The sequence below is a fragment of the Glycomyces sp. YM15 genome, assembly GCF_016918015.1.
Taxonomy (GTDB): domain Bacteria; phylum Actinomycetota; class Actinomycetes; order Mycobacteriales; family Micromonosporaceae; genus Glycomyces.
In genome coordinates this window covers 54,889-112,559 of record NZ_JAERMK010000008.1, presented here as the reverse complement: position 1 = coordinate 112,559, position 57,671 = coordinate 54,889, and the positions used below count along the sequence as shown (strand labels likewise).

The following is a 57,671-nucleotide window of genomic DNA, read 5'->3' as shown; positions in this document are numbered from 1 at the left end:
ACCTCGCCGCGACCCAGGGCGCGGACCTGGTGCGGGAAACCGCCGTCCAGTACGGCGACCAGGCCGCCGCCGCGATCGGCGCGCTCGTGGACATCGACCCGCTCGTGCCCATCGGCATCCAGGTGCCCGAGCCCGGTGCGTGGGCGTCCCCGGCGGCGCTGCCGCAGGTGCTGCTCAAAGGCCGGGAGCAGGCGCTGCCGAACGCCGCCATCCGCAACCTCGTTACCGTGCTCGCCATCGGCACGCCCGAGTACGACTACCCCGGCGTCGCCGTCGTCGCCGAGACCTGCGACCGGATCTCCCTGGCCCGCTTCTCCCTCGCCCTGTTCGAGCAGTGGCTCACCGCCGGAGCGCCCCCCGAGGACGGCTGGGCGCTGACGCAGCTCGCGCACTTCGCGGACGACGAAGCCGTGCGCGTCCTCCAGCCGCTCGTGGCGAAATGGCCCGGAGAGAACCAGCACCAGCGGGCGGTGAAGGGCCTCAAGGTACTCGGCGCCATCGGCACCGAGACCGCGCTCCGGGCGATCAACCAGATCGCCGAGAAGGCCAAGTTCGCCGCGATCAAGGCCGAAGCGCGAGAGCAGATCGACGCGATCGCCGCGAACCTCGGACTCACCGCCGACCAGCTCGGCGACCGGCTCGTACCCGACTTCGGGCTGCGCGAGGAGTCAGCGCTCGTGCTCGACTACGGGCCAAGGCGGTTCAAGGTCGGTTTCGACGAGGCGCTGAAGCCGTTCGTGTCCGACATGGACGGGAAACCGCGCAAGAGCCTGCCGAAACCGGGCGCGAAGGACGACGAACTGCTCGCCGACGCCGCCTACAGACGGTTCGCGGCCCTCCGCAAGGACCTCCGGACCGTCGCCGCCGACCAGGTGAAACGGCTCGAACGCGCGATGGTGCGGGGCCGCACCTGGACGCCCGCCGAATTCGAGGAGCACTTCGTGCAGCACCCGCTCGTGTGGCACCTCGCGAGGCGCCTCGTGTGGGCAGCCGAGACCGACGGGACCCGCACCGCCTTCCGCCTCGCGGAGGACAAGGGCTGCACCGACGTCGAAGAGAACGAGTTCGCAATCCCCGAGCACGCCGCCGTCCGGCTCGCGCACCCCGCGATCATGGGAGACGAGGTCGAAGCCTGGGCCGAGATCCTCGCCGACTACGAGATCCTGCAGCCCTTCCCGCAACTGGGGCGGCCCGTGATGGCCTTCACCGAGGAAGAACTGCAGACAGGCCGCCTGACGCGTTTCGAAGGGATCACCGTTCCCGTCGGCCGACTCCTCGGGCTCACGAGCAGAGGCTGGGAACGGTCCGCCCCGCTGGACGCCGGCATCGAAGCGGGCATGTCGTGCGAGGTGCGCGGCGCCGGGTACCTCGTGCTCGACCTCGATCCCGGGATCTGGGTCGGTGCGGTCGACTACTGCCCTGACCAGACACTGCGGACCGTGGTGCTCTCCGAGCGGGACCTGAACGGCTGGGACGTCCCCGAACCGAAGCCGGGCTTCGGCCCGGTCGACCTCGTGGTCGCCTCCGAGACGCTGGTGGCGCTGGCGAAGGCCACCGACCTGGCCTGAGCCGCCTCCGGCCCGCTGTTCGAACACGGCGGGCCGGAGGCGTGTCGCACCGTCCTCCTATGCTCTCCAGAACGAAGCCGCCTCCCGAAAGCCGGATATGCCCGAACGCCTTGCGCCACAAGAGAAGCAACTCGACGTGACGATCGAGTCGCCGCCTCTCGACCTCCCCGAGGCGGCGCTCGCGGACCTCCCGAAGGTGCTCGTCTCCCCGCCTTGGGCCGAGCCGCGCCGGAGCCGCCCGCCCCGCGAGATCACCGGGCTGCAAGCCCCCGACCCGCAGATCGTCGGGCGGGGCGACGAGTTCGAGCGTGCCATGGCCATCGAACCCGACCTCGTCGAATGGGACCCGGACACCTACTGGGACCAGCAGGTCGGCATCAGCTACTCATACGGGTGGAAGCTCGTCGACAGCGCGCTCTCCCAGCTCGCCCGCCGAGGCCCGTCCATCGCCGACGAAGCCGTCGAAGTGCTCCGCGACTCCCCCTGGCACGGCCGCGCCCTGCTCCCGATCCGCAGCACCCCGGCCGCCGCCGTCGCCGCGCACTGGTGCCTCCGCCTCGACGCCGGACGCCGCCCCGGCCTCGACTGGTTCGACCGCCACGGCCTCCACGCAGTGCCGCTCCTCGTCCCGGAAGCCTTCGGCCCCAAGGGCTACCAGCGCACCACAGCACGAGGCGCGCTCCGCCTCCTCGCCTGGCGCCACGGCCCCGACGCCGTCATCAAAGGCGCCGAATCCCATGGGCCCGAAGCGGTGGCGGGCGTCGCAGCCGTGCTCGCCGACTACCCCGACCGGCCGCTCCTCAACAACCCCAACCCGGGCTCCCCTCACAGCGACGACCCGCACCCGCCGGTCCTCACCGCCGACCGCTCCGCAGTCCTGCCGTCCACCGCCGTCGCGCACCTCATCGCCGTCCTCTCGCAGTGGTCTCCGCGCACGCCGTACCCCGCCGTCGAGACCGTCGCCGAGGCCTGCGACCGCGAATCGCTCGCCCGATTCTCGCTCGCGCTGGTGCGCCGGTACGGCAATGTGGACTGGTCGGTGGGCCAGCTCGCCCGCTTCGGCGGGGCCGAGGCCGCGGCGCTGGTCGAGGGGTGGGCGGCGGCATCGAGCGCCCGCTATCTCGCCGGGACCGGCATGGCGCTGGAGACGCTTGCGGGGTTCCCCGCCGAGCTCGCGTTCCCGGCGCTGTACCGCCTCTCCCGGGGCAAACAGCACGATTCGGTGCTGGAGCTCGCCACCGTATACGCCGCCAAGGTCGCCGCCCGCGCCGGGTCCGAAGTGGAATCCCTGGCGGACCGGGACGCGCGTGCGCTCGGCCTCGACGACCCCGCTCGGCTCACGCTCGACTTCGGGTCGCGCGTCTTCCACATCAAGCCCGACGACCGGCTCAAGCTGAGCATCACCGACGCCGCGGGGAAACCCCGCGCCCGCCTGCCCCGCCCCGGCGCCCGCGACGACGCCGAGACCGCCAAGGCTTCGATCACCCGCTTCCGCAAGCTCTCCAAGGACCTCGCCGCCGAGCTCGCCTTCCAGAGCGACCGCCTCAAGGAAGCGATGCTCACCAGCCGCGTCTGGGCGGCCGACGAGTTCGCGCACCTCAGAGCGCACCCGGTGCTCTCCTCGCTCGCCCGCGGCCTCCTCTGGATCGGCGAGACCGCCGCCGGGCCCCAAGGCTTCCGCCTCGCCGAGGACGGCAGCTTGGCGGATGTGAACGACAAGCCGCTCGAGCTGCTCGACGACGCCCGTGTCCGGCTCGCGCACCCCGTGCTCCTCGGGACCGACTTGCCGCTCTGGACCGAGCTCTTCGCCGACTACGAGATCCTGCAGCCCTTCGACCAGCTCGCCCGCCCGGCGCTCACGCTCACCCCGGAGGAGGCCCGCACCGGCGTCCTCGACCGGTTCTCCGGCGCGACCGCCGCGTTCGCCGCGCTGAGCGAAGTGCTCGACTGGAAGCGGCTCCACTGGGACGAGACACCCGACTGGGCCGCCAGGCCGTTCACCTACCTGTTCGCCCGTGACCTCCCGCGCGCGGCGCTGAACGCCGAGAGCGCCGCTATCGTCGACAACGCCCACCTCCTCGCCGAGATCGACCCCAGCCCCGACCATGACCACCCCGATCCCGAAGGCCGCCACCGGATTCTCTGGATCTGGTTCTCGCCCACCAAGAACCGCCGCCGCGGCGTCCCGACGCTGCGCGGCGACGCCCTCGACCCCGTCCTCGTCGCCGAGATCCTCGCCGGCCTCGGCCGCGCCACCGGCATCCACTACTGAGCAGAAAGCCGCCATGACAGCCACCGCACTCCCCGCAGAGCCGAAACTCCAGCGCCCGCCGGCCGAGCGCCGCTACGCCTCCGAGCTCGAGAAGCTCGCCGCCGAGGACGAGTCGCCGCGCCCGCCCGGGTGGGCCCTCAGCCTCCAGGCCGCCCGCACCTTCATCGTGGGCGACGAATCGCGCGGCGTCAGCCGCAAGTTCGTCGGCGACCCCTCGCTCATCGACCGGGCGCTCGTCACGCTCGCCACCAACCGCGGCCTCATGCTCGTGGGGGAGCCCGGCACCGCCAAATCGCTGCTGTCCGAGCTCATCGCGGCCGCCGTCTCCGGCGACTCCACCCTCACCATCCAAGGTGGAGCGTCGACGACCGAAGACCAGATCGCATACTCCTGGAACTACTCCCTGCTGGTCTCCGAGGGCCCGACCGAGCGCGCGCTCGTGCCCGCGCCGCTGCTGCGCGGCATGTCCGAAGGCCGGGTCGTGCGCTTCGAGGAGATCACCCGCTGCCCCCTCGAAGTCCAGGACTCGCTGCTCTCGCCCCTGTCCGACCGCGTGCTCGCCATCCCGGAGCTCGACGGCGACTCGATGGTGTTCGCCCGCGAGGGCTTCAACATCATCGCCACCGCCAACACCCGCGACCGCGGCGTGAACGAGATGAGCGCGGCCCTCAAGCGCCGCTTCAACTTCGAGACGGTGTTCCCCATCGCCGACTTCAAGACGGAGCTCGACCTGGTCGAGACCGAGGCCGCCGCGGCCCTGTCCCGCTCGGGCGTGCCCGCGCCGCCGTCGCGGGACGTGCTCGAAGTGCTCGTGCGGGTCTTCCGGGACCTCCGCACCGGCGACGCGAACTCGGGCCGCCCGCAGGCCGTCATGTCCACCGCCGAGGCCGTCTCCGTCGCCCACGCCGTGGGCATCAAGGCCTGGTACCTGCGCGGCGGCAACGCCGTCGCCGGGGACATCGTGGACTGCATGGCCGGGGCCGCCGCCAAGGACAACGCCGAGGACCTCGCCCGCCTGCGCCGCTACCTCGAGCAGAAGGCCCCCAAACGCAAAGGCCCGCACTGGGAATCGCTCTACCAGGCCCGGAACCTGCTGCCCGGATGATCGACCGCTTGCATCTGCAGGGCGTGCGGCACCACTCGCCCGCCTGCGCCCGCCTCGTCGCCGAGCGGATCGAGGAGCTGCGGCCCGCCGCCGTGCTCATCGAGGGCCCGGCGGACTTCAACGACCGCCTCGGTGAACTGGCCCTCGAACACGAACTGCCCTTGGCGATCTACTCGTACGCGAGCACCGATCTGGCGGTGCGCCGCACCTGGGCGCCGATGTGCGACTACTCGCCCGAGTGGGTCGCGCTCACCGAGGGCCGCCGGATCGGCGCCGAGGTCCGCTTCATCGACCTCCCCGCCTGGCACCAGGCCTTCGACGGCGTCGAGAACCGCTACTCGGACGCCGAGCGCCGCTACACCGAGGCGACCGACCGGCTCTGCCGCGCCTTCGCCGTCGACGATGTGGACGCCCTCTGGGACCACCTCGTGGAGGTCGCCGACGCCGAAGGGCTCGCCGACCGGCTCGACCGGTACTTCGACCTCGTGCGCGGCGAGGCCGACACCGCCGACGCGGACACCGCCCGCGAAGCCTTCATGGCCCGGTGGGTCCACGCGACGCTGGCGGCGACCGACGGCCCCGTGCTCGTCGTGTGCGGCGGCTTCCACGCCCCCGCGCTGCGCCGCATGGTCGAACGCGCCGTCGACGAGCACCGGGACACGGCGCCCCCGCCGCTGCCCGAACCCCCCGAAGGCACCGAGACCGGCGGCTACCTCGTGCCCTACTCCTTCAAGCGCCTCGACGCCTTCGCCGGATACCAGTCCGGGATGCCCTCGCCCGAGTACTACCAGCGCCTCTGGGAAGCCGGGCCCGAGGAGGCGGCGGCCACGCTCGTGCAGCGCATCACCACCCGCCTGCGCGGCCGCGGCCTGCACGTCTCCACTTCAGACCTCATCGGCGCGCGCAGCCTCACCGAAGGCCTCGCGCGTCTGCGCGGGCACGAACGGCCCGGCCGCACCGATCTCCTCGACGGCCTCGCCAGCGCCCTCATCAGCGACGACCTCGAGCAGCCCCTCCCGTGGACCCGGCGCGGCCCGCTCACGGCCGGAACGCATCCGGTCGTGGTCGAGATGACCGCGGCGCTCACCGGCGAGCGCGTCGGCCGCCTCCACCCGGACACGCCCCGGCCGCCGCTCGTGGACGACGCCGAAGCCGAGATGGCCCGCCTCCGCCTCGACGGCGACGGCCCGCTGCGGCTCGACCTCGCCAAGCCCAAGGACCTCGAACGCAGTCGGGTCCTCCACTGCATGCGCCTGCTGCGCCTCCCAGGTGTGCAGCGCGACGCCGGTCCCACGGCGGGCTCGGACGTCCACGCCGAGGAGCACTGGACGCTCGACTCGAGAGCCGACCGGCTCCCGGTGCTCATCGAGTCCGGGGCGCTCGGCGCGACCCTCGGCGACGCCGCCCAGACCGTCCTCGAGCAGCGCGCCGACCGTGAAAGCGCCCTCGACGCCCTGGCCGCCATGCTGTTCGACGCGGCCCTGTGCGGCCGCGCGCACCTCACCGACCGGCTCGGCGCCGCTGTCGAGTCCGCTGTGGACGACAGCGGCGACCTCGGCGAAGTCGGCCCCGCGCTCGGCACCGTCCTCGCACTGTGGCGCCACGACCACCTCTTCGGCACCGCCGGGAGCGACCTCTACGCCGCAGTGGTCACCGCGTGCGCGCACCGCGTCCTGTGGCTCGCCGAGGGCCTGCACGCCGGCCCCGGCCCGGCCGACCACGGCCGCCTCCACGCGATGCGCGCCCTGCGCGACGCCGTGCGTCACGCCCCCGGTCTCACACCTCCGGCCCCCTCCGTGGCCGCTGCGGCCCAACGGATCGCGGTCGACGGGCAGGCCCCGCCCGATCTGCGCGGCGCGGCCCTCGGCCTCGCCTGGGCGCTCGGCGCACCCGCGAACGCCGCCGAAGCCGCCGCCGGAGCGGCCGACCCCGACCGCCTCGGCGACTGGCTCGCCGGGCTCTTCGCGGTCGCCCGTGAGGAGGTCCTCGCCGAGGAGCAGGGCGTCGTGTCCGCTGTGGACGAACTCGTGGGCGACCTCGGCGACGACGAATTCCTGATCGCCCTTCCGGCCCTGCGGCAGGCGTTCGCGATGTTCCCTCCGCGGGAACGCGGCCTCATCGCCGAACGCCTGGTAGCGGCCCGAGGCGGCGGGGACGCCCGCGGCCTCACCCGCGAACTCGCCGTCGACCCGGTCGTCATGGCCGCCGCGATGGCCCTCGAAGCCCGCGTCGAGGCCGCCCTCGCCCGCGAAGACCTCGTATTCGGAGAGGAATCCTGATGGGGGACCAGCACGACAGTGCCCAGCAGAGCGGTGCCGACCTGGAGCGCTGGCGGCTCATCCTCGGGCCCGCCGCCGAGAGCCGCACCGGCGGCCTCAGCGCCGAGAACGCCGGACGCGACGCCGCCCTCGACTGGCTCTACAGCCGCGACGACGACCTCGGCAAACGCGGCGTCCGCCGCGGCGGCGCCCGAGGCGACCGGGACGGCGGACGCGGCGCGGACGACTCGCCCTCGCAGCTCACCACCGTGGACTGGCTCGACGGGATCCACCGGCTCTTCCCCAAGGAGACCATCGAGCGGCTCGAACGCGACGCGATCGAACGCTACGAGATCAGCGACGTGCTCACCGATCCCGACGTGCTGGAGCGCATCGAGCCGAGCCCGGCCCTCCTCAAAGCGGTCCTGCGCACCAAGCACCTCATGAACCCGCAGGTGCTCGCAGCCGCCCGCCGCATCGTCGAAGAGGTCGTGCAGCGACTCGTCGAGAAGCTCTCCGTGCAGGTGCGCACCGTCTTCACCGGCAGCCGCACCCGCAAACCCAGCTTCCACCGCCGCTCTCGCGACTTCGACCTCAAACGCACGCTCCGCGCCAACCTCAAGCACTACCAGCCCGAGGAGCGGCGCGTCGCCATCGAACGCCCGCAGTTCCATTCGCGCACTTCGAAACGCCTGGAGCAGTGGCAGCTCGTGCTGCTCGTGGACCAGTCCGGATCCATGACCGGCTCGGTGATCCACTCGGCCGTCACCGCCGCGTGCCTGCACGCCCTCCCCGGACTCAAGACCCACTTGATCGCCTTCGACACCGCCGTCGTCGACATGACCTCCGATGTGGACGACCCGGTCGAACTGCTCATGAAGGTCCAGCTCGGCGGCGGCACCGACATCGCCCGCGCCGTCGAATACGGCGCCGGGCTCATCGAGAACCCGCGCCGCTCCATCGTGGCCCTCATCAGCGACTTCTACGAAGGCGGCAGCGAAGCCCGGCTCGTCCACCTCGTCAAGCAGCTCTGCGAGCAGGGCACCCAGGTGCTCGGCCTCGCCGCCCTCGACGAGGACGCGAACCCGATCTTCGACCGCGGCATGGCCGCGCGCCTCAGCGACGCAGGCGCCCACGTCGGCGCCATGACCCCCTCCCACCTGGTCGAATTCGTTGCGGAAAGGCTCGGCACGTGACCGCGGAACCCAGGCACGACCTCCTCGCCCTCACCCCCGATGCCCTTGCGGCCCTCGCCAACCGCGGCCTCGTCAAACGCGCCGCCAAGGACCTCGACGCCGGGACGGCGCCCACCGTGGCACTCGCCGAGGACGGCACCCTCACCGCCGTCTTCCCCGACGGCGCCGAGACCGCCCTCCCCGCCTCGGGCGGCCTCGAAACCTCCACCTGCACCTGCGGTGCCACCGGCAAATGCCGCCACCGCGTCGGCGCTGTCCTCGCCTACCAGCGCGCACAGGACACGCCCGAAACCGCACCGGCCGAAACCGAACCCGTCACCAGTCCCGCCGCCATCACCGACGAGCAGCTCCGCGAGGCCCTCGGCCACCACGCCCTCAAAGCCGCCGAGCAGACCCGCCGCGCCGGATACACCGCCCGCCTCACCTTGCCCGGCCCCGACCGGCCCGCAGCGGCCGAACTCCCCGCGGCCACGGTCAAGTTCCTCGTCCCCGGCCTCGGCTACGTCCACACCGACGCCACCGGACCCGCCCGGGACACCGCCATCGTCCTCGCCGTCTGGGCCTTCCGCGCCGCACTCGACACCGCCGGCGATCCCGACACCACCACCGTCAGCGTCGGCGGCACCGCCGCCACCGACGACCTCGGCGCCGCGCTCGCCCTCGCCGAACGCGTCCTCCTCGACGGCGCGGTCGGCGCCGACGGCGTCCTCCGCGCCGCCCTCCAACGCGAGTCCAAAGCGCTCACCCGCCGCCGCGCCCACTGGCCCGCCGGAGCGGTCGACGACCTCATCGACCAGCTCGAGCGCTACGAACAGCGCTCCGCCGCCTACGACCCCCAGCGACTCGCCGCCCTCCTCGCCGAACTCCCCGCCCGAGCCCGCGCGGCCCGGCACGCCGAAGGCACCCCGACCGCCCAGATCCTCGGCAGCGAAGAAGCCGACGCCACCCCGCTCACCCTCGTGCGCCTCACCGGCCTCGGCGCCCGCGTCGCCACCGAAGGCGAGACCCGCACCCTCGAGATCTACCTCGCCCAACCCGAGACCGGCATGGTCCTCGCGGTCCAACGCGACTGGCCCGCATCCGAGGACGGCGGCCCCACGGGATCCGAACTCGCTTCACGCCGCCTCGCCGGCTGCAAGATCGGCGCGCTGGCTTCGGGGAACACCGTCACCGAGGCCGCCTCGCGCACGGCGGCCCGAGCGCTCAGGCTCGGCACGGGCCGCCTCGCCAAGACCCAGGTCCTGCCGCTCGGCCCGGCCTGGAACGACCTCCCGGACTCGCTGCGCACCACCGACCTCGACGCCCTGGCCGTGGAACTCGCCGCCCGCCCGCCCTCGCTCGTGCGCCCGCGCGTGGCCGCCGAATCCCTGCGCGTCATCGCCGTCGAAGAGGCGCGGCTCCTCGGTTACGACCCCGCCGCGCAATGTCTCGAAGCCCGCATCAGCGCCCCGAAGGGCGGCACCGCGATCCTGCGCGTCCCCCATCGCGGCGCTTCCCCCGGCGCCCTCGAAGCGGCCGAACAGGCCCTGCTCAAAGGGATCATCGGCGTCGCCGGGCACGTGCACCGCCACCGCGGCGAGCTCATCGTCGAGCCCACCGCGCTCCTCACCGAGGACGGCCCGGTGGTCCCCGACTTCGCGCCCGGTGACGACACGGCCGAGCTGTCCGCGGTCGACGCCGTCGCCGAGACCGATCCGGTCGCCGCCGCGATCGAGAGCGCGCTCATCGCGTGCGCCGATCTCGCGCACCAGGGTCTGCGGGGCGCCCGCGAGCCGTCCCGCCGCCGCGCGGAAGCCACCGCCGCCGAGCTCCAGCGGGTCGGACTGCAAAGGGCCGCAAGTGATTTCGTGCACCTGTCCAAGGCGTTGGACGCCGGGGACGACACCGCGAAATGCGCCGCCTGGACCGCCGCCGCCGTCCGAATGCTGGTCACCGCTGAGCTACACTGATGCCCTGGGTAATCCCCACTCTTATCTCCAGCCACTCGTATCACAGCCGGAGCCATCCGTTCGGCGTTCGCAGAGTCGGCGATCATCATCGAAGCAATGAGGCTTGACCAATGATCGACCTGCAAGACCCGATCTTCGTCGCCCACGAGGGCGGCAAACTGCGCACCTCGACCACCGTCCCCCTCGCCAGCCGCGAGGACCTCTCGGTCGCCTACACGCCCGGCGTGGCCCGCGTCTGCGAGGCCATCGCCGCCGACGAGTCCCTGGCGCGGACCTACACCTGGCGCTCGAACCTCGTCGCCGTCGTCACCGACGGCACCGCCGTCCTCGGCCTCGGCGACATCGGCCCCGCCGCCTCCCTGCCCGTGATGGAGGGCAAGGCCGCCCTGTTCCGCCAGTTCGCCGACGTCGACGCGGTCCCGATCTGCCTGGACACCAAGGACCCCGACGCGATCGTGGCCGCCGTCGCGGCCATCGCGCCGTCCTTCGGCGGCATCAACCTGGAGGACATCGCCGCCCCGAGGTGCTTCGAGATCGAGGACCGCCTCAAAGCCCTCCTCGACATCCCGGTCTTCCACGACGACCAGCACGGCACCGCCGTCGTCGTCCTCGCCGCGCTCACCAACGCGCTGCGGCTCCAGGACCGCCGCGCCGAAGACCTCACCGTCGTCGTCGTCGGCGCCGGTGCAGCGGGTGTCGCGATCACCAAGATCCTGAACGAAGCGGGCGTCGGCGACCTCATCGTGTGCGACTCCACCGGGATCATCCACGAGGGCCGCGATCGCCTCAACCCGGTCAAAGCGCAGCTCGCGGCCGTGACGAACCGGTCCGGCCGCAGCGCCGGGATCGCCGAGGCACTGAAAGGCGCCGACGTCCTGGTCGGCGTCTCCGGCGGCTCCGTCCCCGAATCGGCCCTGGAAGGCATGGCGGACAACGCGATCGTCTTCGCGCTCGCCAACCCGACGCCGGAGGTCGCCCCCGAGGTCGCCGCGAAGCACGCCGCGATCGTCGCCACCGGTCGCAGCGACTACCCGAACCAGATCAACAACGTCCTCGCCTTCCCCGGGATCTTCCGCGGCGCCCTCGACTCGGGCGCCCCGCAGATCACCGAGGCGATGAAACTCGCCGCGGCCCGGGCGATCGCGGACATCGCGGCCGAAGACCTCGCCGCGGACCGCATCGTCCCGTCCCCGCTCGACCCGCGGGTCGCTCCGGCGGTGGCGGCGGCGGTGCGGGCGTCCGCCGCTTAGCGAGCACGTGAACGGGCGGCCGGCCCGGACCGCCCGTTCCGTTACGCTCCGAAGCGGTCGGCCAGCGAGGCGATCACGTCTCGACCCTCCACTTGGGATGCCCATTCCTTCGGCAGGGCCGCATGGCCGTACGCGGCGCCATAGAGGTTCCCGAGGATGGCGCCGGTCGAATCCGAGTCGCCGCTGTGGCTCACGGACGCGACGAGGCCTTTTCGCACATCGCCGGTGCCGAGGAAGCAGTAGACGGCGATGGCGAGCGCTTCCTCGGCGATCCAGCCTTCGCCGAGCGGCGCGCAGGTGTTCGGCCCGGGCGGGACCTTCCCCGCCAGCCGGTACGCCCGCTGCAGCGCGTCAGCGGTCTCGGAGCGGTCGATGCCGTCGCGCAGGTGCAGCAGGGCCGCGGAGACCGCACGCTGCGGCGTCTCGCCGTTCATCAAGTGCGCCACGATCATCGCGAACGCGCCCGCCGAGGCCCCGGCGGTCGGGTGGCCGTGCGTGAGCGCCGAGCACCGCTCGGCGAGCGCGAAGGCCGCATCCGGTCCGAAGCGGAATCCGAACGGCGCCGACCGCATGACGGTGCCGCAGCCCTTCGAGTTCACGTTGACGCCGGGGCCGCCTCCCTCGCGCAATCCTGAGAGGCACGCGTTGCCCGGGGCGCGGCGGTCGTAGAGCCACGGCTCGGCCGCCAGTCCCCGCGCGCCGCTCGGCGGCAGGTACTCCTGCTGCGTCGCATACCAGCGCATGTAGGCGCGCTTGAGCGACGCGAACTCGTCACCCGGTTCGGCCTCCAGCAGCCCTTCAACGGTGAAGAGGGTCATCTGGGTGTCGTCGGAGATCTGGTTGTAGCGAAGTTCGGTGACGCCGTCAGGTCCGTAGTCCTCCGCGATGGCGTCCCACCGGTCGAATTCGACCTGATATCCGAGGGCGTCGCCGACCGCTCCGCCGATGAGGCATCCGAGGACGCGGTCGTGCCGCGTGAGCGTTTGAATCACGCCGGGATTGTATGGCGTCCAGGCTCCTTCGGCCTCCGACAGACCGGTCTATGTCAGGACTCTTGAAGCGAGTGACCGTTAACATGCACAATACATTCAAATATTTCACCCTCACACAATGGGACGGGAGCCGATGCAGCCTCCGATAAGAACCCGCACCCTGGCCGTGGCGGTAGCCGCGGCCGTGGTGCTCGCTTCGCTCACCGCCGCCGAAGCTGATTCAAGCATCGTGATCGCTGCCGACATGATCCATTAGGCAGGGGCAGTCCTAGATGGGTTGGATTGTCATACCCCTTCTTTGGTCTTGTACGCACGGGTACGCAGCTTCGTTACACCTTCCGGGTGTATCCGACAGTGCCGCAACGCCTTCGGGCGGCGCGGTTGTTCGGGTGCTGCCGGGTGGTGTTCAACGATGCGGTGGCGGCCCGCCGCCGTGCCCATGCCGAGGGCCTGCCGTATCCGAGTAGCGCCGAGTTGAGCCGGAAACTCATCACGGAGGCGAAGCGGACCGAGGAGCGGGCATGGCTCGGTGAGGTGTCGTCGGTGCCGCTGCAGCAAGCGCTGCGTGACGCGGATGCGGCGTATGCGAACTTCTTCGCTTCGATCAAGGGGAAACGCAAGGGCCGCCGGATGGGATTGCCGCGGTTCAAGAAGCGGTCGTATCGCCAGGCTGCGCGGTTCACCCGCAATGCCGGGTTCAAGTTGCTCGATGACGGGCGGTTGCGTCTGCCGAAGCTCGGAACACGCGGTCCCGGTCGCCATTCCCGGGAGTTCGCCTTCGTGCTTGTAATCTGGTGTTCGTGGGTGCAATTCGCTATCATGAGGTCATGACCAAGGCCGTGCAGATCCGCGACATCCCCGATGAATCACTCGATGTGATGCGCGTGCGGGCGGCCGCCGAAGGCATGAGCCTCCAGGCCTACCTACGGCGGATGGTGATAGAAGCGGCGGCGAGTCCCACAGTCGCCGAGGTGCTGGCGCGCGCGGCTCGGCGTTCGGCCGGCGTGTCGATGGCGGAGATCGTGGCCGCCACCCGCGAGGGCCGCGATCTGTGAACGAACTGGTCGTCGACAACTCGATCATCGTCTACGCACTCCTCGAAGGCAAAGGCAACGAACTGCTCCGGCGCCGACTTTCCTCACCACGGACGCTTCATGCGCCGCAGCTCATCGACTACGAGTTCGGAAACGTCATCCGTGGACTCCTTCTCGGAGGGAGGATCACCGAAGCAGTTGCCGACGGGGCGCGGACGGATTTCGCCGACCTGCCGATCCAGCGCTATCCCGGCTCGGTCACGGTCGATCGATCATGGGCACTGCGACACAACTTCAACGCCTATGACGCCGCATACATCGCGCTCGCCGAACTGCTCAGCGCGCCGCTGCTTACGGGCGACGCGAAGCTGCTGGGCGCGCACCACGCCGCCGTCGAGGTCATTCCAGGGTAAGGCGACGGGTTCGGGGTCGAGGATGCGGTCGCCTTCGCGGTCGCCGTGGATCTCGTAATGGAGCGGAGCCGCCTCGATGCTCGGTTCGCGTCTGCGCAGGCTGAAGGGGACCGCCACCACCGCGACCCAGAGGACTCCCGCGCCCAGCATGTGCAGGCCGACCAGGAGCACCGGCAGATCCAGGTAGTACTGCGTGTAGCCGATGACCCCTTGCAGGAGCTCGACCACGAGCAGCGTGTACGCCGCGCGCTTCGCGAGGGCCGGGGCCTTCACCGCGTGCAGCGCCGCGATGAGGGCGACGGTCATGCCCAGCAGCAGCCACACCAGGTCCGCGTGGAACTGCGACATCAGCGCCGGGTCCAGGCCGTTGCGCGGCGTCTCGGCGTCGCCCGCGTGCGGGCCCGAACCGGTGACCACCACGCCGAGCACGATCACGGCGAACGCGACGCCCACCAGGCCGCGAGCGAGCAGCCGCACCGGGTGCGGGACCAGAGGCACGACTTCGCCGTCCGGTTCGCCCGAGCGCACGTACAGCGCCACCGAGAGCGCAACCAGCGGGATCGAGGCCAGGAAGTGCAGGCCGACGACCCACGGGTTCAAGCCCGTCCAGACCGTGATGCCGCCGATGATCGCCTGAACCGGCACATACAGGCACGCGCCGAACGCCAGCTTCACCAGCGACGACCGCCGCGGGATCCGCCGCCACGCCGCTACCAGGGCACCGATCGCGATCGCGACGAGCACCCAGGTCAGGACCCGGTTCCCGAACTCGATCGCCCCGTATATCCCCATCTCAGGGGTCGCCACCAGCGAGTCGGTGGTGCACTTCGGCCACTCGGGGCAGCCCAGGCCGGACTCGGTCAGCCGCACCGCGCCGCCGGTCACGATGATGCCGACGTTCGCGATGACGCTCGCGAGCGCCCACCGGCGCACCGCGCCAGGTCTGCCAAACCACCGCTGCAACAGGTTCACGCCGCGAATTTATCCCTGCCGCCGGTCAGGGCTTCGGGCCGGGCCTCGCGATGTGGGCTGGAGCGTCGCCTGAGGAAGGTGAGGTTAGGCAAACCTGCGTGCCCCGTCTCACCGAAGGCCGTCTCGACGTGCCGCGCCGAATTAAGTAAGCTTTGTGTTGTGGAAATGGTGACGAGGGCGACCAGTCACTCGACCGACGGGGACACCCGCCGCCGAGTGACCCGGTTGCTGCTCGAACGCGGTCACGCCACGGCCGCCGACCTCGCGCAAGACCTCGGCATCACCGCCACCGCCACCCGCCGCCATCTGGACGCGATGGAGGCCGAAGGCCAGGTCGAGACCCGCGTGGTCAAGACCTCCGGACGCGGAAGGCCCGCCAAGAGCTACCAGCTCACGCCCGCCGCCCGCACCAACTTCGGCCACACCTACGACGACCTCGCGATGGAGGCGCTGCGCTGGATCCGCCGCTTCGAAGGCGAGGACGCCATAGGCGGCTTCGCCGCCGAGCAGGTCGCGCGACTGGAGGCCCGCTGCCGGGCCGCCATGGACGCGGTCGACTCGGACGACTCGATGGCCCGCGCGCAGGCGCTGGCGACCGCCATGTCAGGCGAGGGCTACGCCGCCACGGCGTCGGTCATCGCCTCGGGCGGGCAGATCTGCCAGCATCACTGCCCGGTGGCGGGCGTGGCCGCGGAGTTCCCGCAGCTGTGCGAGGCGGAGACGCGGGTGATCAGCCGCCTGCTGGGCGTTCACGTCCAGCGACTGGCGACGATCGCCAACGGGGACGGGGTGTGCACCACCCACGTGCCCGGCACGAACCGGGGCCTTCGGGCCGCGGGCGCCGACGGCCCGGTGCCATTGCCCGACCCCGAACGCGCAGACCGATAACCCGACAGGTCAAAGGTGAGACTTGAGATGACCGACACGCAGAAGCCCGAGCCGCTGAGCCAAGAAGAGGCCCTCGCCTCCCTCGAGCGGTACGAGTACGGCTGGGCCGACTCCGACGCCGCCGGCGCGAACGCGCGCCGCGGTCTGACCGAAGAGGTCGTCCGCGACATCTCCGCGCGCAAGAACGAACCCGAGTGGATGCTCGACCTGCGTCTGAAGGGCCTCAAACTCTTCGGCCGCAAGCCCATGCCCAACTGGGGCGCCGACCTGTCCGGCATCGACTTCGACAACATCAAGTACTACGTCGAGGCCTCCGAGCGCCAGGCCGAGTCCTGGGAGGACCTGCCCGAGGACATCAAGAAGACCTACGACAAGCTGGGCATCCCCGAGGCCGAGCGCCAGCAGCTCGTCTCCGGCGTCGCCGCCCAGTACGAGTCCACGGTGCTCTACCACTCCATCCGCGAGGACCTGGAGCAGCAGGGCGTCGTCTTCATGGACACCGACACGGGCCTGCGCGAGCACCCGGAGATCTTCAAGGAGTACTTCGGCTCCGTGATCCCGGTGGGCGACAACAAGTTCGCCGCGCTCAACACCGCCACCTGGTCGGGCGGCTCGTTCATCTACGTGCCCAAGGGCGTCCACGTCGACATCCCGCTCCAGGCCTACTTCAGGATCAACACCGAGAACATGGGCCAGTTCGAGCGCACGCTCATCATCGCCGACGAAGGCTCGTTCGTGCACTACATCGAGGGCTGCACCGCCCCGGTGTACTCCTCGGACTCGCTGCACTCCGCGGTCGTCGAGATCATCGTCAAGAAGGACGCCCGCGTCCGCTACACGACCATCCAGAACTGGTCGTCCAACGTCTACAACCTGGTCACCAAGCGCGCGATCGCCGAGCAGGGCGCGACCATGGAATGGGTCGACGGCAACCTCGGCTCCAAGGTCACCATGAAGTACCCGGCCGTGGTCATGGTCGGCGAGCACGCCAAGGGCGAAGTCCTGTCCGTCGCCATGGCCGGCGAGGGCCAGCACCAGGACACCGGCGCGAAGATGACGCACGCCGCGCCGCACACCTCCTCGACGATCGTCTCCAAGTCGATCTCGCGCGGCGGCGGCCGCACCTCGTACCGCGGCCTGGTCAAGGTCGACGAGGGCTCGCACCACTCGAAGTCCACGGTCAAGTGCGACGCGCTGCTGGTCGACACCATCTCGCGCTCCGACACGTACCCGTACGTCGACATCCGCGAGGACGACGTCGACATGGGCCACGAGGCGACGGTCTCCAAGATCGGCGAGGACCAGATGTTCTACCTCATGAGCCGGGGCCTCACCGAGGACGAGGCGGCGGCGATGATCGTGCGCGGCTTCATCGAGCCCATCGCCAAGGAACTCCCGATGGAGTACGCCCTCGAGCTCAACCGCTTGATCGAGCTGCAAATGGAAGGCGCGGTCGGTTAAGCGACCCGGCCAGGACGAGGAAACCAGAGATTTCATGAGCATCGAATTGGCAGTCGCCAAGCCGCACACCCACGGTGTAGGCGAGACGCCCCCCAAGACCAAGTCGCAGCTGCTGCGCTCCTACGAGCCCGCGGACTTCCCGGCCCTCACCGGCCGGGAGGAGGACTGGCGCTTCACGCCCATCAAGCGCCTCGCCGGTCTCGACAGCCTCGAGACCGCCCCGGCGGCCAAGGCCGCCGAGTACGCGATCCGCAGCCTGCCCGAAGGGGTCAGCGCCGAGGCCGTCGGCAAGGACGACGAGCGCCTGGGCTCCATCCTCAAGCCCTTCGACCGGCCCAGCGCCATCGCATGGGCGAAGAGCGAGAAGGCCCTGCTCGTCGCGATCGCGCCCGAAGCGCAGGTCACCGAACCGGTCTGGATCGACGTGACCGGCGGCGGCCTCGACGGCGCCACCTGGGCCCACACCTTCATCGAGGTCGGCCACCACGCCGACGTCACCCTGATCGTGCGGCACACCGGGCTGGCCCGCCTCGGCGACAACGTGGAGATCTCGGTCGGCGACGGCGCGCACCTGCGCCTGGTCGTCGTGGCCGAATGGGACCGCGAGTCCACCCACGTCGAGCACCAGAAGGCCCGCCTCGGCCGGGACGCCAAGCTCGACCACATCGCCGTCACGCTCGGCGGCGACCTGGTCCGCCAGTACCTGTCGGTCGACTACGCCGCCCAGGGCGGGTCCGTCGACGCCTTCGGCCTCTACTTCGCCGACGCCGGCCAGCACCTGGAGCAGCGCCAGCTCGTGGACCACGCGGTCCCCGACTGCCGCTCCAACGTGAACTACCGCGGCGCCCTCCAAGGCGACGGCGCGCACACCGTGTGGATCGGCGACGTCCTCATCCAGGACAAGGCCACCGGCACCGACACGTACGAGATCAACCGCAACCTCGTGCTGTCCGACGGCGCCCGCGCCGACTCGGTGCCGAACCTCGAGATCGAGACCGGTGAGATCGTCGGCGCCGGTCACGCCTCGACCACCGGCCGCTTCGACGAGGAGCACCTGTTCTACCTCCAGTCGAGGGGCATCCCCGAAGCGGAGGCCCGCCGCCTGGTCGTCAAGGGCTTCTTCAACGAGATCGTCCAGAAGATCCCCGACGAGGGCCTGCGCGAGGAGCTCACCGAGCTCGTCGTCGCCCGCCTGGACGCAGGTGAGTTTCTCGCCCCGGCCGACATCGAAGCCGGTGCGTAGATGACCGACGACTTCCTGCGCGTATGCGCCCTCGAGGAACTGCCGGAGGGCGAGGCCATCGCCGCCGACATCCACGGCACGTCGATCGTGCTCGTGCGCAAAGGCGACGAGGCCTTCGCCCTCTACGACGAGTGCTCCCACGCTGCCGTGGCGCTCTCCGAGGGCGACGTCGAGGACTGCTCGATCGAATGCTGGCTGCACGGGTCGACCTTCGACCTGCGCACCGGCAAGCCGTCCGGGCCGCCCGCCACGACCGCGGTCCCGACCTATCCGATCGAGATCCGCGACGGCGACGTCTATCTCAGCCTGAAACCCAAGACCACCGAAAACGCCACTGAGCCCACGTTCGGCTCGCAAGCATCGCCGAAGGAACTGTCATGAGCAAGCTCGAGATCCGCGACCTGCACGTCTCGGTCAACACCGACGAGGGCGCCAAGCCGATCCTGCACGGCGTCGACCTGACCATCAGCTCCGGCGAGACCCACGCCATCATGGGCCCCAACGGCTCCGGCAAGTCGACCCTGGCCTACTCGCTGGCCGGTCACCCGAAGTACGAGATCACCTCCGGCTCCGTCCTGCTCGACGGCGAGGACGTCCTCGAGATGACCGTCGACGAGCGCGCCCGCGCCGGCCTCTTCCTCGCCATGCAGTACCCGGTCGAGGTCCCCGGCGTCTCGGTCTCCAACTTCCTGCGCACCGCCAAGACCGCCGTCGACGGCGAGGCCCCCAAGATCCGCACCTGGATGAAGGACCTCAAAGGCGCCATGGCCGAGCTGAAGATGGACGAGGCGTTCATCAACCGCAACGTGAACGAGGGATTCTCCGGCGGCGAGAAGAAGCGCCATGAGATTCTGCAGATGGAGCTGCTCAAGCCCAAGATGGCCATCCTCGACGAGACCGACTCCGGCCTCGACGTCGACGCCCTCCGCATCGTCTCCGAGGGCATCAACCACGCCAAGGCCACGAGCAACCCGGGCGTCCTGCTCATCACGCACTACACGCGGATCCTGCGGTACGTGAAGCCCGACTTCGTCCACGTCTTCGTCGACGGCAAGATCGCCGAAGAGGGCGGGCCCGAACTCGCCGACAAGCTCGAAGCCGAAGGCTACGAGTCCTACGTCGGCGCGAAGGCCGCCTAGCCAACAGGAAGAAGGAGCCCGTGGAGGCTGCCAGCAAGCTCGACGTCGAGGCCATCCGGGCCGACTTCCCGATCCTGCAGCGCAGGATCGGGGACAAGCCCCTGGCCTACCTCGACTCGGCCGCGACCTCGCAGAAACCCGTCCAGGTCGTCGAGGCCATGCGCCGCTTCACCGACTACTCGAACGCCAACATCTCGCGTTCGGTCCACACGCTCGGCGCCGAGGCCACCGAGGCCTACGAGGGCGCCCGCGCCAAGGTCGCGGCGTTCATCGGCGCGCCGAGCCCCGACGAGGTGGTGTTCACCAAGAACTCCACCGAGTCGATCAATCTGATGGCCTACGCCTTCCAGAACGCCGCCTTCGACGCCGCCGCCGACCCGCGCTTCAAGCTCGGCCCCGGCGACGAGGTCGTGGTGACCGAGATGGAGCACCACGCCAACCTCATCCCCTGGCAGCAGCTCTGCCGGCGGACCGGCGCGACGCTCAAGTGGATCGGCATCACCGACGCCGGCCGCCTGGACGTCGACACCGTCGACGAGGTCATCACCGAGCGCTGCAAGGTCGTCTCCTTCGTCCACGTCGCCAACCTGCTCGGCACGGTCAACCCGACCTCGCAGATCACGCGGCGCGCACGTGAGGTCGGCGCCCTTGTCGGGCTCGACGCCTCCCAGTCCGTCCCCCACATTCCGGTGGACGTGACCGAACTCGGCGTCGACTTCATCGCCTTCACCGGTCACAAGATGCTCGGCCCGACCGGCATCGGCGTCCTCTGGGCGAAAGCGGACCTGCTCGCCGCCATGCCCCCGTTCCTCACGGGCGGCTCGATGATCAAGACCGTCACGATGGAGCACACCACCTTCGCCGACGCGCCCGCCAAGTTCGAGGCGGGCACGCCGCCGATCGCCGAGGCCGTGGGCCTCGCCGCCGCCGTCGACTACCTCGACAAGCTCGGCATGGCGAACGTGCGCGCCCACGAGAAGGAGTTCGCCGGGTACATGCTCGACAGGCTCGAGACCGTGGACGGCCTCCAGATCATCGGCCCGCGGGTCCCGATCGGGCGCAGCGCCACCGTCTCCTTCACCATCGACGGGGTCCACCCGCACGACGTCGGGCAGATCCTCGACGCCGAGGGCATCGCAGTCCGGGTCGGCCACCACTGCGCCAAACCGACCTGCGCCCGCTTCGGCGTCAACGCCACCACGCGCGCCTCCGGGTACCTCTACAACACCCATGAGGAAATAGACCGGCTCGTGGAGGCGTTGGGCCAGGTGCGAAAGGTGTTCGGCTGATGAATCTCGACGAGCTCTACCAGGAAGTGATCCTGGACCACTACAAGCGCCCGCGCGGCGCGGGCCTGCGCGAACCCTACGAGGGCGAGTCGCACCAGGTCAACCCGACCTGCGGCGACGAGATCACCCTCCGGGTCCACGTGGAGGGCGACACGATCGCCGACGTCTCCTACGACAACGTCGGCTGCTCGATCTCCAAGGCCTCGGCGTCCGTGATGTACGAGTTGATCAACGGCGCCAAGGTGGACGACGCGCTGGCGAAGCTGGCCGAGTTCACCGAGCTGATGAACTCCAAGGGCCAGTCCGAGGGCGACGAGGAGTCCCTCGAGGACGCCGTCGCGTTCGCGGGCGTCTCGAAGTACCCGATGCGCGTCAAATGCGCGCTGCTGGGCTGGAAGGCGTTCCAGGACGCGCTAGTACGAGCTGAAGCCTCGATCCCCGGAAGGACCGACGCATGACCGACACCGTGAAGGCCAAAGAGGACGACATCCTCGAGGCCATGAAAGACGTGGTCGACCCCGAGCTGGGCATCAACGTGGTCGACCTCGGCCTCATCTACGGCGTGCACGTGGACGAGCAGAACGTGGTGACCCTCGACATGACCCTGACCTCGGCGGCCTGCCCGCTGACGGACGTCATCGAGGACCAGTCCCGCTCCGCCCTGTGCAGCGGCCCGGAAGGCGGCCTCGCCGCCGACCTCAAGATCAACTGGGTGTGGATCCCGCCGTGGGGCCCGGACAAGATCACCGACGACGGCCGCGACCAGCTGCGGGCGCTCGGGTTCAACGTCTGACGACGTCCAGATGGTGAGAATTCGCCCCGCCTCAGGCGGTGGCAAGATCGTCGAGGTCGAACCCGAACGGCTTCCCAGGTGGGTCGCGAACTTCGCCACGCGCAATGGCGGCATCGCGAGCCACCACGCCGAGGGCGACGCCTGGACGATCGAATCGAACGAGGGAACGTCGGCCAGTGTCGTATGGGCACTGGCCGACGGCCTGCCCGCGGGCTGGCTCCTCGATGACGACCCGCTCAAAGCCGCCGAGCACCTGCGCGACTACGCCCTCGAGCCCCGCCGCATCGCAGTCCTCTTGGCCCGCAAGGGCGCGTACTCGGTCGGCATCGTCGTCGACGGCCGCGTCACGGCCTCCAAGACCGACACCGCCTACGTCCAGGGCAAGACCAAGGCGGGCGGCCAGTCGCAGCAGCGCTTCGCGCGCAGGCGCGAAGGCCAGGCCCATGCCGCCGAGAAGCGCGCCCGGGACGCGGTCTTCGCCGTCCTCGGCAACGCCGATTTCGACGCCCTCGTCACCGGCGGCCCGGTCGAAGGCGTCCTCGAAGACCCGCGACTCGCGAACCTGCAACCCACGAAGCACTTCGGCGACATCGCCGAACCCAAGCAGGCACTGCTCACCGAAACCGCCTACCGCGCCATCGGCTTCGCGATCCGCGTGGCGGACCTGCCGGTGCCGCTCCGCGGGCTCGAATAGGGCGGCGCCGCCTTCGTCGATCCCGACATCCAAGAGGCTCTACGGGGACACCGACGGTCCGTATCGATGAGCCCTTCGGTCGCCGGGAGAACGAGATCAAGCCGACGCGAGGTCGACGAGGCGCTCGGCGTGCAGGCGTGTCGAGTCGAAGACCGGGACCGGGCTGTCGGATTCGTCCACGAGCAGCGTGATCTCGGTGCAGCCGTATATGATCCCTTCGCAGCCCTGCTCCACGAGGTCGATCATGATCCGCCTGTAGGCCGCTCTCGAGTCGTCCTTCACCACGCCCAGGGTCAGTTCGCCGTAGATGATCTCGTGGACCGTCTCGCGGCCTTCGGCGGGCGGCACGATGACCGTGATGCCGTGCCGGGCCATTCGCTCGGCGTAGAAGGCCATCTCCATGGTGAAGCGGGTGGCGAGCAGCCCGACCCGCTCGATCCCGGCCGCCGCGATGCGCTCGGCGGTCGCGTCGACCAAGTGGACGAACGGCACCCGCACCGCCGCTTCGATGCGGTCGGCGACGAGGTGCATCGTGTTGGTGCACAGGGCGATCATGTCGGCGCCGCCGCGTTCGAGGACGATCGCGGCCTCGGCCAGGACCTTCCCCGCGCCGTCCCAGTCGCCGGCGCGCTGCATCGCCTCGATCTCCGCGAAGTCCACCGTGACCATGAGGCTGCGGGCGTTGTGCTGACCGCCCAGGCGGGTCCGGACGTCCTCGTTGATCAGGCGGTAGTACTCCGCCGAGGACTCCCAGGACATCCCGCCGATGAGGCCGATGGTGCGCATCCGCTCATTCTCCACTGCGAGGCCCGACCGCGCCAGTGAGAATCACCGCGCTCTTGTGGGGCCGAGAGCCCAGGCGACGCCGCGGGAGGGCACCGCTGTCGCGGTGCCCTCCCTCGGCGTCGCGGTCAGGGGGCGAAGGTCAGTTCCGTCGACCAGTTGCCCTGGATCTGATCTTGGACCTTCATCTGGAGCAGCTGGATGCCCTCGAGGGTCCGCGCGTGCTTGAGGCCGCCCACGTCGATGGGGCGCAGGTCGGCGTCTCGGCAGATCGCCATGAGACGCCGCTTCGCATCGGCGTCGTCGCCGGCGATGAACACGTCGAGAGTCTCGGACGTGGCGAGTTTCGAGGCGAACGTGGTGTTGAAGGCCTTGAGGACCTTCGCGCCAGGTGCCGCTTCCGCGAGCTCTTCGGCGGCGGACTTCCCTTCGGGCGTGACGAGGCCGTCGAGCGCCTGGTCGACGGGGTTGCTCATGTCGATCACGATCTTGCCCGAGAGGTCCTCGGCCCAGGACTGAACCAGATCCTTGGCGGCCTCGTACGGCAGCGCGAGGATGATGATGGTCGCGCCGGCGGCGTTGTAGACCGATTCGCCGCTGGCGCTTTCCCCGAGCTCGGCCGCCAGGTCGGCGGCGCTGTCGGGGTCGCGGTCCGCGATGCGGACCTGGTAGTCGTTGCGGACCAGCCGCAACCCGATGCTCCGGGCCATGCGGCCCGCGCCGACGATCAGAATTTCCATGTCTCCTCCTTGGTTTCCGGTCGGACAGGTCGCTAGGGCAGGGTGTCGGCCCGGATCTCGTTGGCCGCGGTGTCGGGGTCCTCGGTCCGCGCTTCAGGGGCGCCTCGCAGGACGAGGTCGGGCAGGAACAGGGTCAGCACGATCGCGACGGCGGTGATGATGGCCGCGACGAGGAAGACGTCGTCCATGCCGTCGGTGAACGCCTGCTGCACGACCTGCCGCACCGGTTCCGGCAGGTCCTGGACGGCCGTGGGCGACTCGGTCAGCGCCGACAGGTCCGAGCCGCTGAACGCGGCGGCCTCTTCGGGCGAGAGCTGCGCGACGGCCGAGGGGAGGTTCGCGGTGAGCTCGTCGTCGAGCGTCGCGTTCATCACCGCGCCGAGCGCCGAGGTGCCGACGGCCCCGCCGAGGGTCCGCGCGAAGGTGTTCGTGCTGGTGGCGACCCCGAGGTCCGCCATCGACACGATGTTCTGCATCGCGAGCACCAAGGGCTGCATGAACATGCCCATGCCGAGGCCGAGGACCAGCAGGTACACGGCGCTCGTCGCCAGCGGCGTGTCGACGTGCACCTGGGTGAACAGCGACAGCCCGACGGTCGACACGACCGCACCTCCCACCAGGAACCACTTGTACCGCCCGGCCTTGGAGATCACGAAGCCCGAGAGGATCGAGGTCACCACCATGCCGCCCATCATCGGCAGCATGAGCAGGCCCGATTTCGTCGGCGTGTAGCCGCGCACCATCTGGAAGAACAGCGGGATGTAGACGATCCCGGCGAACATGGCGATGCCGAAGACGAACGCGATCACCGAGGCGAGGCTGAACGTGCCCTGGCGGAACATCCGCAGCGGCAGGATCGGCTCCTCCGCGCGGGTCTCCACCACCAGGAACGCCGCGATCAGCACCGCCGCGGCGGCGAACAGGCCGAGGATCACCCCGGAGGTCCACGCGTAGTCCTGGCCGCCCCACGTGGTCGCCAGCAGCAGGCAGGTCACGGCCGGGACGAGGAACATCGCCCCGAGGTAGTCGATCTTGTGCCGCCGGGTCGGGATCGGGTGCTTGCGCAGCACCGTGTTGACCGCGACGAGAGCGACCAGGCCTGTGGGCAGGTTGATGTAGAAGATCCAGCGCCAGTCCACTTCGGCCAGCCAGCCGCCGAGCACCGGCCCGGCCACCGACGCCAGCGCGAACACCGCGCCGAACAGGCCCTGGTATTTGCCGCGGTCGCGCGGCGGCAGCACGTCGGAGACGATGGTGAACGCCAGCGTCATGAGCCCGCCGGCGCCCACGCCCTGCAGGCCGCGGAACAGCACCAGTTCGAGCATGTTCTGCGACAGGCCCGCCAGCGCCGAGGACACCAGGAAGATCGTGATGGCCAGCAGGATGATCGGCCGCCGCCCGTAGAGGTCGGAGAGCTTGCCGTACAGCGGCGTGGTGGCCGCCGTCGCGATGAGGTAGGCGGTGACGACCCATGTGTAGTCGTCCATGCCGTTGAGGTCGCCCACGATCGTGGGCAGGGCCGTGCCGACGATCGTCTGGTCGAGCGCGGCCAGCAGCATGGTGAGCATGAGCGCGCCGAAGAGGGTGAACAGTTCGCGGCCGCTCAGGCGCTGGCCGGTCCAGGCGTTGTCCTCGCTCATGCCGCTGAGCGTATGGCCCGCCTCCGCTCAGGCGGGCCGGAATGCCCTATTCGTGCCGCTCGACAGTGCCGCTGGTCAGCGCTTCCGGTCGACGGCCCAGGAACCGGCGGGGACGATCACGTTCCCGACCTGCTCTTCGTTGTCGGTGTGGTTGATGATGAACCGCCATTCGCCGCGGTCGACGACGTCGAGGCCGGGGCGGCCCGGGCCGCTGAGCTTCAGTTCTTCGAAGAGCCGGTCCCAGGCCTCGTCGACGAGCTTGCAGGAGACGTACCAGGCCTCGCCTTCGCCGAAGGGGTTGACGGTGACGGCGGGCTGGTTCTCGATGACGTCCCCGGTGGCGTACTGGGTGACGCATTGGGCGCCGCGCAGTTCGACGAGTTCGCAGAAGCGTTCGGCGGCCCCGAAGTTCCAGAGGGCGCGCAGTTCGCCTGCGGGCTGGGGGAGGTGCTCGGTGACGCGGATGCCGAAGAGGTCGGTCATGCCGCCGAGGTAGCCGTCGAGCCACACCTGGCAGTGCTCGTCGACGGCGCCGGTGAGGTAGGAGGCGACGAGGCGCCCGCCTCCGGCGGTGAACCAGCGGAGGTTCTCGGCCCCGGCCTGGCTGAGCACGTAGGTGGTCGGAGCGATCACGGTCTGGTACTTGGAGAGGTCGCCTTCGGGGGCGACGAAGTCGGCGATGACGCCCCTGTCGCGCAGGACGCGGTGGATCTGGGCGACGTTCTCGAGGTAGTCGACCGGTCCGGGCAGGTGCGCGCCGCCGTGGGTGGCCCACCATGAGTCGGGGCTCCAGAGGATCGCGACCTCGGTCTCGACGGGCGCTTCGACGGTGTGCGCGATGCCGGGGAGGGTGTTGCCGAACTCGGCGACCTCGCGGAACATGCGGGTGTTCTTGCCCGCGTGGGGGACCAGCGCGGAGTGCCACTGCTCGGCGCCGCCGCGTCCGGCGCGCCACTGGAAGAACATGGCGCCTTTGGAACCGCGGCTGATGTGGATCATCGAGTGGCGGGCCATGCGCCCCGGCGCCTTGGCGATCCGGCCGTCCTTGGAGTGCAGGGTTCCGGCGGCCTGCTCCATGAGGAGCCAGTCGCCGCCGCCGGCCCAGGAGCGGCAGAGGTCGGCGTGGAAGGCGCTCTGCTGCTCGGCCCGCTCGTCGGGCGCGGACGGGTAGGAGTCGAACGCCACGACGTCCACTTCAGAGGCCCACTTCCAGTGGTCGACCGGGACCCACTGCCCGAACACGAAGTTCGTGGTGATGGGGAGGTCCGGGTTCGCGGCGCGGAGGATATCGCGCTGCTCCTTGTAGTGCTCCAGCATCGCGTCGGAGGTGAAGCGCTTGAAGTCGAGCTCGTGCGCGGGATTCTGGAGGTACTGGGTGGCGCGCGGCGCGAGGATCTGGTCCCACTCGCTGTAGTGCTGGCTCCAGAAGGAGCCCCACCAGGCGTCGTTGAGGGCTTCAACGGTGCTGTACTTCGCCTGCAGCCAGAGGCGGAACGCCCGCTCGGCGTGCTCGGAGAAGGTGGCCGAGCCGTATTCGTTGTGCACGTGCCACATCGCGAGGGCCGGGTGGTCGGCGTAGCGCTCGGCGAGTTTCGCGGCGATGGCGCGGGAGGCCTCGCGGTAGGCGGGCGCGCAGACGTCGTAGGTGTCGCGCGAGCCGTGGACCTGGCGCACGCCGTCGGGGCGGGTGTTCAGCGCGTCGGGGTGGGCGAGGGTGAACCACGGCGGCGGCGAGGCCGTGGGGGTGGCGAGGTTGACGGCGATGCCACCGTCGTGGAGCTTCCCGAGGACGGTGTCGAGCCAGCCGAAGTCGTACTCGCCCTCGCGCGGTTCGAGCCTGGCCCAGGAGAAGACGCCGACGCTGACGAGGTTGACGCCCGCCTCGCGCATGAGCATCACGTCGTCGTCCCAGACCTCCTCGGGCCACTGCTCGGGGTTGTAGTCGCCGCCGTAGCTCAGGCCTTCGACGCCTTTGGGCCAATCCATGGGGTTCTCCTCGCGCGCATCGCACCGGCACGGCGGGGAGAGCCGTGCCGGGTCAATTAGTTGTCTGACAAAACTAACCGCATGTGGGTGGTTTCGCCAGCTTAATGCGAACGGAAGTAACCTCCGTAGGGGCTCAGGCCCGGCGCCTACTGCGCGGCCGACAGCGCCTGGAAGCGCTCGGCGCGCAGCCGCTCCGGCCACGTGTCGTCGACCGGCGGCAGCTGCGACGGGTCCACCCCGATCGCCCACGCCAGCAGCAGGTCCGCGAGCTTCGGGTTGCGCGCCAGCCCCGGGCCGTGCATGTACGTGCCGATCACGTGCCCCGCCCACGCGCCCTCGGTCGCGCCGTCGTTCCCGATCCCGGCCGTGACCCGCGCGAGCGGTTGCACCGCCTCGCCCAGGTGCGTGCGCCCGCCGTGGTTCTCGAACCCGGTGATCGACCCGATCCCCAGCTGCGGCATCGCCTCGCCCGCGATCTCGCCCACGGCCCGCGACGGCCCCCGGTCCGAGCGCAGATCGAGGATGTTCAGACCCTCGTACGCGCGGCCGTTCGCGTAGAACGACGCGCCCAGCAGCTGATACCCGGCGCAGATCGCGAGGATCGGCTTCCCCGCCTCGGCGGCCCGGTTCAGCGCACCGTCCTGCAGCAGCCGGTCGGCGGCCACGGCCTGCGGGCCGTCCTCGCCGCCGCCGATCAAGTACATGTCCGCGGTGTGCGGGACGCGCTGGTCGCTGCGGACCTGCATCGGCTCCACGTCGATGCCCCGGGCGCGGGCCCGGTGGGCCAGCACCAGCAGGTTCCCCCGGTCGCCGTAGGTCGACAGCAGGTCGGGGTAGAGCCAGACGATGCGCAGGGTGCTCATAGCCACGGTGGGACGCTCTCTCTCGCTAGTTGACCCGGTTGAATTCGGCGCGGATGTCCTGGAAGGCCGTGTAGTTCGCGACGACCTCCACCGGCCCCGGCGGCACCGCCGCGATCGCCGCCCTGATGTCGTCCACCACGATGAAGTCGACGCCGTCGACCTCCAGTCGCACGGCCAGGTCGGTGCGCCGGTCACCCGTCACGACCACCTTGCGGCCCGCGAGCGACGTGAAGTCCACGTCGTAGATCCACGACGTGTCGAAGCCGTCCACCTCGCGCGCGTTCAGGGACAGGACCACCGGCGGGTTCGGCTCGATCATGTCGAACGACTCCAGCCACCCGGCCGGGTTCTTCGCCAGCAGCAGCCGCAGCCGGCGGCCCTCCCGCTCGACCTTCGCGTACCGCCCGGCCACCGACGCGACCTCCGAGAGGCGCGGCGCGGCCTGCGCCGGGTCCACCCCGAACAGGCTCGCCACAGCCAGCGCCGTCGCGGCGTTCGCGCGGTTCACTCGACCCGGCAGCTGCAGGTTCAGCTCGTAGCGGCGTCCGTCCGGGCCCACCACCGCCTCGCCCTCCTGCGCCACCGACCACTGCGGGCTCGGCCGGTTCAGGCCGCAGTTCGTGCAACGCCAGAACTCGCCGAACCGGTCGAGGTGCGAACCGCAGTTCGGGCAGATCGCCGAGTCGGCGGTCCAGGACTGGCCCGCCGCCACCCACACCACGCGCTGGCACACCGAGGCGGCCCACACGATCAGCGGGTCGTCCGCGTTCGCGACGATCGTCGACTGCCCGGCCGAGGTCTGCAGGGTCTGGCGCCACTTCGCCGCCAGCGCCGTGACCTCCATGGCCCGGTCCAGCTGGTCCCGCGAGAGGTTCAACAGGGCCACGACCTTCGGGCTCGCCGCGTCCAGCAGCTGCCCCAGGTAGTGCTCGTCGCACTCGAGCGCGGCGTACTCCGCCTTGGGCGCCTTCGCGAGCGCGGTCGTGTGGCCCGTCGGCATGTTCGCGCCGAACGAGTTCGTGGCGACCTTCCCGATCGCCTCGATCGCGGCCGTGGTGAACCGGGTGGTCGTGGTCTTGCCGTTCGTGCCCGAGATGAGCACGACGTGGCGCCCCTCGGCCAGCAGTTCCAGAAGGCGAGGCTCGACGATCAACCCGACGCGGCCGCCGATCACCGAGCCGTCGCCGCGGCCCGTGGCCCGCGAGAGCGCCGCCGCGGTCCTGAGGAGCGTGGTGGCGAATTTCGCGCGTGGGGTCAGATTCGCGCTCATGCGGGCTCGCTTTCGGCTTGATCGGAACCGGTGACTATGCAGAAGAGTTTGTCACATGCGCACCGGAACCCGTGATGAGTGGCGGCAGTGCGTGAGGTGAGCCGACACCTGCAACCCGAGGCAGCGACGAACGCCGATGCGCCTCCCGCGCCGGGCAGCGCGGACGCTCCCGGAACTCCTCCACTTCCCGCCACCCCTCACTCCACAGTGACTGCACCGGCGCGCACCGTGCCCGCGTTCGTCGCCCTCCGTGCGCGCCCCGTCGCCGCGGCCCGGGTCCGCTTGGGTCCCTTGCCACCCGCGGCGGTGAACGGTGAACGAAATTTGCCTTCTGGGGCACGTGTTGCGCACTCGTCACTCCACTGTCCACCACCAGCCCTGACCAGCGTCTTCGCCACGCCCACCACGAATGCCACGCGGAAACAACCCCCAAGGGTGGGGGAGAGTGGAGTAAGGTGGGGCGCAATGGTGGGGCCATCGCCTCATCGACGCGGTCGGAGCGGCCGCGCAGCCTGAGAGTCACGGGGGGTGGCGCCGATGTTCCTCGGCACCCACAACCCGCGCCTGGACGACAAGGGCCGCGTCATCCTCCCCGCGAAGTTCAGGGAAGGACTGGCGGAAGGAGTCGTGATCACCAAGGGCCAGGAACGCTGCCTGTACGTGTTCCCCGAAGAGGAGTTCACGCGCATCGCGCAAGCGCTCCAACAGGCCCCCATGTCGAGCAAGACCGCCCGCGCCTACAGCCGGGTGTTCTTCGCCTCCGCCCACGACGAGGTCCCCGACAAGCAGGGACGCGTCACCATCCCCCCGCGGCTTCGCGAATACGCCGGCCTCGACCGCGACCTCGCGGTCATCGGCGCCTCCAACCGCGTGGAGATCTGGAACACCCAAACTTGGGACGACTACCTGGAGGCCTCGGAAGAGGCCTTCGCCGACATCGAAGAGGGCGACCTGCCCGAAGGACTGTAGAGAAGGAGGTGAGCGGAATGAACGCACCGCACATCCCGGTGATGCTCGACGAAGTGCTGGCATACCTCGCACCCGCCGCCTCGCGCCCCGGGGCGCTGGCCGTCGACGCGACCCTCGGCGCCGGAGGGCACACCGAGGCGCTGCTGACCGCCCACCCCGGCCTCACGGTCATCGGCGTCGACCGCGACCCCACCGCGCTCGAACTCGCCTCCAAGCGACTCGCCGACTTCGGCGAGCGGTTCATCCCGGCCCGCGCCGTCTACGACGAGATCCCGGAAGTCCTGCAGGACAACGGCTTCGACCACCTCGACGCCGTCCTGTTCGACCTCGGCGTCTCCTCGATGCAGCTCGACCAGGCCGACCGCGGCTTCGCCTACAGCCAGGACGCGCGCCTCGACATGCGCATGAACCCCGACGACCCGCTCACCGCCGAGATCGTCGTGAACACCTACGCGCCGGGCGACCTCGTGCGCATCCTGCGCGAGTACGGCGAGGAGAAGTTCGCGACCCGCGTCGTCTCCAGCATCGTCAAGGCCCGCGCCAAAGCCCCGATCACCTCCAGCAGCGCACTGGCGGACCTGGTGCGGGACGCGATCCCGGCCGCGGCCCGCCGCACCGGCGGCAACCCCGCCAAGCGGACCTTCCAGGCCCTGCGGATCGAGGTCAACGGCGAGCTGGAGACCTGGGAGCGCGCGCTGCCCGCCGCGCTCGACGTGATGGCCCCCGGCGGCCGTGTCGTCGTGCTCTCCTACCACTCGCTCGAAGACCGCATCACCAAGCAGGAGCTGGCCCGACGGGCCACCTCCACCAGCCCGGCCGGCCTCCCCGTCGACCTCCCCGGAACCGAACCCACCTTTCGACTCCTTACGAAGAAGGCCCAGCAACCGACACAGACCGAACTCGACCGCAATCCGCGCGCGGCACCCGCCCGGCTCCGCGCCGCGGAGCGCATCGCACCGTCCACAGGAGCAGGAGGCGCACCATGAGCGACCAGTACCGTCGCGCGCAAGCCGACCCCGACGAGATCATCAAGGCCGCCCGTCGGCGGGCCCGCGCCGCGTCCTCGCGACGCCGCGGCCTCGTCGGCGACGCCGATGACTCCGCGCCTGTGTTCGAGGGGAACCTCGCCGTCCAGCCCGCGACCGTCCCGGTCGAGGCGCCTCCGGCCGAGATCGAGACCCCGGCCTCGCCGCAGCGCGAGACCGTGGTGCTGCCGCGCACCCGGACCGAGACGAAGGCCAAGCCCGCGCCGGATCCGGTGGAGGTGCCGCGCCCGGCGTTCGTCGGCGGCATCCTCGCGCTCGTGGTGGCCGGGATCTTCGGCCTGCTGGTGCTGAACACGGTCATCAACGAGGACGCCTACCGGCTGCAGGAGCTGCGGACCCAGGCCGGCGAGCTCGACCAGACCGAGCAGGCGCTCGAGGACGAGCTGTCGCACCTCGACACGCCCGTGTACCTCCAGGCCCAGGCGCAGCTGTACGGCATGGTGCACCCGGAGAAGGTGACCTTCCTGTACCTGCCCGGCGGCGAGACCGTCGAGGTGCCCTGGAACGAAGAGTAAGGACGTCGATGACCGAATCCGACCCCCGTCGACGGCGCGACCCCTCCTCGATCAGCCGAGCGCGCCGTTACACGCCTCGCGGGCGCACGGTCCGCGAGGCGGCGGAGGGGTCCGAGGACAACCGGGCCCGCGAGAACGGGGCGCGGGACCGCGAGGCCGCGCGCCGCGAACGCAACCGGACCTCTCAGCAGCAGGAGACCGACGACCTCGCGGCGCGCAGGCGCCGCGAGGCCGCGGCCCGCTCGCGCGAGCGCCGCCAGCGCGAGACCGGCACGATCACCGAGCCGCGCAGGCCCGAGCCGGAACCGAAACGCACCGCCGCGGATCGCTCGGAACCGCTGCGGCGCACCGGGACCGTGCGTCCCGCGCCGACCCGGCGCACCGGCCCGATCAACCCGCCGCGCCGCGGCGGACCGCGCGGCACCGTCCGCGCCACCGGGCCGATCGAGGTCCGGCCGATCGCGAGCCTGCCCCGCATCGGCAATCCCCGTCGGCGGCTGCGCATGGCCGCGGCCTTCGTCATGATCCTGCTGCTCGTCTCGGGCGCCCGGCTCGTGCAGCTCCAGGTCACCGACTCCGCGGCCTACGCGGCGGACGCCCTGAACCAGCGCCTCACGACCGAGCCGCTGCCCGCCGAGCGCGGCGCGATCCTCGACCGCAACGGCAACCGGCTCGCCTACTCGATCGAGGCGAACTACATCGCCGTGGATCCCGGCATGGTCGCGGGCGACCCCGCCGAACTGGCCGCGACCCTCGCGCCGCTCCTGGCCCGGAAGGCCTCCGAGATCGAACCGATCATCGCCACCAAGGAGACCGCGCAGGGCGAGGCGATCCGCTTCGCGTACCTGCAGCGCGGCGTCAGCCTCGACGTCGGCGACGAGATTCGGGAGATGGAGAACCCGGGCCTCATCATCGGCGAGGACGAGAGCCGCATGGTGCCCGGACACGACCTGGCCGCCAACGTCATCGGCTTCACCGGCGGCGAGGGCACCGGCCTCGTCGGCCTGGAGGCCGCCTACGACGACTGGCTCTCCGGGGAGGACGGCGAGGTCTCCTACGAGCGCAGCCAGTCCGGCCAGCCGATCCCCGGCGCGTTCTACCGCGAGGAGGAAGCGGTGCCGGGCAACGACATCCAGCTCACCCTCGACGACAAGCTCCAGTTCCAGGTGCAGAACATCCTGCAGGAGACCGTGAACGAGCACGACGCCGAGTTCGGCTCGGCGATGGTCATGGAGGTCGGCTCCGGCGAGATGCTGGCGATGGCCTCGACCCCGACCTACGACGCGGCCAACCCGTTCGACGTGGACGACCCCGAGGCGTACCGCGACTACGGCACTCAGGCTACTGTGGACCCCGGCTCGATCCACAAGGCGATCGTGTTCGCCGCGGCCCTCGAGGAGGGCTGCATCAAGCCGGACGGCACCATGCCCGTTGATCAGACGATCACCAAGGGCGACCAGGTGTACCGGGACGGCTACGAGCACGGCGACGCAGTGCTGAGCCTCGCCGGGATCATCGCGCAGTCCTCGAACGTGGGCACCATCCAGCTCGCCGACTGCATCGGCAAGGAGAAGCTCTACGAGTACCAGCTCGCGTTCGGCCTCGGACAGTCCACGGGCGTCGGGATCGCGGGCGAGGCCGCGGGCATCCTGCAGGAGCCGCAGAACTGGTCGGGCACCTCGTACGGCTCGGTCCCGATCGGCCACGAGGGCACCGCCACGATCATGCAGATGGCCGCGCTCTACGGTGCCATCGCCAACGACGGCGTGTACGTGCAGCCCACGCTCGTCGACCAGAAGATCGAGGCCGACGGCACCGTCGTGGAGCAGCCGGAGCCGGAGAAGCACCGCGTCATCTCCAAGGAGACCGCCGAGAGCCTGCAGTACCTGCTGCAGGCGCCGATCGCGGCGGAGACCGGCACGGGCCGCAACGCGGCGCTCGAGAACTACCACCTGGCCGGCAAGACCGGTACGGGCAGCCTCGTCGTCGACGGCGTGTACGCGCCCGGCAACATCACCTCGTTCGTGGGATTCGCCCCGGCCGAGGACCCGCAGTACGTCGTGGCCGTGAGCGTCTACGTCCCCGGTGGCGGGGGCGGCGGCTCGACCACGGGCGACGCGTTCAAGCAGATCAACGAGTTCGCCTTGGGCTACTTCGGGGTTCGCCCCGCGGCCGAGCCCGCCCCGGTGTTCGACGTCTGGGGGTGACGCTCCTGCGAAGTTCTCCGCGAGCGGGAATCGGGGGTCGGCCCCGGGCGTTAGCATCGAAGGCGTCAAGGAAGAAGGAGCCGATTGTTTTGAACGTTGACCCTTGGGCACTGTGCGAGGTCCTGGCGGAACCGGCCGAGGCGCGGGGAGCGGTGCTGCTGCACTTCCTCGACGGGTTCATGGACGCAGGCCAAGCGGGTCGCGGGGTGGTGGACCACCTGTTCAAGACCTGCGAGCACACCCCGGTCGCGTCGTTCGACGTGGACCAGCTCATCGACTACCGCTCCCGGCGGCCCAACCTCACGTTCTCGATCGACCGCTGGTCGGACTTCGAGGCCCCGCAACTGGTCGTGTACCTGATGCGGGACGCCGCGGACAAGCCGTTCCTGCTCATGACGGGCCCTGAGCCCGACTTCGCGTGGGAACGCTTCGTGGACTCGGTGGAGGACCTGGTCGAGCACTGGCATGTGCCGCTCACCGTGGGCTTCCAGGGCATCCCGATGGGGGTGCCGCACACCCGGCCGCTCGGCATGACCGTGCACGCGACCCGGCCCGAGCTCGTCTTCGACAACCGCCCGGTGTTCAACGAGGTCACGGTCCCCGGCAATGCCGCGGGGCTGCTGGAGTACCGCCTCGGCGAGTCCGGCCGCGACGCCGTCGGCCTCTCGGTGCACGTGCCGCACTACGTCATGCAGATGACCTATCCGGCCGCTTCGCTCCGCCTCCTCGAGGGCATCCGCGAGGCCACCGGCCTCGACCTGCCCTCCGACGAGGAACTGGAAGTCGAACGCGCCCAAGTGGATTCGGACATCGCCGAACAGGTCGCCGAGTCCGACGAGGTCGCCGACGTGGTGAAGACCCTTGAGGAGCAGTACGACTCGTTCGCCGAGGCCGCCGAGGCCGACGAGATGCTCCAGGACGGCCGGATGCCGACCGCCGACGAACTCGGAGCGGCGTTCGAGCACTTCCTCGCCGAGCGCCAGCGAGGTGAGGACGACAAGTAGCGCGTGACAACCCCGGGACCAAGCGAGAAGCGGGGCCGACCCGGAGGGCGGGGCCCCCGCGCCCGGTGAGGGCGCACCAGGCGGGGGTCGCCTCCCCCCCCCCCGCCCCCCCCCCGCCGCGGGCCCCCCCCCGGCCGCCCCCCCCCGCTTCTCGCGTTCAGGACTCACTTGCCGTGCTTGGCCTTCGAGGCGCTGCGACCGCGCTCCTTCTGGTCCAGGACGACCTTGCGGATGCGGACGGTGTCCGGGGTGATCTCCACGCACTCGTCCTCGCGGCAGAACTCCAGGGACTGCTCGAGGGACAGCGCGCGCGGCGGGACCACGTTCTCGGTCGAGTCCGCCGAGGCGGCGCGCATGTTGGTGAGCTTCTTCTCCTTGGTGATGTTCACGTCCATGTCGTCGGAGCGCGAGTTCTCGCCGACGATCATGCCCTCGTACACCTCGGTGGTCGGGCCCACGAACAGCGTGCCGCGTTCCTGCAGGTTGATCATCGCGAAGGCGGTGACGGCCCCGGCGCGGTCGGCCACGAGCGAACCGTTGTTGCGGGTCTTCAGCTCGCCGAACCACGGCTCGTGCTTCTCGTAGATCGAGTGCGCGATGCCGGTGCCGCGGGTCTGCGTCAGGAACTCGGTCCGGAAGCCGATGAGGCCGCGCGAGGGCACCAGCCACTCCATGCGGATCCAGCCCGAACCGTGGTTCGTCATGGTCTCCATGCGGCCCTTGCGGGTCGCCATGAGCTGCGTGATCGCGCCCAGGTGCTCCTCGGGGGAGTCGATGGTGAGGCGCTCGACCGGCTCGTAGGTCTTGCCGTCGACCTGCTTGGTGACCACCTCGGGCTTGCCGACGGTGAGTTCGAAGCCCTCGCGGCGCATCTGCTCGACCAGGATCGCGAGGGCCAGCTCGCCGCGGCCCTGCACCTCCCAGGCGTCGGGGCGCTCGGTCGGGAGCACCCGGAGCGAGACGTTGCCGACCAGCTCGCGGTCGAGGCGGTCCTTCACCAGGCGGGCGGTGACCTTGTGGCCCTTGCCGCCCTTGCCGACCAGCGGCGAGGTGTTGGTGCCGATGGTCATCGAGATCGCCGGCTCGTCGACGGTGATGAGCGGCAGCGCGATCGGGTTCTCCGGGTCGGCCAGGGTCTCGCCGATCATGATGTCCGGGATGCCCGCGATGGCGCAGATGTCGCCCGGGCCGGCCTTCTCGGCGGGCTTGCGGGTGAGCGCCTCGGTCATCATGAGTTCCGTGATTCTGACGTTCTGCTGGGTGCCGTCGCGCTTGATCCAGGTGACGGTCTGGCCCTTGCGCAGCTCGCCCTCCATGACGCGGCACAGCGCGATGCGGCCGAGGAAGTTGTCGGCGTCGAGGTTCGTGACGTGGGCCTGGAGCGGCTTCGCCTCGTCGTACTCGGGCGCGGGCACGTGCTCGATGATGGTGTCGAAGAACGGCTTGAGGCTGTCGGAGTCCTCGGGGACGGTGCCGTCCTTGGGCTTGTTCAGCGAGGCGACGCCGTCGCGGGCGCAGGCGTAGACGATCGGGAACTCGATCTGGTCCTCGTCGGCGTCCAGGTCCAGGAACAGGTCGTAGGTCTCGTTGACGACCTCGTCGATGCGGGCGTCCGGACGGTCGGTCTTGTTGATGCACAAGATGACCGGCAGGCGCGCGGTGAGCGCCTTGCGGAGCACGAAGCGGGTCTGCGGGAGCGGACCCTCCGAGGCGTCGACCAGGAGCACCACGGCGTCGACCATGGACAGGCCGCGCTCGACCTCGCCGCCGAAGTCGGCGTGGCCGGGCGTGTCGATGATGTTGATGACCATCTGGGAGCCGTCGGCCGGGTTGATGTAGTGGACCGCGGTGTTCTTCGCGAGGATCGTGATGCCCTTCTCGCGTTCCAGGTCACCGGAGTCCATGACGCGGTCGTCGACGGCGGCGCCTTCGCGGAAGGCGCCGGCCTGCTTGAGCATGGCGTCGACGAGCGTGGTCTTGCCGTGGTCGACGTGGGCGACGATGGCGATGTTGCGCAGATCAGAGCGTGTAGACACGACGACCATTGTCGCCTAAGCACGAGACGGACCTGGCGTCAACCCAGGTGATCGCGGACACCAGAAAACCCGCTTCTGAGCCGAGTGTTGTTCACATTGAGCCTTTCAATGACAGAAAATCCCCCGCTACCTAGACTGCCCACTATGGGCGTATTCCAGAGGTACATCCGATTCGTAACAGTTCTCGCGCTCGCCGCAGGGACGATCCTCGTCGGCGCGGCTCCAGCACACGCCGAGATCACCGGTGCGATCATCGCCACCGAAGGCGGCCCGCTCAACGTCCGCACCGGCCCGGCCACCGACCGGAAGATCGCCGGGACCCTCGCCAAGGGCGCGAACCCCGAGGTGTTCTGCATGGTCCGCGGCGAGGAGATCAGCGGATTCGTCCGCACCACCTCGACCTGGCTGCGTATCGGCAAGGACCGCTGGATCTCGAACGCGTACGTCACCTGGTCGCCCGCGCAGCCCGTGCCGTGGTGCTCCGCCGCCACGAAGGCCGCCACCAACGCCACTGTCAGCACCGACGGCGGCGAACTCAACATCCGGGCCGCAGCGAACTCGACCTCCAGTCGGCAGGGCGCCTTCGCCAACGGCGTCGGCATCTCCGTCAAATGCCAGGTCTGGGGCCAGGAGGTCGACGGCACCGCCCGCAAGACCGGCGCCTGGTACCTGATCGGCGACAAGCGCTACGTCTCCGCCGCCTACATCAAGTGGAGCGCCGGCGAGCCGTGGCTGCCCTGGTGCGGCCAGGACCCGCCCTCGATCCCGCGCGGCGGCACCTCGGGCTTCATCAACGCGCACGCGCCCGCGGCGCAGGCCAGCGACCGCGCCACCGGCGTGCCCGCCTCGGTCACCATCGCGCAGGCGATCCTCGAATCCGGTTGGGGCAAGGGCGCGCTGGCCCGCGAAGACCACAACCTGTTCGGCATGAAGTGCTTCGGCTCGCCCGGCGACCACGCCATCGGCTGCCGCGACTACGCCACCTTCGAATGCAGCCCGACCGGCGGCTGCTTCGACATGAACGCGACGTTCCGCGCCTATCGGAACGTGGCCGACTCCTACCGCGACCACGGCGCCCTGCTCTCGAACTGGTCCCGCTACGCCACCGCCATGGACCACGCGAACGACCCGAAGCGCTTCGCCCGCGAGATCCACAAGGCCGGCTACGCGACCGACCCGAAGTACTCGGACAAGCTCATCGGCATCATGGACGGCTACGACCTCTACCGGTTCGACTGAACCGGACGGGTCACCCACAAGACTTGATTCCTGCCATCGAGGGCGGGTCCGGTCAAGGCGGCAGCACTCTCGGCGAAGCTCGCGAGCCAGGGATGCGCGCGGCCACCGGGCCCGCCCTCGTAAGCGTAAAGGCTGAGTCAAAGGTCACATCGGCGTACGGAACCGCAGTACGCGGGGGAGTAGCCTCGTAGGGCGGCGCTCCCTCGAACAGCGGGGCTCCCAGAACTGTCGGACCCGAACGTTAGATTCCCACCGTGGCCAACGAGCACCTTCTGATCGACACCGAAACTCCCGAATCCGGACCGCAGGGCTCCGTTTCCGAACGACCCGCAGCAGGCACCATCGTCGTGCGCGGCGCGCGCGAGCACAACCTCAAGGACGTCGACCTCGACCTCCCCCGGGACTCGCTCATCGTCTTCACCGGCCTGTCCGGTTCCGGCAAGTCCTCCCTGGCGTTCGACACGATCTTCGCGGAGGGCCAGCGCCGCTACGTCGAATCGCTCTCGGCCTACGCCCGCCAGTTCCTCGGCCAGATGGACAAGCCCGACGTCGACTTCATCGAGGGCCTGTCCCCGGCGGTCTCGATCGACCAGAAGTCCACCTCCCGCAACCCGCGCTCGACCGTGGGCACGATCACCGAGATCTACGACTACCTGCGGCTCCTCTACGCCCGCGTCGGCGTCCCGCACTGCCCGCAGTGCGGCGAGGCCATCGTCAGCCAGTCGCCGCAGCAGATCACCGACCAGATCATGGCGATGCCCGAGGGCACCCGCTTCCAGGTCCTGGCCCCGGTGGTGCGCAAGCGCAAGGGCGAGTTCGTGGACCTCTTCGGCGACCTCCAGCAGCAGGGCTACGCCCGCGCCCGGGTCGACGGCGAGGTGTACGCCCTCACGGAGGTGCCGAAGCTGAAGAAGCAGGAGAAGCACGACATCGACGTGGTCATCGACCGCCTCGCCGTCAAGGCCTCCGCGATCCAGCGCGTCACCGACTCGGTCGAGTCCGCGCTCGGACTCGCCGACGGGGTCGTGGTGCTCGACTTCGTCGACGTCCCCGAAGACGACCCGAACCGCACCCGCCGCTTCTCCGAGAAGCTCGCGTGCCCCAACGACCACCCGCTCTCGCTCGACGAGCTCGAGCCGCGCACCTTCTCCTTCAACGCGCCCTTCGGCGCCTGCCCCGTCTGCCACGGCCTCGGCGTGCGCAAGGAGGTCGACCCGGAGCTCGTGATCCGCGACCAGGAGTCGAGCATCCGCGACGGCGCGCTCGCGCCCTGGTCCTCGGTCGGCATGGGCGACTACTTCCTGTTCCAGATCGTCGCCCTCGGCGAGGCCGTCGGCTTCGACGTCGACACCCCCTGGGCGGACCTCCCCGACCGGGCGCAGAAGGCCGTGCTCTACGGCTACAGCGAGACCCTGCAGGTCTCCTACCGCAACAAGCGCGGTCAGCGCCGCTCCTACGAGACGCGCTTCGAAGGCGTCGTGCCGTGGGTCGAGCGCCGCCACCACGAGACCGACTCCGAGTGGACCCGCGAGAAGTACGAGCAGTTCATGCGGGAGATCCCGTGCTCGACCTGCGAGGGCACCCGGCTCAAGCCCGAGGTCCTGGCGGTCACCGTGGAGGGCCTGTCCATCCACGAGGTCTGCACGCTCTCGGTCGCGGACTGCGCGGTGTTCTTCGACGCGCTGAAGCTCTCGAACCGCGACTCGATCATCGCCGCGCCGATCGTCAAGGAGGTCAAGGCCCGCCTGCAGTTCCTGCTCGACGTCGGCCTCGACTACCTGACGCTCGCGCGGGCCGCCGGGAGCCTCTCGGGCGGCGAGGCCCAGCGCATCCGTCTCGCCACGCAGATCGGCGCGGGCCTCGTGGGCGTCCTGTACGTGCTCGACGAGCCGTCGATCGGACTGCACCAGCGCGACAACAACCGGCTCATCGCGACCCTGGAGCGGCTGCGGGACCTCGGCAACACGCTCATCGTCGTCGAGCACGACGAGGACACGATCCGCGTCGCCGACCACATCGTCGACATCGGCCCCGGCGCGGGCGAGCACGGCGGCCACGTCATCTACTCCGGTCCGGTCGCGGGCCTCACCGAGGCCGAAGGCTCCATCACCGGCGACTACGTGTCCGGCCGCAAGCACATCCCGGTACCCGCGCAGCGCCGCCCGGCCGACCACGGCCGCGAACTGGTCGTCAAGGGCGCCAGGGAGAACAACCTCAAGGGCATCGACGCGGCCTTCCCGATGGGCTGCCTCGTCTCGGTCACCGGCGTGTCCGGCTCCGGCAAGTCCACGCTCGTGAACGAGATCCTCTACAACACGCTCGCGGCCGAGGTCAACGGCGCGAAGATCGTCGCGGGCCGGCACCGCACGATCACCGGCATCGACGGGGTCGACAAGGTCGTGGGCGTCGACCAGTCGCCGATCGGGCGCACTCCGCGCTCGAACCCGGCCACCTACACCGGCGTGTTCGACAAGGTCCGCAAGCTCTTCTCGGGCACGCCCGAGGCGAAGGTGCGCGGCTGGGGCCCGGGCCGGTTCTCCTTCAACGTCAAGGGCGGGCGCTGCGAGGCGTGCAGCGGCGACGGCACGCTCAAGATCGAGATGAACTTCCTGCCCGACGTGTACGTGCCGTGCGAGGAGTGCGGGGGCGCCCGCTACAACCGGGACACGCTCAAGGTCCACTACCGCGGGAAGACCATCTCCGACGTGCTCGACATGCCCATCGAGGAGGCCGCCGAGTTCTTCGAGCCGATCCAGACGATCCACCGGCATCTGAAGACGCTCAACGACGTCGGCCTCGGCTACGTGCGCCTCGGCCAGCCCGCCCCGACCCTGTCGGGCGGCGAGGCACAGCGCGTCAAGCTCGCATCCGAGCTGCAGAAGCGCTCGACCGGCAAGACCGTGTACATCCTGGACGAGCCGACCACCGGTCTGCACTTCGAGGACGTGCGCAAGCTCCTCGGCGTGCTCGACGGCCTGGTCGACAAGGGCAACACCGTGATCACCATCGAGCACAACCTCGAAGTGATCAAGTGCTCCGACTGGGTCATCGACCTCGGCCCCGAGGGCGGCGACAAGGGCGGCACGCTGGTCGCGGCGGGCACGCCCGAAGAGGTCGCGGCGATCGCGGCGAGCCACACCGGCGCGTACCTCCGACCGCTGCTCGGCCTCGACGGCAAGGGCAACGGCGACGGCGCCGCCGCGCGCAGGGCCAAGGCGGGCAACGGCAGGAAGACGGCCGCCAAGCGGTAAAGGTTCCCGAGGCTGCAAGAGGGCGACGAAGTCGCCACGTCCGCCTGCGGCTCGCGTCCCCCGGTGTCAAGTGCCGGTCGGGGCGAGCGGTGAGCTCGGCGCCGTTTTGCGGTCCTGGCGCCGCCTCGCAGCCTGCGGAACCGCTCGGCCCGAGGCCGCACCGTCACTTGGCCAACTGGTCCCGCGGCGCCCCAACCGAAGACGAACGAAAAGGGCGACGCGGCCGAACGCGGCCGCGTCGCTCCCGTATTCCGCCGCAACGGAATGCGAGCATCGCAGCGTGCTCTTCCCCGGTGCTCTCTATATCGGCGCGGCCACGGCCGCCCTCCTCGCGGGTCCAGGCCTGGGACGCTGCGTCGCCCTGGCGACCGACCGCCACCCCGACCCGCGCCTCGTCAAGAGCGTGAGCCTCGCCGTCGCTCTGCTGATCGCTTGGCGCGCAGACGGACTGCTGCACGGATGCGCCCTCGGCACGGTCGCCGCCGTCGGCATCGCGGCGGGCTGGATCGACGTCTACCAGCGGCGGCTGCCCGACGTGCTCATCCTGCCCGCGTACCCTCTCGCGGGAGCGCTCCTCATCGCCACCGGCGAACCCGACACGCAGCTGCGAGCCGTCGCCTGCGCCGCGATCGCCATGGCGCTGTACGGCATCGGCTGCGCGACCGGCCAGATCGGCTTCGGCGATGTCAAGCTCGCCGGGCTGCTCGGCCTCGTCACCGGTTGGGCCGCATGGGAAGCGGCGGCGCTGGCGCTCGCGGCCACGATCCTTGTGGGAGGCGGCCAGGCGCTCGCCGTCATGTCCATGGGCCGCAAGGATTTCCCCTACGGTCCGGCGATGCTCGCCGGCGCGGCGGCGGCCGTGGCGACCGAACCGTGGATCGCTTGGTGAGCGTCCTATCTGTAACGCGCCGAAGAGTGAAGCCGGGCAATGCGGCCCGGTTCTGCGGTTTCCCTTTTCCGGCGCAGCTCAGTAGTTATATTCGTGGCCGACCCGCGACAAAAGGGTCAAGAGGGACATCGAGCACTGAGAGGTGAATGTGATTCGCTTGATCGCCAAAGCCGCGGTGGCCGCAGCCGCCGCGGGCATCATGGCCGCCGGCATGGCCCCACCTGCCATGGCCGCCGAGACCACCGCTCCCATGGTCGAGCGCGGCTACGAGTACCAACCGCAGGACTCCGGCGGGGTCAACGTCCTGTCGAACCTGTGCGTCGGCAACTGGAGCGGCGACGTCATCAGCCTGCTGAACGTCGACAAGAGCGACGAGACGGACCTGTGCAGCGGCTCGGACCAGAACCCGGACGGCGTCAACATCGGCTCGAACGTCTGCGCTTTGAACTGGGACTGGAGCAACGCCGGCAGTCTCGGCCTGCTCGGCACCTCGGATGTCGACAAGGTCTGCGGCTCGTCGAAGCACCAGATGGACCACGGCTAGTCGCCGCAGCGACTTCCGCTCACACGCCTCGGGGCGGCCACCGCGATCCGGTGGCCGCCCCGTCGCGTTCCTTACACCGCCGAGCAGGCCACCGACGCGGGCGCGACCGCGGTGCGGGCGTCCTTCCCGCCGATGAGCCCGAACGTGAACGTGCGGCCCGGCTTCAGCTCCTGGCCTCCCGCCACGTCGGTGGCGGTCACCATGTGGCCGTCCTGCTCCAGCGCCACGCTCCAGGAGTGCACGATGGACTGCCCGGTCGGCAGCGCCCACTTGAGCGTGATGTCGTTCAGCGGCTTGTCACCGGTGTTGGTGACGAGTACCTGGGCGTTGAACCCGCCCGGCCACTGGCCGTTGATCATGTACTCCACCTTGCACGAGGGCGTCGACGCGATCGATCCGGTCGCCTGCTCGGCCGCGAAGTTCGCGATCTGCGCGAGCGGGGCGTTCCAGTTGATCGTCAGCTCGTTCGTGGCCCACGACCCGATGTCGTCGATATAGCACCGCTGCGGGGCGCAGCCGGTGAGCCAGCGCTGCGCGATCGGGTCCCAGGTGCCCGTGACCGAGTTCGGACCGCCCGCGAGCGTCCCGGCGGGCGGGTTCGGCAGGCTCGGGTCGAGCTGGTTGGCGTACCAGCGGCTGTGCATGTTGTGCGAGTCGTGCGAGCCGTAACCGGTCACATAGGAGTTGCCGAGGGCGTTGCGGCCCAGGATGTAGTCGAGCCCTACGAGCACGCCGTCGCGGTACTGCGACTCGCCGGTGAGGTCGAAGGCGGTGGCCACGACCACGAGCTCGTTGAGCACGGCGCTGTTGGAGCCCCAGTCGAAGGTCCCGTTCGAGCCGTAGGAGAGGTTCCACGGGCTCGCCGCCTGCAGCTCCAGGTACTTGTCGGCCCCGCCCACGACCTGCGCGACCACGTCATCGCGGCCCGGCAGGGCGTTCGGCACCAGGGCCAGGTCGAGCTTCGCGAGGGCGGCCACGCTGCCCCAGTAGAAGGCACCCGCGCCGAACGAGTCGGCCTCGTGCAGCTTCGAGCCGAGCACGTATTCCTCATAGGACTTCGTGCCGGTGGTCAGGAACAGCTCGGCCGCGGCCCAGTAGAACTCGTCGCTCACGTCGGAGTCGCCGTACGGGCCGCCGCCGTCGGGGCTGGTGTCCGGCGCGTAGATGTCCGGGTGCGCGAGCGCCGCCGCCCAGGCGGTCTCGGCCGCTTCCAGGCATTCGGCCGCGAACTCGGCGTCATAGGGGGCGAACAGGCGCGCGGCCTGCGCGGCGGCGGCCGCCAGGTTCAGGGTCGCGGCGGTCGAGGGCGGCTGCAGGTAGCGCGGCTGGGGGTCGTCGGCCGGCATGAGCGGCAGGCCGGTCCACTTCTCGTCGTGGATCTTGTGGTGGGCCATGCCCGCCAGCTCCTCACCCGCGGGCACCTGCATGGCGAGCAGGAACTCGACCTCCCAGCGGGCCTCGTCGAGGACGTCGGGCACGCCGTCGCCGTGCTCGGGGATGCGCAGGCTGCCGTCGGCGAGACGGCTCGCGTCGCCGGTGGGGGCGTGGAGGGCCCGCTCGTAGACGGACATGAGCTGCGCGACCGAGATGCCGCCGTTGACGACGTACTTGCCGTGGTCGCCCGCGTCGTACCAGCCGCCGCTCACGTCGAGGCTGTAGTCGCAGGCCTCGGCGTAGCAGGTCACGGCTCCGTCGCCCTGGTTGGGTGCGACGTCGACGTGCCCGGCCTCGCGGCCGTATCCGGGCGCGATGGCGTCGTCGATGGCGATGCCGGAGCGCTGCGGGTAGAAGAAGGACATGGCGTCGACGGCCAAGTCCCCGTAGGCGTTCCCGCCGATGCTGAATGGATACGAGGTCTCGCCGTCGGCGGTGAGGGTGAAGCCCTCGCCGGTGGCGGACGTTTCAGAGAAGTCGATCACGTGCACCGATTCGCCCGAAGTGGACTCCGGGCCGTGCGGCGCCGACTCGCCTTCGGCCGCCAGGGCTCCCGCGGCGTCGTGCAGCTGCCACGGGACCGGATCGGCCGCGTCGGTGACGAGTGTGGCCCGCTTGGGGGCGTCGGGCAGGTACCCGACCTGGTTCACGCGTACGCGCGGCCCGGTATCGGGCTCGTACACGGGCGGTTCGGCTCCGGTGAGCAACTGGACCTCCGATAGGCAGAACTGCCACGGGTCGGCGTGGCGGCCGATCTGGAACGCGAGCTGCGCGTCCGTCCAGTCGGCGCTGGCGGTGAAGGTGTAGCTGAAGTCCTGCGCCTCGCTGCCGAGCAGCGGGAACTCCTCGACCGCGGTCGGCCAGGGGTCGACCGGGCGCTGCACGAGCGTGCGGACGCTGACGTCGGCCGAGGCGCGGGCGGTGAAGCGCAGTTCGTAGGATTCGCCGGTCGCCAGCGGCAGGCCGTCCTGGCCGACGATGGCGTCCCAGGCGTTGGCGGTGCCGCCGGGAACGTCGACGCACCACTCGCCGTCGGCGACCGCTCCGGTGAGGTTGGCCGTGGTCCACCAGCCGTTCGTGCCGGAGGCGAAGTCGCCGTTGGTGATGAGGTCGGTGGGCTCCTCGTCCTGAGCCAGGGCCTGAGCGGCGGGCACTGCGGCGGCGCCGAGTGCCAGAGCGGTCAATACGGCGACGCTGAGGCGTCTCCGGCGAAGTGCGGTTCGCGGCATGGGGTGCCCTCCATTGAGTTTGGGAGCGATACCATCCGCCATCTTGTCATTCAAATATGTAAATGTCAATCATTCCGAGGCGGGCGGACCGCTCGTGCCGCGCACGACCAGCTTCGACTCGAGTTTCAAGCACACGCCCGGATCCCTTGCGCCCCTGAGTTGTTCATCGGCGGCCTCGACGGCGAGCCGAGCGAGTCGCGGCACGTCCTGGCGCACCGTCGTCAGGTCGATGTGGCTGAGTCCGGCGATGTGGCTGTCGTCGTATCCCACGATCGAGACCTGCTCGGGGATCTTCACCCCGGCCCGCGTGAACACGTCGAGCAGCCCGATCGCGCACTGGTCGTTCGCCGCGAACACCGCGGTGGGCAGCGGCGTGTCCTCCTCCAGCAGCTGCCGCGCCGCCTCCGAACCGCCCTCCTGGGAATGGTTCCCCGGGATCACCCGGATGCGTTCGGCCAGCCCGTGCGCGCGCATCGCGTCCCGGTAGGCCCGCCGCCGCTCCGGCCCGCCCGGCCGGTGGCCCGCGTCCACGTGCACGATGTCGCGGTGCCCGAGGCTCACCAGGTAGTCGACCACCTCGCGGGCGCCGGGTCGGTCGTACGAGGTCACCACGTCGACCCGCGCGTCCTTGATGTGCCTGCCGATCACCACCGTGGGCACCCGCGAGCCCAGCTCGGTCACGTCCTCGTCCGGGATCGTGGGCCCGCACAGCAGCAGCGCCTCGCTGCGGTGCCCGATGAGCGCCTCGATCGCGTTGTGCTCGTTGCGGGTCGGCACCGTCGCACTCAGCACCAGGTCGTAGCCGAGATCCTCGGCGGCCGGATAGATCGCTTCCACCAAGTCGATGTGGTACGGGTTCCTGGCCGTGAAGAGCACGCCGAGGACCTTGCTGCGGCCGCGCGCGAGCAGCCGCGCGGCCATGTCCGGCCTGTAGCCGAGCCGAGCGGCGGCGTCGAAGACCCGCTCGCGGGTGTCGGGGCTCGCGCCGGGCTGACCGCGGAACACCAGCGACACCAGCGCCCGCGAAACGCCGACCTCGGCGGCGACATCGGCCATCGTGGGTTTGCGAGACCGCGGTGCCGGGGAGCGGTCTGGGGATCTCCGCGCGTGCTGGGGGCTCATCGCACCGTCGTCCTTCCTTATGCAGCTTTGTTGAATGTTCCAGTAATGAGGGGTTGACCTGGGAACGAAGTGACCAGTGTATCCACCCGATCCCAAGAAGTCGGTCGGCGCGGACCGCCGATCCCGCTCTCGGCAAACCTTTGCAGAGGTCGCGGTCGTCGCCAAAACGTGAATGCCGCTCTCGCTGCGGCCATAGACTCGGCCGTGGGGGTGAGAACCATGCATCAATTGGCAGTCAAGAATTTCAGCCGACCCGACCAGACGGTCAACCTCAGCGGCCACGGACACAGGGACACGGTCATGCTCGACGGCATGCCCGTCGAATTCTCCGAGTTCGAGAAGGGCTGGCGCTGGTCCAACGACGTCAAACCGATCGTGGGCGGCGATTCCTGCCAGGCCAACCACCTCGGCTACTGCGTCGAGGGGCACTTGAAGATCCACATGGACGACGGCACCGACAAGGACATCAACGCCGGAGACGTGTTCGAGATCCCGCCGGGGCACGACGCGGAAGTCGTCGGCGACCACAAGGTCGTCCTGGTCGACTTCGGCAAGGCCATGGGCGGCATGTAGCCGCGAGGCCGCAAGCCGACCGGGCCGCTCCCCATCGAGGAGAGCGGCCCGAGTCGCGCCCAGACCCTGAGACACGCTTTCCACCAGGTGCCCGATCACATCAGACCGGGTGGCAGACTTGACGGCGTGTTGCGATGGATGACTGCTGGAGAATCTCACGGACCCGAACTCGTGGTCACGCTCGACGGCCTGCCCGCCGGAATCGAGCTCACCACCGACGCGGTAGCGGCCGAACTGGCCCGCCGCCGCCTCGGTTACGGCCGCGGCGCACGCATGAAGTTCGAGGCCGACGCCGTCAGCTTCATCGGCGGCGTCCGCCACGGCCGCACCCTCGGCTCGCCGATCGCCATCCGCGTCGGCAACTCCGAGTGGCCCAAGTGGGAGACCGTGATGGCCGCCGACCCCGTCGACCCGGCCGAACTCGCAGGGATAGCCCGCAACGCCCCCCTCACGCGACCGCGCCCCGGGCACGCCGACCTCGCCGGGATGCAGAAGTACGACCACGAGGACGCCCGCCCGATCCTCGAGCGCGCCTCCGCCCGCGAGACCGCCGCCCGCGTCGCCGGCGGCACCGCCGCGAAAGCCTTCCTCAAGCAGGCCTTCGGCATCGAGATCGTCTCCCACGTCAAGGCCCTCGGCCCCGTCCGCGCCAAGGACGGCCTCGTGCCGACCCCGGCCGACTTCGACGCCGTCGACGCCGACCCGCTGCGCTGCATGGACCCCGAGGCCTCCGCCCGCATGGTCGCCGAAGTGGACGCGGCCAAGAAGGACGCGGACACCCTCGGCGGCGTCGTCGAGGTCCTCGCCTACCACCTCCCGCCCGGCCTCGGCTCCCACGTCCAGTGGGACCGCAAGCTCGACGCCCGCCTCGCCACCGCGCTCATGTCGATCCAGTCGGTGAAAGCCGTCGAGATCGGCGACGGCCTCATGCAGGCCGCGGTGCGCGGCTCCTCCGCCCACGACGAGATCGTCGCCGGACCGCACGGCGTCGAACGCCTCACCGACCGCGCCGGCGGCCTCGAAGGCGGCATCACCACCGGCCAGCCGCTGCGCGTCTCCGCGATGCTCAAGCCCATCTCGTCGCTCACGCGCCCGCTGCGCACCATCGACACCGTCACCGGCGAAGCCGCCGAGGCGATCAACCAGCGCTCCGACGTCTGCGCGGTCCCCGCCGGGGCCGTCGTCGCCGAGCACATGGTCGCGTACGTCCTCGCCGAGGCCGCCCTGGAGAAGTTCGGCGGCGACTCCCTCGCCGAATCCCGCCGCAACTTCGAGCAGTACCTCGAACACCTGCGGGTGAAGTAATGGCGCTCGTCGTCATCGTCGGGCCCCCGGGCTCGGGCAAGACCACGATCGGCCGCGCGCTGGCCGCGGCGCTCGACGCCCCGTTCCGCGACGTGGACGCCGACATCGCCGACGCCGCGGGCAAGCCGATCCCGGACATCTTCGTGGACGAAGGCGAGGAGCACTTCCGCGCTCTCGAACGCGAAGCCGTGCGGCGGGCCGTGGCCGAGCACGACGGCGTCCTCGCGCTCGGCGGCGGCGCCGTCCTCGCCGAGTCCACCCGGAAGCTCCTCGCCGACCTCACGGTCGTCCACCTGCGCGTGGACCTCGGCGAAGCGGTGAAGCGCACCGAGATCGACAAGGGCCGCCCGCTCCTGCAGGTGAACCCGCGCGCCACCCTCCGCCGCCTCATGGACGAGCGGCTGCCGCTCTACCGCGAGGTCGAGACCATCGCGATCGACACCACCGGAAGAGACGTGGACGACCTGACCGCGGAGATCAAAGCCCGCCTCGCGACGCGCACGGTCGAGGTGCGCGACGCCGAAACCCCCTACCCGGTCCTCATCGGACGCGGCACCACCGACCGCCTGCCCGAGTTCCTCGGCAAGGCCTCGAGGGTCGCCGTGCTCCACACCGCGAGCACCGCGCCGCTCGCCGAACGCGTCGGCGCGCTGTGTCCCGACGACGTCGAGGCCACCCTCATGGAGCTGCCCGACGCCGAGGCCGGCAAGACCGTCGGCGTCGCCGAGCAGGTCTGGGAAGCCCTCGGGGCCGAAGGCTTCACCCGCACCGACCTCGTCGTCGGCGTCGGCGGGGGCGCGGTCACCGACCTCGCCGGGTTCGCCGCGGCCTGCTGGCTGCGCGGCGTCGCCGTCGTGCACGTCCCGACCTCGCTGCTCGGGGCGGTCGACGCGGCCGTGGGCGGCAAGACCGGCGTCAACACCGCCGCGGGCAAGAACCTCGTGGGCGCCTTCCACCCGCCCCGCGCGGTGCTGGTCGACCTCGACCACTTCACCACCCTGCCGAAGCGCGACCTCGCGGCCGGCCTCGCCGAGGTCGTCAAGGCAGGGTTCATCGCCGACCCGGTCATCCTCACGCTTCTGGAAGCCGACCCCGAAGCGGCCTTGGACGCATCGAGCCCGGTCGTCGCCGAACTCGTCGAGCGCGCCATCGCCGTCAAAGCCGAAGTCGTCGGCTCCGACCTCAAAGAAGGCGGCCGCCGCGCCATCCTCAACTACGGGCACACCTTCGCCCACGCCATCGAAAAGCTCGAGCACTACCGCTGGCGCCACGGCGACGCCGTCGCCGTGGGCATGGTCTATGCCGCGCACCTGAACGCCATCACCGGCCGCGTGGACCTCGTCGACCGCACCAAGCAGGTGCTGGAATCGATCGGCCTGCCCACCACCTACGACGCCGGACGCTGGGACGACATCCTCAAAGTCATGAAGATCGACAAGAAGAACGTCGGCGCCACCCAGCGGTTCGTGCTCCTCGACGCGCTGGCGAAGCCCGTGGTCGTCGACGACGTGACCGTCGAGCAGCAGCGCGAGGCCTATGAGATGCTGACCGCATGAAGGTCCTCGTGCTCAACGGCCCCAACCTGAACCGGCTCGGCAAGCGGGAGCCCGCGATCTACGGCTCGCAGACGCTGGCCGACCTGGAAGGGCTGTGCGCGACCACGGGTAAGGAACTGGGCCTGGAGGTCGACTTCCGGCAGACCAACCACGAGGGCGAACTCCTCGAGTGGCTGCACGAGGCCGCCGACAACGGGTACCCGGTGGTCCTCAACGCCGCAGCCTGGACGCACACCTCTGTCGCCGTGGGCGACGCGTGCGCCCAGCTCACTGCGCCGCTGATCGAGGTCCACCTCTCGAACGTCCACAAGCGCGAGGCGTTCCGGCACCACTCGTACGTGTCGGCCCACGCGGTCGGCGTCATCGCGGGCCTCGGCGCCCAGGGCTACGTCGCGGCGCTCGGGTTCATCGCCCACCGTTGAGCCGCCGCCTCGTCAGGCGGGCTCGAGGTCGACGCGTGCGCGTTCGACCCCGATCGGTGCGCGTGGGCGTCGATGAGGTCGGGCAGCGGGACCCGCCCCCCGGCGTCGAACGCGGGCACGTCGGCGGCGAGGCCGCGGCCGACCTCGGCGACGAGTCCGCCGCGGACGAGGACGCTGTCGTGCCCGGTGAACCGCTCGCCGTCGAAGACGAGGGCGCCGGTGATGAGGACGTCGCCGCCGGCGGTGCCGGGTTCGTGGCGGTCCTGGATCGACGCGGACGGGGCGGGTTCGTCCTCGCAGGCGGTGAGCAGAGGACCGGCGGCGGCGACGTGTGTCAAGCCTGTGTAGTGCGGCCCGGCTGCGCCTGGGGCCACAGGGGCCTCGCCTGCCCGGAGGACCTCCGACACCGGTCGCTACCATTGTTGGTCGGTCAAGACTGAACCTCTATCGAAAGAGACGAACGCCCGTGGCATCCACGAACGACCTCAAGAACGGCCTGGTGCTCAACCTGGAGGGCCAGCTCTGGCAGGTGCAGGAGTTCCAGCACGTCAAGCCCGGCAAGGGCCCGGCGTTCGTGCGCACCACGCTCAAGCAGATCCCCTCGGGCAAGATCGTCGACAAGACCTTCAACGCGGGCACCAAGGTCGAGACCGCGAACGTCGACCGCCGCACCATGACCTACCTGTACAAAGAAGGCGAAGACTTCGTCTTCATGGACACCGACACCTACGACCAGATCCCGGTCGGCCCTGGTGTCGTGGGCGACGCCGCCAAGTTCCTCCTCGAGAACTCCGACGCCACCGTCGCCCAGCACGACGGCAAGGTCCTCTACGTCGAGCTCCCGGCCTCGGTCGAGCTCACCATCACCTACACCGAGCCGGGTCTTCAGGGCGACCGCTCCTCCGGCGGCACCAAGCCCGCCACCGTCGAAACCGGCGCGCAGGTGCTCGTCCCGCTCTTCATCGACAACGGCGAGAAGATCAAGGTCGACACCCGCGACGGCAAGTACCTCTCCCGGGCATAGGCGTGGCGACCCAGAGCAACAGCAATCCTGACCGGCTCACCGCCCGCACCAAGTGGCGAATGCGGGCCGTCGAGATCCTGTACGAAGCCGAGAGCCGCGACACCGAGCCCTCCCGGGTCCTCGCCGAGCGCGCCGACCGGGCCTTCAAGGACCCGGAGGCCCCGCGCCTTCCGGCGTACGCGGAGCAGCTCGTGCGCGGCGTCGCCTCGCACCTGGACGAACTGGACGCCGTGCTCGGCAAGGCCTCCACGAGCTGGTCGGTCGAGCGGATGCCCGCGGTCGACCGGAACGTGCTCCGCGTGGCCCTCTACGAGATCCGCCACGTGGACGACGTCGACACGGCCGTCGCCATCAAGGAGGCCATGCGCGTGGCCCTGCAGATCGGCTCCTCGGACGACACGTCGTTCGTGAACGCCGTCCTCGACGCCGCCGCCAGGGACGCATAGCTTCAGGCACAAGGCGACGGCCGGGCCCCCCGATCCGGGGCCCGGCCGTCGCCTTGTCGCTAAGCGCCTATTCGGCGTCCGAGGCGAAGAACGCCTGCAGGTCGTGCACGAGGACGCCGAAGTCCTCGAGCTTCTCGATCAGGCCCGAAGGCGTGGTCGAGTAGACCACGGCCAGGGTGTAGAGGTCGTCGGCGCGGATCGAGAGGATCCGGCCGTTGTAGTCGCCGCGCCGCTGCTGGATGGAGCGGGCGAGCTTGGCGACGTGCTCCAGGTCGGAGTCAGGGTGGTCGTACAGCGCCTCGAGGTTGAGGACGATCTTCTCCGCCTGCTCGACCGGGAGCGGCACGCCCTCGGGAAGCAGCTCGGAGACGGGGATCCGGTAGAAGTCGGCCAACTCGGCGAGGCGGCTGACGGTGATCGACCGGTCGCCCCGCTCGTAGGAACCGATGACGACGGCCTTCCACTTGCCGCCGGACTTGTCCTCGACGCCTTGCAGCGACAGCCCCTGCTGCATGCGGATGTCACGCAGCCGGTTGCCGAGCGCCTTGGCGTAGTCAGATGTCGCCATGCTGGGATCAACTCCAATTTTCGGTACGAGAGGAATCCTATTGTTGACTACGGTCGGTGACCATCGGCCGGTGGGGTGCCCTCAAACAGTGTTCTTCGTCGCGTGAACCCCTCGCAACCGCCCGGCAAACCCTATATAACGCGACATCCATGCAGCTACCGACCCCGCACTTTTGGGATCCGCCTTTACGCTCCGTCACGGGCGGCGTAGCATGGCCCGCGACGAAACCGTTCTTTAACAGACCGTCCAGTGAGGCGGAGAAGGAGGTTCGCGTGGTTTCCCCTGCCCTCAGGCAGCCAGAGGACGACCCGTCGGGCAAGCACGGCCTTTCAGGCAAGCACATTCTCTCGGGCGAGGACATCGGCCGCATCCTCGACCGCATCGCCCACCAGATCCTCGAGAAGACCAAGGGCGCCCCCGACACCATGCTCCTGGGCATCCCCACCCGCGGCGTGGCGCTGGCCGGCCGGCTCGCCGAACGCATCCGCCGCTTCGCCGACCTCGACGTCCCCGCCGGGACCCTCGACATCACGCTCTACCGGGACGACCTGCGCCGCAACGCGCTCCGGCCCCTCGGCCCGACCGAGCTGCCGCCCGGCGGCGTCGACGACCAGCGCATCATCCTCGTCGACGACGTCCTCTACTCCGGCCGCACCGTGCGCGCCGCGCTCAACGCGCTCTACGACCTCGGCCGGCCCGCGAGCGTCCAGCTCGCCATCCTGGTCGACCGCGGCCACCGCGAGCTGCCGATCCGCGCCGACTACGTCGGCAAGAACATCCCCACCGCGCGCGACGAGTCCGTGGCCGTGCGCCTCAACGAGTACGACGGTCTGGACGCCGTGATCCTGACCGGAGGACGAGAGCGATGAAGCACCTGCTCACCACCAAGGAACTCACCCGCGAGGAAGCCGAGCTCATCCTCGACGTCACCGAGCAGATGGCCGAGGCCGTCACCGGCCGCGAGGTCCCGAAGCTCCCGGCGCTGCGCGGGCGCACCGTCGTGAACCTCTTCTACGAGGACTCCACCCGCACCCGCACCTCCTTCGAGACCGCCGCCAAGCGGCTCTCGGCCGACGTCGTGAACTTCGCGGCCAAGACCTCGAGCGTCAACAAGGGCGAGAGCCTGCGCGACACGGCGCTCACGCTGCAGGCCATGGGCGCCGACGCGGTCGTCATCCGCCACCCGGCGGCCGGGGCCCCGCAGCGGCTCACCGAATGGCTCGACGGCGCGGTGCTCAACGCCGGGGACGGCACGCACGCCCACCCGACACAGGCCCTGCTCGACGCCTACACGATGCAGCGCCGCCTCGGCGGCGTCGAGGGCCGCACCGTGGCGATCGTGGGGGACATCCTCCACTCGCGCGTGGCCCGCTCGAACATCTGGCTGCTGACCAAGCTCGGTGCGAACGTGCGCCTCGTCGGCCCGCCCACCCTGCTGCCCAAGGACATCGACGACTGGCCGGTCGAGATCGGCTACGACCTCGACGACAGCCTCAAGGGCGTCGACGCGGTGATGATGCTCCGCGTCCAACGCGAGCGACAGAACGCCGCGTTCTTCCCCACCGCGAACGAGTACGCGCGCCTCTACGGACTCGACGAGCGCCGCCTCGCGCTCATGCCCGACCACGCGATCGTCATGCACCCCGGCCCGATGAACCGCGGCATGGAGATCGCCGCGTCCGTCGCCGACTCGCCCCGCGCCACCATCACCGAGCAGGTGACGAACGGCGTGTGGGTCCGCATGGCCGTCCTCTACCTCCTGCTGACGAACGGAGAGAGCAAGTGACCGATCTGCTCATCAAGAGCGCCGACATCATCGGCAGGGGACGACAGGACGTCCTCGTCCGCGACGGCCGGGTGGCCGAGATCGGTTCGCTGTCCGCAAAGGACGCCGAGGTCGTGGACGCGGACGGCCTGGTGCTCCTGCCCGGCCTCGTCGACCTCCACACCCACCTGCGCGAGCCCGGCCGCGAGGACGCCGAGACCGTCCTCTCCGGCACCCGCGCCGCGGCCAAGGGCGGCTACACCGCGGTGTGCGCCATGGCGAACTCCTACCCCGTGGCCGACACCGCCGGAGTCGTGGAGCAGGTCGCCGCGCTCGGCCGCGCCGCCGGGTACGCCGACGTGCAGCCCATCGGCGCCGTCTCGATCGGCCTGGAAGGCAAGCGGCTCGCCGAGATCGGCGCGATGGCCCAGTCCGCCGCGCAGGTCCGCATGTTCTCCGACGACGGCCACTGCGTGCACGACCCGGTGCTCATGCGCCGCGCGCTCGAGTACGTGAAGACCTTCGACGGGCTCGTCGCCCAGCACGCCGAGGAGCCGCGGCTCACCGAAGGCGCCCAGATGAACGAGGGCGCCGTCTCGGCCGAGCTCGGCCTGCCCGGCTGGCCCGCGGTCGCCGAGGAGGCGATCATCGCCCGCGACGTGCTCCTCGCCGAGTACACCGGCGCGCGCGTCCACTTCTGCCACGTCTCCACCGCCCGCTCGGTGGCGATCATCCGCGAGGCCAAGGCCCGCGGCGCGAACGTGACCGCCGAGGTCTGCCCGCATCACCTCCTCCTCACCGACGAGGCCGCGCGCTCCTACGACCCGGTCTACAAGGTCAACCCGCCGCTGCGCCGCGAAGCCGACATCGCGATCCTGCGCGCGGCGCTCGCCGAGGGCGTCATCGACGCCGTCGCGACCGACCACGCCCCGCACGCCCCGCAGGACAAGGAATGCGAATGGGCCGCGGCCCGCCCCGGGATGCTCGGGCTCGAGACCGCGCTCTCGATCAGCGTCCTCGCCCTCGGCGGACCCTCCGCCGTGGACTGGGACGTGCTCGCCGAGCGCACCTCCCGCACCCCCGCGCGCATCGCGGGCCTCGAAGCGCACGGCCGCGACCCGCAGCCGGGCGCCGAAGCGAACTTCACCCTCGTCGACCCCTCCGCGACCTGGACCGTGGTGCCCGAGGGCCTCGCGTCCCTGTCCCGCAACACCCCCTACGCCGGGATGGAACTCCCGGTGACCGTCCAGGCGACGTTCCTCCGCGGACGCGCCACCGTGCTGAACGGGAAAATCGAAGAGGAGATGTCCGAATGAGCAGCAGAGCACCAGCGATCCTCGTCCTCGAGGACGGCCGCGTCTTCCGCGGCGAGGCCTACGGCTCGGTCGGCGAGACCTTCGGCGAAGCGGTCTTCAACACCGGCATGACCGGCTACCAGGAGACCCTCACCGACCCGTCCTACTACGGGCAGGTCGTCGCCCAGACCGCCCCGCAGATCGGCAACACCGGCTGGAACGACGAGGACGACGAGTCCCGCCGCATCTGGGTCGCCGGATACGTCGTGCGCGACGCCTCCCGCATCGCCTCGAACTGGCGCGCCGAGCGCGGCCTCGAGGACGAGCTCGCCTCCCAGGGCGTCGTGGGCATCTGCGGCGTCGACACCCGCGCGCTCACCCGCCACCTGCGCGAGGCCGGGGCCATGCGCGTCGGCATCTCCTCCCGCGACACCGACGTGGCCGCGCTCCTCCAGAAGGTGCGCGCCACCCCGCACATGGCCGGCGCCAACCACGTCGGCGCCGTCACCGCCTCCGAGCCCTACACCTACCAGGCCAAGGAACCCCGGTACACGGTCGCCGCCCTCGACCTGGGCATCAAGCGGAACACGCCCCGCCGCCTCGCCGAGCGCGGCATCACGACCACCGTTTACCCGGCCTACGCCGAGGTCGACCAGCTCCTGTCGGGCCGCCCCGACGCCGTGTTCCTCTCCAACGGCCCCGGCGACCCCGCCACCGCCGACCACCAGGTCGCCCTCACCCGAGAACTGCTGCGCCGCAAGGTCCCCGTCTTCGGCATCTGCTTCGGCAACCAGATCCTCGGCCGCGCCCTGGGCCTGGAGACCTACAAGCTCAAGTTCGGCCACCGCGGCATCAACCAGCCGGTACTCGACCGCCACACCCACAAGATCGAGATCACCGCCCACAACCACGGCTTCGCGCTCCGGGCCCCTGAGAGCGGCGAGTTCTTCGAGACCGACTTCGGCCGCGTCCAAGTCAGCCACATCTGCCTCAACGACGACGTCGTCGAAGGCCTCACCTGCCTCGACGTGCCCGCCTACTCCGTGCAGTACCACCCCGAGGCCGCCGGCGGGCCGCACGACGCCGACTACCTGTTCGACCGACTGATCGAACTCATTCAGCAGCAAGAAGGGGCGCCGACCCATGCCTAAGCGCGAAGACCTCAAGCACATCCTGGTCATCGGGTCCGGGCCCATCCAGATCGGCCAGGCCTGCGAATTCGACTACTCCGGCACGCAGGCCTGCCGCGTGCTCCGCGAGGAGGGCCTGCGCGTCACCCTCGTCAACTCCAACCCGGCCACGATCATGACCGACCCCGAGTTCGCCGACGCCACCTACGTCGAGCCGATCACCACCGAGGTCATCGAGCAGATCATCGCCAAGGAGAAGCCCGACGCGATCCTGGCGACCCTCGGCGGCCAGACCGCCCTCAAC

Annotated in this window: 51 protein-coding genes and 1 pseudogene (2 of these 52 only partly in view); 39 read left to right on the top strand and 13 right to left on the bottom strand. The window is 70.2% G+C overall.

Annotated features, from left to right (window positions below):
• From JHY01_RS27720 to JHY01_RS11050, 7 genes are all read left to right on the top strand, one after another.
• Positions 1-1,568, top strand: partial view of a DUF4132 domain-containing protein gene (locus JHY01_RS27720; protein WP_205325694.1) — the 3' end only. The gene continues 1,753 nt to the left of window position 1, outside the view; only the last 1,568 of its 3,321 coding nucleotides appear in the window; the start codon falls outside the window, past its left edge; it ends in the stop codon at positions 1,566-1,568.
• 136 nt (positions 1,569-1,704) lie between these two features.
• Positions 1,705-3,840, top strand: a complete 2,136-nt coding sequence (locus JHY01_RS27715) for a DUF4132 domain-containing protein (RefSeq protein ID WP_205325693.1) — start codon at positions 1,705-1,707, stop codon at positions 3,838-3,840.
• A gap of 13 nt (positions 3,841-3,853) precedes the next feature.
• Entirely contained in the window at positions 3,854-4,945 is a 1,092-nt protein-coding gene (locus JHY01_RS11070) for an AAA family ATPase (RefSeq protein ID WP_205325692.1), read from the top strand.
• Positions 4,942-7,224, top strand: a complete 2,283-nt coding sequence (locus JHY01_RS11065; protein ID WP_205325691.1) for a DUF5682 family protein — start codon at positions 4,942-4,944, stop codon at positions 7,222-7,224. The genes JHY01_RS11070 and JHY01_RS11065 overlap by 4 nt, the downstream gene beginning before the upstream one ends.
• A complete protein-coding gene (locus tag JHY01_RS11060) occupies positions 7,224-8,399 on the top strand; it encodes a VWA domain-containing protein (protein ID WP_205325690.1) in 1,176 nt (391 codons plus the stop codon). Before JHY01_RS11065 ends, JHY01_RS11060 begins: the two co-directional genes overlap by 1 nt.
• The gene (locus JHY01_RS11055) at positions 8,396-10,348 is read left to right on the top strand and encodes a hypothetical protein (RefSeq protein ID WP_205325689.1); all 1,953 of its coding nucleotides are present in this window, start codon (positions 8,396-8,398) and stop codon (positions 10,346-10,348) included. Before JHY01_RS11060 ends, JHY01_RS11055 begins: the two co-directional genes overlap by 4 nt.
• Before the next feature lie 110 nt (positions 10,349-10,458).
• Entirely contained in the window at positions 10,459-11,598 is a 1,140-nt protein-coding gene (locus JHY01_RS11050) for an NADP-dependent malic enzyme (RefSeq protein WP_205325688.1), read from the top strand.
• 41 nt (positions 11,599-11,639) lie between these two features.
• On the opposite strand, the gene JHY01_RS11045 is transcribed toward JHY01_RS11050, so the two are convergent.
• The gene (locus JHY01_RS11045; protein ID WP_205325687.1) at positions 11,640-12,590 is read right to left on the bottom strand and encodes an ADP-ribosylglycohydrolase family protein; all 951 of its coding nucleotides are present in this window, start codon (positions 12,588-12,590) and stop codon (positions 11,640-11,642) included.
• A 282-nt stretch (positions 12,591-12,872) separates the two neighbouring features.
• Between JHY01_RS11045 and JHY01_RS11040 the strand changes: the two genes are divergently transcribed.
• From JHY01_RS11040 to JHY01_RS28110, 3 genes and pseudogenes are all read left to right on the top strand, one after another.
• Positions 12,873-13,421, top strand: coding sequence for a transposase (locus JHY01_RS11040; protein WP_275889747.1), 549 nt, complete (start codon positions 12,873-12,875; stop codon positions 13,419-13,421).
• Entirely contained in the window at positions 13,418-13,645 is a 228-nt protein-coding gene (locus JHY01_RS11035; protein WP_205325685.1) for a hypothetical protein, read from the top strand. Before JHY01_RS11040 ends, JHY01_RS11035 begins: the two co-directional genes overlap by 4 nt.
• Positions 13,642-13,935 (top strand): annotated as a pseudogene (locus tag JHY01_RS28110) (type II toxin-antitoxin system VapC family toxin); the annotation flags it as partial. The gene JHY01_RS11035 and the pseudogene JHY01_RS28110, both read left to right, overlap by 4 nt.
• Here JHY01_RS28110 and JHY01_RS11030 read toward each other — a convergent pair.
• Positions 13,897-15,009 carry a heme A synthase gene (locus JHY01_RS11030; protein WP_205325684.1) on the bottom strand — a complete coding sequence of 371 codons (1,113 nt, stop codon included), beginning with the start codon at positions 15,007-15,009 and terminating at the stop codon, positions 13,897-13,899. The pseudogene JHY01_RS28110 and the gene JHY01_RS11030 sit on opposite strands and share 39 nt — an antisense overlap.
• 165 nt (positions 15,010-15,174) lie before the next feature.
• Between JHY01_RS11030 and JHY01_RS11025 the strand changes: the two genes are divergently transcribed.
• The 9 genes from JHY01_RS11025 to JHY01_RS10985 are packed head-to-tail and all read left to right on the top strand — an operon-like array spanning position 15,175 to position 22,516.
• Entirely contained in the window at positions 15,175-15,897 is a 723-nt protein-coding gene (locus JHY01_RS11025) for a metalloregulator ArsR/SmtB family transcription factor (protein ID WP_205325785.1), read from the top strand.
• Positions 15,898-15,924: 27 nt separating this feature from the next.
• Positions 15,925-17,358, top strand: a complete 1,434-nt coding sequence (gene sufB, locus JHY01_RS11020; protein ID WP_205325683.1) for a Fe-S cluster assembly protein SufB — start codon at positions 15,925-15,927, stop codon at positions 17,356-17,358.
• Between the two features lie 34 nt (positions 17,359-17,392).
• Positions 17,393-18,601, top strand: coding sequence for a Fe-S cluster assembly protein SufD (gene sufD / locus JHY01_RS11015; RefSeq protein ID WP_205325682.1), 1,209 nt, complete (start codon positions 17,393-17,395; stop codon positions 18,599-18,601).
• The gene (locus JHY01_RS11010) at positions 18,602-18,982 is read left to right on the top strand and encodes a non-heme iron oxygenase ferredoxin subunit (RefSeq protein WP_205325681.1); all 381 of its coding nucleotides are present in this window, start codon (positions 18,602-18,604) and stop codon (positions 18,980-18,982) included.
• Positions 18,979-19,740 (top strand): Fe-S cluster assembly ATPase SufC, encoded by a 762-nt coding sequence (sufC, locus tag JHY01_RS11005; protein ID WP_205325680.1) that lies wholly within the window; start codon positions 18,979-18,981, stop codon positions 19,738-19,740. The genes JHY01_RS11010 and sufC overlap by 4 nt, the downstream gene beginning before the upstream one ends.
• Positions 19,741-19,760: 20 nt before the next feature.
• On the top strand, positions 19,761-21,029 hold the full coding sequence (locus JHY01_RS11000) for a cysteine desulfurase (RefSeq protein ID WP_205325679.1): 1,269 nt from the start codon (positions 19,761-19,763) through the stop codon (positions 21,027-21,029).
• Positions 21,029-21,487 (top strand): Fe-S cluster assembly sulfur transfer protein SufU, encoded by a 459-nt coding sequence (gene sufU / locus JHY01_RS10995; protein WP_205325678.1) that lies wholly within the window; start codon positions 21,029-21,031, stop codon positions 21,485-21,487. Before JHY01_RS11000 ends, sufU begins: the two co-directional genes overlap by 1 nt.
• Positions 21,484-21,822, top strand: coding sequence for a metal-sulfur cluster assembly factor (locus tag JHY01_RS10990; RefSeq protein WP_205325677.1), 339 nt, complete (start codon positions 21,484-21,486; stop codon positions 21,820-21,822). The genes sufU and JHY01_RS10990 overlap by 4 nt, the downstream gene beginning before the upstream one ends.
• A gap of 10 nt (positions 21,823-21,832) precedes the next feature.
• A complete protein-coding gene (locus JHY01_RS10985; protein ID WP_205325676.1) occupies positions 21,833-22,516 on the top strand; it encodes an acVLRF1 family peptidyl-tRNA hydrolase in 684 nt (227 codons plus the stop codon).
• Positions 22,517-22,612: 96 nt separating this feature from the next.
• Here the strand turns inward: JHY01_RS10985 and JHY01_RS10980 are convergent, their stop codons facing one another.
• The 6 genes from JHY01_RS10980 to JHY01_RS10955 all read right to left on the bottom strand — a co-directional run bounded on the left by JHY01_RS10980 (position 22,613) and on the right by JHY01_RS10955 (position 29,798).
• Complete coding sequence (locus JHY01_RS10980) at positions 22,613-23,302, bottom strand: aspartate/glutamate racemase family protein (RefSeq protein ID WP_205325675.1); 690 nt, start codon at positions 23,300-23,302, stop codon at positions 22,613-22,615.
• A gap of 125 nt (positions 23,303-23,427) precedes the next feature.
• On the bottom strand, positions 23,428-24,039 hold the full coding sequence (locus JHY01_RS10975) for an NADPH-dependent F420 reductase (protein ID WP_205325674.1): 612 nt from the start codon (positions 24,037-24,039) through the stop codon (positions 23,428-23,430).
• A gap of 32 nt (positions 24,040-24,071) precedes the next feature.
• Complete coding sequence (locus JHY01_RS10970) at positions 24,072-25,679, bottom strand: MDR family MFS transporter (RefSeq protein WP_205325673.1); 1,608 nt, start codon at positions 25,677-25,679, stop codon at positions 24,072-24,074.
• 75 nt (positions 25,680-25,754) lie between these two features.
• Positions 25,755-27,665, bottom strand: a complete 1,911-nt coding sequence (locus JHY01_RS10965) for a beta-galactosidase (protein ID WP_205325672.1) — start codon at positions 27,663-27,665, stop codon at positions 25,755-25,757.
• Between the two features lie 146 nt (positions 27,666-27,811).
• Entirely contained in the window at positions 27,812-28,528 is a 717-nt protein-coding gene (locus JHY01_RS10960) for a type 1 glutamine amidotransferase (RefSeq protein WP_205325784.1), read from the bottom strand.
• 25 nt (positions 28,529-28,553) lie between these two features.
• Positions 28,554-29,798, bottom strand: a complete 1,245-nt coding sequence (locus tag JHY01_RS10955; protein WP_205325671.1) for a MurT ligase domain-containing protein — start codon at positions 29,796-29,798, stop codon at positions 28,554-28,556.
• Between the two features lie 537 nt (positions 29,799-30,335).
• Between JHY01_RS10955 and mraZ the strand changes: the two genes are divergently transcribed.
• From mraZ to JHY01_RS10930, 5 genes are all read left to right on the top strand, one after another.
• Positions 30,336-30,767 (top strand): division/cell wall cluster transcriptional repressor MraZ, encoded by a 432-nt coding sequence (gene mraZ, locus JHY01_RS10950; RefSeq protein ID WP_205325670.1) that lies wholly within the window; start codon positions 30,336-30,338, stop codon positions 30,765-30,767.
• 17 nt (positions 30,768-30,784) lie between these two features.
• Positions 30,785-31,753 carry a 16S rRNA (cytosine(1402)-N(4))-methyltransferase RsmH gene (gene rsmH / locus JHY01_RS10945; protein ID WP_205325669.1) on the top strand — a complete coding sequence of 323 codons (969 nt, stop codon included), beginning with the start codon at positions 30,785-30,787 and terminating at the stop codon, positions 31,751-31,753.
• Positions 31,750-32,328 carry a hypothetical protein gene (locus JHY01_RS10940; RefSeq protein ID WP_205325668.1) on the top strand — a complete coding sequence of 193 codons (579 nt, stop codon included), beginning with the start codon at positions 31,750-31,752 and terminating at the stop codon, positions 32,326-32,328. Before rsmH ends, JHY01_RS10940 begins: the two co-directional genes overlap by 4 nt.
• A gap of 8 nt (positions 32,329-32,336) precedes the next feature.
• Positions 32,337-34,535 carry a penicillin-binding protein 2 gene (locus JHY01_RS10935; RefSeq protein WP_205325667.1) on the top strand — a complete coding sequence of 733 codons (2,199 nt, stop codon included), beginning with the start codon at positions 32,337-32,339 and terminating at the stop codon, positions 34,533-34,535.
• Positions 34,536-34,624: 89 nt separating this feature from the next.
• Entirely contained in the window at positions 34,625-35,539 is a 915-nt protein-coding gene (locus JHY01_RS10930) for a proteasome assembly chaperone family protein (protein ID WP_240192633.1), read from the top strand.
• A gap of 164 nt (positions 35,540-35,703) precedes the next feature.
• Here JHY01_RS10930 and typA read toward each other — a convergent pair whose 3' ends face one another.
• Positions 35,704-37,575: a translational GTPase TypA gene (typA, locus tag JHY01_RS10925; RefSeq protein WP_205325666.1), complete on the bottom strand. Its 1,872-nt coding sequence runs from the start codon at positions 37,573-37,575 to the stop codon at positions 35,704-35,706.
• Positions 37,576-37,719: 144 nt separating this feature from the next.
• Between typA and gsmA the strand changes: the two genes are divergently transcribed.
• The 4 genes from gsmA to JHY01_RS10905 all read left to right on the top strand — a co-directional run bounded on the left by gsmA (position 37,720) and on the right by JHY01_RS10905 (position 43,498).
• Positions 37,720-38,814, top strand: coding sequence for a sporangiospore maturation cell wall hydrolase GsmA (gene gsmA, locus JHY01_RS10920; protein ID WP_205325665.1), 1,095 nt, complete (start codon positions 37,720-37,722; stop codon positions 38,812-38,814).
• A 341-nt stretch (positions 38,815-39,155) separates the two neighbouring features.
• Positions 39,156-42,065, top strand: coding sequence for an excinuclease ABC subunit UvrA (uvrA, locus tag JHY01_RS10915; protein ID WP_205325782.1), 2,910 nt, complete (start codon positions 39,156-39,158; stop codon positions 42,063-42,065).
• Between the two features lie 280 nt (positions 42,066-42,345).
• A complete protein-coding gene (locus JHY01_RS10910) occupies positions 42,346-42,954 on the top strand; it encodes an A24 family peptidase (RefSeq protein WP_205325664.1) in 609 nt (202 codons plus the stop codon).
• Between the two features lie 157 nt (positions 42,955-43,111).
• The gene (locus JHY01_RS10905; RefSeq protein ID WP_205325663.1) at positions 43,112-43,498 is read left to right on the top strand and encodes a hypothetical protein; all 387 of its coding nucleotides are present in this window, start codon (positions 43,112-43,114) and stop codon (positions 43,496-43,498) included.
• Between the two features lie 71 nt (positions 43,499-43,569).
• Here JHY01_RS10905 and JHY01_RS10900 read toward each other — a convergent pair whose 3' ends face one another.
• Positions 43,570-46,161 carry a glycoside hydrolase family 9 protein gene (locus JHY01_RS10900; RefSeq protein WP_205325662.1) on the bottom strand — a complete coding sequence of 864 codons (2,592 nt, stop codon included), beginning with the start codon at positions 46,159-46,161 and terminating at the stop codon, positions 43,570-43,572.
• A 69-nt stretch (positions 46,162-46,230) separates the two neighbouring features.
• Positions 46,231-47,217 carry a LacI family DNA-binding transcriptional regulator gene (locus tag JHY01_RS10895; protein WP_205325661.1) on the bottom strand — a complete coding sequence of 329 codons (987 nt, stop codon included), beginning with the start codon at positions 47,215-47,217 and terminating at the stop codon, positions 46,231-46,233.
• Between the two features lie 294 nt (positions 47,218-47,511).
• Here JHY01_RS10895 and JHY01_RS10890 point away from each other — a divergent pair, with 294 nt between their 5' ends.
• From JHY01_RS10890 to aroQ, 4 genes are all read left to right on the top strand, one after another.
• Positions 47,512-47,856, top strand: a complete 345-nt coding sequence (locus JHY01_RS10890; RefSeq protein ID WP_205325660.1) for a cupin domain-containing protein — start codon at positions 47,512-47,514, stop codon at positions 47,854-47,856.
• A gap of 126 nt (positions 47,857-47,982) precedes the next feature.
• Positions 47,983-49,161 carry a chorismate synthase gene (aroC, locus tag JHY01_RS10885; protein ID WP_205325659.1) on the top strand — a complete coding sequence of 393 codons (1,179 nt, stop codon included), beginning with the start codon at positions 47,983-47,985 and terminating at the stop codon, positions 49,159-49,161.
• Positions 49,161-50,717 carry a 3-dehydroquinate synthase gene (gene aroB, locus JHY01_RS10880; RefSeq protein ID WP_205325658.1) on the top strand — a complete coding sequence of 519 codons (1,557 nt, stop codon included), beginning with the start codon at positions 49,161-49,163 and terminating at the stop codon, positions 50,715-50,717. Before aroC ends, aroB begins: the two co-directional genes overlap by 1 nt.
• Positions 50,714-51,139, top strand: a complete 426-nt coding sequence (gene aroQ / locus JHY01_RS10875) for a type II 3-dehydroquinate dehydratase (protein ID WP_205325657.1) — start codon at positions 50,714-50,716, stop codon at positions 51,137-51,139. The genes aroB and aroQ overlap by 4 nt, the downstream gene beginning before the upstream one ends.
• Here aroQ and JHY01_RS10870 read toward each other — a convergent pair.
• Positions 51,103-51,477: a hypothetical protein gene (locus JHY01_RS10870; RefSeq protein WP_205325656.1), complete on the bottom strand. Its 375-nt coding sequence runs from the start codon at positions 51,475-51,477 to the stop codon at positions 51,103-51,105. The genes aroQ and JHY01_RS10870 overlap by 37 nt on opposite strands.
• Before the next feature lie 128 nt (positions 51,478-51,605).
• On the opposite strand from JHY01_RS10870, the gene efp reads away from it, so the two are divergent.
• Together efp and nusB are read left to right on the top strand one after the other, a co-directional pair.
• A complete protein-coding gene (efp, locus tag JHY01_RS10865; protein WP_205325655.1) occupies positions 51,606-52,163 on the top strand; it encodes an elongation factor P in 558 nt (185 codons plus the stop codon).
• Positions 52,164-52,165: 2 nt separating this feature from the next.
• A complete protein-coding gene (nusB, locus tag JHY01_RS10860) occupies positions 52,166-52,609 on the top strand; it encodes a transcription antitermination factor NusB (protein WP_205325654.1) in 444 nt (147 codons plus the stop codon).
• Positions 52,610-52,676: 67 nt separating this feature from the next.
• Here nusB and JHY01_RS10855 read toward each other — a convergent pair whose 3' ends face one another.
• Complete coding sequence (locus JHY01_RS10855; RefSeq protein ID WP_205325653.1) at positions 52,677-53,177, bottom strand: transcriptional regulator; 501 nt, start codon at positions 53,175-53,177, stop codon at positions 52,677-52,679.
• 272 nt (positions 53,178-53,449) lie between these two features.
• Here JHY01_RS10855 and pyrR point away from each other — a divergent pair, with 272 nt between their 5' ends.
• The 5 genes in view from pyrR to carB are tightly spaced (each overlapping or abutting the next) and all read left to right on the top strand, a layout consistent with a single transcriptional unit that may run on beyond the window.
• Positions 53,450-54,046 (top strand): bifunctional pyr operon transcriptional regulator/uracil phosphoribosyltransferase PyrR, encoded by a 597-nt coding sequence (pyrR, locus tag JHY01_RS10850; RefSeq protein ID WP_307814375.1) that lies wholly within the window; start codon positions 53,450-53,452, stop codon positions 54,044-54,046.
• Entirely contained in the window at positions 54,043-54,963 is a 921-nt protein-coding gene (locus tag JHY01_RS10845; RefSeq protein WP_205325651.1) for an aspartate carbamoyltransferase catalytic subunit, read from the top strand. The genes pyrR and JHY01_RS10845 overlap by 4 nt, the downstream gene beginning before the upstream one ends.
• Positions 54,960-56,258 (top strand): dihydroorotase, encoded by a 1,299-nt coding sequence (locus JHY01_RS10840; protein ID WP_205325650.1) that lies wholly within the window; start codon positions 54,960-54,962, stop codon positions 56,256-56,258. The genes JHY01_RS10845 and JHY01_RS10840 overlap by 4 nt, the downstream gene beginning before the upstream one ends.
• Positions 56,255-57,388, top strand: a complete 1,134-nt coding sequence (carA, locus tag JHY01_RS10835; protein WP_205325649.1) for a glutamine-hydrolyzing carbamoyl-phosphate synthase small subunit — start codon at positions 56,255-56,257, stop codon at positions 57,386-57,388. The genes JHY01_RS10840 and carA overlap by 4 nt, the downstream gene beginning before the upstream one ends.
• On the top strand, positions 57,381-57,671 hold the beginning of the coding sequence (gene carB / locus JHY01_RS10830) for a carbamoyl-phosphate synthase large subunit (RefSeq protein WP_205325648.1). It continues 3,027 nt past the right edge of the window; only the first 291 of its 3,318 coding nucleotides appear in the window; its start codon is at positions 57,381-57,383; its stop codon lies beyond the right edge, outside the window. The genes carA and carB overlap by 8 nt, the downstream gene beginning before the upstream one ends.

Excerpts from the sequence above, each read along its gene's own strand:
- JHY01_RS10960 (WP_205325784.1), bottom strand. The coding sequence starts at position 28,528 with ATGAGCACCCTGCGCATCGTCTGGCTCTACCCCGACCTGCTGTCGACC.
- aroQ (WP_205325657.1), top strand. The coding sequence starts at position 50,714 with ATGAAGGTCCTCGTGCTCAACGGCCCCAACCTGAACCGGCTCGGCAAG.
- JHY01_RS11010 (WP_205325681.1), top strand. The coding sequence starts at position 18,602 with ATGACCGACGACTTCCTGCGCGTATGCGCCCTCGAGGAACTGCCGGAG.
- JHY01_RS11065 (WP_205325691.1), top strand. The coding sequence starts at position 4,942 with ATGATCGACCGCTTGCATCTGCAGGGCGTGCGGCACCACTCGCCCGCC.
- sufB (WP_205325683.1), top strand. The coding sequence starts at position 15,925 with ATGACCGACACGCAGAAGCCCGAGCCGCTGAGCCAAGAAGAGGCCCTC.
- JHY01_RS10980 (WP_205325675.1), bottom strand. The coding sequence starts at position 23,302 with ATGCGCACCATCGGCCTCATCGGCGGGATGTCCTGGGAGTCCTCGGCG.
- JHY01_RS10970 (WP_205325673.1), bottom strand. The coding sequence starts at position 25,679 with ATGAGCGAGGACAACGCCTGGACCGGCCAGCGCCTGAGCGGCCGCGAA.
- sufD (WP_205325682.1), top strand. The coding sequence starts at position 17,393 with ATGAGCATCGAATTGGCAGTCGCCAAGCCGCACACCCACGGTGTAGGC.
- JHY01_RS10990 (WP_205325677.1), top strand. The coding sequence starts at position 21,484 with ATGACCGACACCGTGAAGGCCAAAGAGGACGACATCCTCGAGGCCATG.
- sufC (WP_205325680.1), top strand. The coding sequence starts at position 18,979 with ATGAGCAAGCTCGAGATCCGCGACCTGCACGTCTCGGTCAACACCGAC.
- JHY01_RS10935 (WP_205325667.1), top strand. The coding sequence starts at position 32,337 with ATGACCGAATCCGACCCCCGTCGACGGCGCGACCCCTCCTCGATCAGC.
- JHY01_RS10975 (WP_205325674.1), bottom strand. The coding sequence starts at position 24,039 with ATGGAAATTCTGATCGTCGGCGCGGGCCGCATGGCCCGGAGCATCGGG.
- JHY01_RS10940 (WP_205325668.1), top strand. The coding sequence starts at position 31,750 with ATGAGCGACCAGTACCGTCGCGCGCAAGCCGACCCCGACGAGATCATC.
- JHY01_RS10985 (WP_205325676.1), top strand. The coding sequence starts at position 21,833 with ATGGTGAGAATTCGCCCCGCCTCAGGCGGTGGCAAGATCGTCGAGGTC.
- JHY01_RS10895 (WP_205325661.1), bottom strand. The coding sequence starts at position 47,217 with ATGGCCGATGTCGCCGCCGAGGTCGGCGTTTCGCGGGCGCTGGTGTCG.
- JHY01_RS10855 (WP_205325653.1), bottom strand. The coding sequence starts at position 53,177 with ATGGCGACATCTGACTACGCCAAGGCGCTCGGCAACCGGCTGCGTGAC.
- carA (WP_205325649.1), top strand. The coding sequence starts at position 56,255 with ATGAGCAGCAGAGCACCAGCGATCCTCGTCCTCGAGGACGGCCGCGTC.
- JHY01_RS10955 (WP_205325671.1), bottom strand. The coding sequence starts at position 29,798 with ATGAGCGCGAATCTGACCCCACGCGCGAAATTCGCCACCACGCTCCTC.
- rsmH (WP_205325669.1), top strand. The coding sequence starts at position 30,785 with ATGAACGCACCGCACATCCCGGTGATGCTCGACGAAGTGCTGGCATAC.
- JHY01_RS11035 (WP_205325685.1), top strand. The coding sequence starts at position 13,418 with ATGACCAAGGCCGTGCAGATCCGCGACATCCCCGATGAATCACTCGAT.
- JHY01_RS10845 (WP_205325651.1), top strand. The coding sequence starts at position 54,043 with ATGAAGCACCTGCTCACCACCAAGGAACTCACCCGCGAGGAAGCCGAG.
- JHY01_RS10900 (WP_205325662.1), bottom strand. The coding sequence starts at position 46,161 with ATGCCGCGAACCGCACTTCGCCGGAGACGCCTCAGCGTCGCCGTATTG.
- aroB (WP_205325658.1), top strand. The coding sequence starts at position 49,161 with ATGGCGCTCGTCGTCATCGTCGGGCCCCCGGGCTCGGGCAAGACCACG.
- sufU (WP_205325678.1), top strand. The coding sequence starts at position 21,029 with ATGAATCTCGACGAGCTCTACCAGGAAGTGATCCTGGACCACTACAAG.
- gsmA (WP_205325665.1), top strand. The coding sequence starts at position 37,720 with ATGGGCGTATTCCAGAGGTACATCCGATTCGTAACAGTTCTCGCGCTC.
- JHY01_RS11050 (WP_205325688.1), top strand. The coding sequence starts at position 10,459 with ATGATCGACCTGCAAGACCCGATCTTCGTCGCCCACGAGGGCGGCAAA.
- mraZ (WP_205325670.1), top strand. The coding sequence starts at position 30,336 with ATGTTCCTCGGCACCCACAACCCGCGCCTGGACGACAAGGGCCGCGTC.
- JHY01_RS11060 (WP_205325690.1), top strand. The coding sequence starts at position 7,224 with ATGGGGGACCAGCACGACAGTGCCCAGCAGAGCGGTGCCGACCTGGAG.
- JHY01_RS11070 (WP_205325692.1), top strand. The coding sequence starts at position 3,854 with ATGACAGCCACCGCACTCCCCGCAGAGCCGAAACTCCAGCGCCCGCCG.
- JHY01_RS10965 (WP_205325672.1), bottom strand. The coding sequence starts at position 27,665 with ATGGATTGGCCCAAAGGCGTCGAAGGCCTGAGCTACGGCGGCGACTAC.
- JHY01_RS11025 (WP_205325785.1), top strand. The coding sequence starts at position 15,175 with ATGGTGACGAGGGCGACCAGTCACTCGACCGACGGGGACACCCGCCGC.